This window comes from Pseudomonas wadenswilerensis (assembly GCF_900497695.1).
GTDB classification, from domain to species: Bacteria; Pseudomonadota; Gammaproteobacteria; order Pseudomonadales; family Pseudomonadaceae; genus Aquipseudomonas; species Aquipseudomonas wadenswilerensis.
In genome coordinates this window covers 168,672-216,591 of the sequence record NZ_UIDD01000009.1, presented here as the reverse complement: position 1 = coordinate 216,591, position 47,920 = coordinate 168,672, and the positions used below count along the sequence as shown (strand labels likewise).

Below are 47,920 nucleotides of genomic sequence, written 5' to 3'. Positions count from 1 at the left end.
GATGGGGTTAGCTAACGCGAAGCTCTTGATCGAAGCCCCGGTAAACGGCGGCCGTAACTATAACGGTCCTAAGGTAGCGAAATTCCTTGTCGGGTAAGTTCCGACCTGCACGAATGGCGTAACGATGGCGGCGCTGTCTCCACCCGAGACTCAGTGAAATTGAAATCGCTGTGAAGATGCAGTGTATCCGCGGCTAGACGGAAAGACCCCGTGAACCTTTACTATAGCTTTGCACTGGACTTTGAATTTGCTTGTGTAGGATAGGTGGGAGGCTTTGAAGCGTGGACGCCAGTTCGCGTGGAGCCATCCTTGAAATACCACCCTGGCAACTTTGAGGTTCTAACTCAGGTCCGTTATCCGGATCGAGGACAGTGTATGGTGGGTAGTTTGACTGGGGCGGTCTCCTCCTAAAGAGTAACGGAGGAGTACGAAGGTGCGCTCAGACCGGTCGGAAATCGGTCGTAGAGTATAAAGGCAAAAGCGCGCTTGACTGCGAGACAGACACGTCGAGCAGGTACGAAAGTAGGTCTTAGTGATCCGGTGGTTCTGTATGGAAGGGCCATCGCTCAACGGATAAAAGGTACTCCGGGGATAACAGGCTGATACCGCCCAAGAGTTCATATCGACGGCGGTGTTTGGCACCTCGATGTCGGCTCATCACATCCTGGGGCTGAAGCCGGTCCCAAGGGTATGGCTGTTCGCCATTTAAAGTGGTACGCGAGCTGGGTTTAGAACGTCGTGAGACAGTTCGGTCCCTATCTGCCGTGGACGTTTGAGATTTGAGAGGGGCTGCTCCTAGTACGAGAGGACCGGAGTGGACGAACCTCTGGTGTTCCGGTTGTCACGCCAGTGGCATTGCCGGGTAGCTATGTTCGGAAGAGATAACCGCTGAAAGCATCTAAGCGGGAAACTTGCCTCAAGATGAGATCTCACTGGAGCCTTGAGCTCCCTGAAGGGCCGTCGAAGACTACGACGTTGATAGGTTGGGTGTGTAAGCGCTGTGAGGCGTTGAGCTAACCAATACTAATTGCCCGTGAGGCTTGACCATATAACACCCAAGCAATTTGAGCGAAAGCCAGATTACGGTGTTGTGAAGACTGCAAAGCCGAGAATTTGTAACTCACAAACATCACATACCCGATTCGCTGGAGTGTCTAACAAGACCTTCTGGCAACAGAATTTCTTGACGACCATAGAGCATTGGAACCACCTGATCCCATCCCGAACTCAGCAGTGAAACGATGCATCGCCGATGGTAGTGTGGGGTTTCCCCATGTGAGAGTAGGTCATCGTCAAGATTAAATTCCGAAACCCCTATCTGCGTATGCAGGTAGGGGTTTTGTCTTTCTGGGGTCTGTGGGAGCGGCGTCGCACCGCCGCTCCCACAGGACTGAAAACCAGGCAAAAAAAACCACCCCGTAGGGTGGTCTCTTCACATCCATTTACCGACTCAGTCGCCGTAATACTCGCAACCACTGGTGCAGGTCTCATGAATGCGCACCTTGGAAAGCTCAGGCAACAGCGGCTTGACCTGGTCCCAGATCCACTTGGCGATCACTTCGCTGGTCGGGTTCTCCAGGCCAGGAATATCGTTCAGGTAGTTGTGGTCCAGTTGCTCGTACAGCGGCTTGAAGATCGCCTTGATCTCGGAGAAGTCGCGGATCCAGCCGGTATGTGGATCGAGCGGGCCAGTCAGGTGCAGGGCAACCTTGAACGAATGGCCGTGCAGGCGACCGCACTTGTGCCCTTCAGGCACGTGGGGCAGGCGGTGGGCCGATTCGAACGTAAACTCTTTAAAGATTTCCACGATGTCTTGACTCAGTAAACCAATGCTGGCGGCCAGTTTACCAGCATGGTCACTTCAGTGGTTGCAGATGCGCGTGCAGCTTGCCGGTTTCTATCAGCTCGAGCAGCTCATCGCCCAGACGCTGGCTTTCGGCCATTGCCTTGTGCCAATAACGCTGACGGCTGCCAGCATCGCCCATGAAGCGCTTGAAGTCGCTACGATCCGGCAACTTGCCGTAGGGAAGGCTGGCCAGATACTGCGGCGAGGGTGCCAGCAGCAGCACGTTGCGCAGCCGATCAACATCGCCACGGCGCCACGGCAGGGCCTTGTCGAACCACCCGGGGATGACCTTGTCGGTGAAGTGCGGGTAGAGCACCAGGTCATTGCCGGCGTAGGGCAGGTCCAGGTGATAGTCCAGCAAGCCGCCATCCCGATAGGTTCCCTGGCCCACGCCCGGAATATCGCGCACACCTTCCATGACCATGGGGATAGACCCGGAAGCCAGCAGGGCATGGCGCAAATTGGCGACGTCCAGGTGCAGGCAGCGCGACGGGAAGTCGGTCAATGGCTGCAGCGGCGGAGCACTGCGGGCATCATGAAGAATGATCCGCTCGAAGTGACGGGACAGGCGCGGGCGGCCGATCAGGTTGTCGGCGATCACAGACGACAGGCCCATGCCCAAGCGTCCGCGATGATCGTGAGCAAGCAATCCATGGCTCTTCACCACCATGATGTTCAGGCGATAGTCAGCACTTTCGAGGATCTGCGCGTCGCGTCCTTCGAGCAATTCATCGAGCATGCGCTCGCAGCTGCGGCTGACTTCGGCTTGAGTCACGCCCTTGGCAAAGTCCTGTTCGGTGTAAAGCTGTCCCAATCGCTGCAGGGCCTGGGCCGGGTTGGGCAGGCAGGCACTGGCGAAGCGCCAGGAACCGATCGAGGCGCCGATCAGTGAGCGTTCTCGCGGTGCGCTGGGGAGCCACTGGCCGAACAGCGCCAGGTCCAGCCCTTGAATGCCGAGGGCCTTGGGGCCGCCCGCAGCACCCGGCAGCACGCCCACATCCGCTGCCTGCAAGCCTCGCTCACCAATACGCTGCAGGGCACGGCTACCAGCCTTGAGGGTCAGGGCCGGGTACTTGATATGGATTGCGCTCATACGGGCCTCGCTGTGTTGAGCCGCAATTATAAAGAACAGCGTCCAGATGTGGGGCTGGGCTGCGCTATCATGTCGCCAGTTGTTTTCAGCTTCAATTAAGTTCGGTTGGGTACTCTAGGCCCCGTAGAAACATTTTTGATCTCAACGGAGAGACACCATGAAAACTTTGACTGCCCTGTTCGCCACTGCTGCCCTTGCCCTGAGCGCCAACGTTGCGCTGGCTAAAGACATTCCGACCAATGAAGTGGTCAAGCTGGTTCAGGCCAAGACCATCATGTCTCTGGACGACTTGAACGCCAAGGCGCTGGCCAAGCACCCAGGCGCTACCATCAAGGATTCCGAGCTGGAGGACGTCTACGGCCGCTATGTCTACAAGGTAGAACTGCGTGACGCCCAGAACGTCGAATGGGACGTTGATCTTGATGCCAAGACCGGTGAAGTCCTCAAGGACGCCCAGGACACCTGATGAGCCCTTGCATGCGAACAGCACAGACACTTCTCATTGCGCTGTTGGCCCTCTGCTCGCTGGCTTCGGCCCGTGACCTCGATCAGGATGAAGCCCTGCAACTGCGGGAGCGGGGCATCATCCTGCCGTTGGAGCAACTGCTTAAAGACGCCCTGGGACGCTATCCCGGGGCGAGGTTGCTGGAGGCGGAGCTGGAAGAGAAACACGACAGATACGAGTACGAGGTCGAATTGCTGACCCCTGAAGGCGTAGTGCGCGAGATCAAGCTCGATGCTACCAATGGAGCGCTGCTCAAAGACGAGGAAGATGACTGATGCGCCTGTTATTGGTCGAGGACAACGTGCCGTTGGCAGATGAACTGACCCAGAGCCTGCAACGCCAGGGCTATGCGGTCGACTGGCTGGCTGACGGCAGGGATGCGGTCTACCAGGGTAGCAGCGAACCTTACGACCTGATCATTCTGGACCTCGGCTTACCCGGCTTGCCGGGCCTTGAAGTGCTGGCCCAGTGGCGTGCATCGGGGCTGTCGACACCGGTGTTGATCCTCACCGCGCGTGGGTCCTGGGCCGAGCGCATCGAGGGCCTCAAAGCCGGCGCCGATGACTACCTGAGCAAGCCGTTTCACCCGGAAGAACTGCAGCTGCGCATCCAGTCGCTGCTGCGTCGTGCCCGTGGCCTGGCCAACCAGCCGACCCTGGAAGCCGCCGGCCTGCAACTGGACGAAGGCCGCCAGTGTGTGACCCGCGCCGGTGTCGACATCCAGCTCACCGCTGCCGAGTTTCGCCTGCTGCGTTACTTCATGCTCCACCCGCAACAGATCCTCTCGAAAAGCCACCTGGCCGAGCACCTCTACGACGGTGAAACCGAGCGCGATTCCAACGTCCTGGAAGTGCACGTCAATCACCTGCGCCGCAAGCTCGGCCGCAGCGTGATCGAAACCCGCCGCGGCCAGGGTTATCGCTATGCCGGGAGCAGCGAGTGAAGTCGATCCAGGCACGCTTGAGCCTTGGCCTGATTGCGGTACTGGTGCTGGTCGGGCTGGTCCTGGCCCAGCTCAGCCTGTGGCTGTTCGAAGCCGGGCTGCAACGCTACCTGGAGACCGGCCTGCGCAAGGAAAGCGAAAACCTGCTGGTGGCGCTGGTGCGCGGCCAGACCGGCCTTGAACTGGATGAGCGACGGATTTCCTCGGCCTACAAGCGGCCGTTTTCCGGCTATTACTTTCGCATTGATTTCGACGGCGGCAGCTGGCGATCGCGTTCGTTGTGGGACATGGACATGCCAGCGCCGCAAAGCCCCGGTCTGCACACCGGACTGGAACTGGGGCCTGAAGGCCAGCAACTGCTGGTACTGCGCGCCGATTACCGGCGCCTGGGTCAGGCCATTTCCATCAGCGTCGCCCAGGACTACACCCCGGTACGGGATGGCTTCAGGCGCATGCAGCAGATCGGCCTGGGCCTGGGCCTGGTCGCGCTGTTGCTGATCCTGGTGCTGCAACGCATCACCGTGACGCGCTCTTTGCGCCCACTGGAGCGTGCCCGCGAACAGATCGCCCAGCTGCAGCAAGGCCAGCGTTCGCAGCTCGATACTCAGGTACCGACAGAACTTGAGCCCCTGGTCGCGCAGATCAACCACTTGCTGGCCCACACCGAAGACAGCCTGCGCCGTTCACGTAATGCCCTGGGCAACCTCGGTCATGCCCTCAAGACGCCTCTGGCGGTGCTGCTCAGCCTGGCCTCCAGCGAACGCCTCAAGGACCTGCCGGAAGTTCGTGCCCAGTTGCGCGACCAGCTCGAGCAGATCCAGCAGCGCCTGAGCCGCGAGCTCAACCGCGCGCGGCTGGCCGGTGACGCATTGCCGGGCGCGCAGTTTGATTGCGATGCCGAATTGCCAGGGCTGCTATCGACCCTGGGCATGATTCATGGCGAAGGCCTGGAACTGAGCAAGCACGTGGCGCCGGGTTTGCTCCTGCCTTGGGACCGTGAGGACCTGCTGGAGCTGTTGGGCAACCTGCTGGACAACGCCTGCAAATGGGCGGACAGCGAAGTGCAGCTGAGCATCGAAGAACAGCCGCAACACTATTGCCTGTGGATCGACGACGACGGTCCCGGCATCCCGGAGACGGCCCGTGAACAAGTTCTCGAGCGCGGTACCCGGCTTGACGAGCAGGTCGATGGCCACGGCCTGGGCCTGGGTATCGTGCGCGACATCGTCGAGGCCTGGGGCGGGCAGATGCGTTTGCTGGAAAGCCCGCTGGGTGGTTTGCGGGTCAGCATCGAGCTACCGCGCAAGGTCAGATAGCATCGCGGGGCAAGCCCGCTCCCACAGACTTTGTGGGAGCGGCGGTGCGGCGATCCGACTTGCCCCGCGATGAGGTCTGCAAATTCTAACCGCGCCGCACCTGCCCATACGCCTGACTAATCCGGTCAATCACCATCGCCAGCGCCACAATCGCCAACCCGGCCTCCACCCCTTTGCCGACATTGAGTGTCTGAATCCCCGCCAGTACATCTTCCCCCAACCCGCGCGCGCCAATCATCGAAGCGACCACCACCATCGACAGCGCCATCATCACCGACTGGTTGAGCCCGGCCATGATGCTCGGCATCGCCAGCGGCAGTTGCACCCGCCGCAGTCGCTGCCAGCGACTGGCCCCCAGGCCGTGAGCCGCCTGGGTCAGGCTCGGGTCGATCTGGCTCAGGCCCAGTTCGGTCAGGCGGATCAAGGGCGGCAGGGCATAGATCAGGGTGGCGAAGATTGCCGGTACCTTGCCCAGGCCGAACAGCATCAGCACCGGGATCAGATAGACGAAACTGGGCAGGGTCTGCATGACGTCGAGCACCGGCATCAGCAGCTTGCGCGCCAAGGGCCGGCTGGTCAGGAGGATGCCGACCGGGATGCCGATCAGCACGCACAGGCCGGTGCTCACCAGCACCAGCGCGCAGGTTTGCAGGAGCTTGTCCCACAGGCCGACCACGCCGATCAGAAACAACAGGCCGCTGAGCACCAGGGCGCGGGTGATGCTGCGGCTGGCGTGCCAGGTCATCAGCGCGACGATCACCAGCAACAGCCACCAGGGCGTCAGGCGCAGCAGGTTTTCCAGGCCGACCAGCACTTGCAGCAAACCATCGGAAACATTGCGCAATTGATCGCCGTAAGCCAGTACCAGCCAATCGACGAAGCGGTTAACGGCGTCGGCAAAGGAGAAGTGCAGCGCTTCGGGGAAGCCTCCACTCACAGGCTCGCCTCGACCTTGCCCGCGATCTCGGCGGGTAGCCAGGCTTTCCAGATGTTCGGGTTATCGCGCATGAACCTGAGCGCTGCCTCCTTGGGCGCCTCGCGCTTTTCGCTCATCTGCGCCAGGGTCTTGTTGAGGGTGTCGATAGGCAGGTCGACCTTGGTGAAGAACTCGACCAGTTCCGGATAATCCTTTTTGAATGGCGCCGAAACACCGATGGACAATTTTGCCGGCAGTGAACGCGTGCCTTGCGGGTGCGGATGGCTGGCGTCGGTCAGGGTCTGCCAGGCCTCGGCATTGAACGGCGGTTCCTCAAGGCGTACCAGGTCGAAACGCCCCATCAGCGGGGTAGGGCTCCAGTAGTAGAACAGCACCGGTTTGCCACGGCGTATGGCCGAGGTGATTTCGGCATCGAGTGCGGCGCCCGAGCCACTGCGAAAGTTCACGTAGTCATTGTGCAGGCCGTAGGCCTTGAGCTTCTGGCTGTTGACGGTCTCGGAAGTCCAGCCGCTGGGGCTGTTGAGGAAGCGGCCCTTGTCGGGGGATTCGGGGTCCTTGAACACGGCCTTGTACTGTTTGAGGTCGGCCACCGAGCGCAGATTCGGCGCCAGATCCTTGATCACGTACGCCGGCACATACCAGCCTTCATCGGCATTCTTCACCGTATCGCCGATGCTGAACACCTGGCCGGCCTGCTCGGCCTTGATCCAGGCGGGGCTGCGACCGGCCCATTCTTCGCCGATGACCTGGATGTCGTTGCGGGCCAGGGCCACTTCCATGCTCACGGTGCTGCCGGGCAGGGTGTCGGTGGGGTAGCCGTAGCCTTTCTCGACGATCAGCCGCAGGATCTCGGTGGTGAGGCTGCCGCTTTCCCAGGTGATGTCACCGAAGTGGATGGGCGTGGAGTTGTCGGCGGCGTGGCTGGAGGGTATCAGAGCCAGCGCAAGGAGAGCGCTGGCCAGCAGGGTAGTGATCGGCTTCATTGTGCCTCGCTCGCAGGGTAGGGAGTCTGGCAAGTGTAGTAGAGGAGAGCCGGCAGGTTTTTGTGGGAGCTGGCTTGCCAGCGATGAGGCCTGCATGAGGCTCCACCAGCGAGCGCTTTGCGCTCGATCGCTGGCAAGCCAGCTCCCACGGGGTTACACCCGGAACTGATCCATCAGCCCCTGCTGCTGGTTGGCCAGGCTGTTGAGCGACTGGCTGACCCGCGCCGATTCGTTGGCCTGTTCCGACAGCGACTCGGTGACGTCACGAATGGTCGCCACGTTGCTGTTGATCTCTTCGGCCACCGCGCTCTGCTCTTCGGCGGCGCTGGCGATCTGCAGGTTCATGTCGCTGATCACCGTGACCGCATCGCCGATCTGCTGCAGGGCCGTGACCGCCTGGCTGACCTGCTCGACGCTGCCCTGGGCCTGGCGATGGCTGCTGTCCATGGCGCCGACCACTTCGCGGGTACCGGCCTGCAACTGTTCGATGACCTGGCGGGTTTCTTCCACCGATTCCTGGGTGCGGCGGGCCAGGTTGCGGACCTCGTCGGCCACCACGGCAAAACCACGACCGGCTTCACCGGCACGGGCGGCTTCGATGGCGGCGTTGAGGGCCAGCAGGTTGGTCTGCTCGGCGATCGAGCGGATCACTTCCAGCACCGAACCGATCTTCTCGCTGTTCTCGGCCAAACCTTCGACCTGGCCCATGGCGGTACTCATGTCGGCGGCCAGGGTGTCGATGCTGCTGGTGGTGCGGTCGATCACGGCCAGGCCCTGGCGGGTGGCCTGGTCGGCGTCGCGGGCTGCCTGGGCGGCTTGCGCCGCGCTGCGGGCGACGTCCTGGGCGGTGGCGCTCATTTCATGGGAGGCGGTGGCCACCTGGTCAACCTGGCGATACTGCTGCTCCATGCCGGCACTGGTCTGGGTGGCAATGGCCGAGGACTGATCGGCAGTGTCACGGGCGGCCTGGACCGAGCGTTTGACTTCGGCAATGGTCGGCTGCAGCTTGTCGAGGAAGCGGTTGAACCAGCCGGCCAGCTCACCCAGTTCATCGCGCTTGTCGTAGGTCAGGCGGCGGGTCAGGTCGCCTTCGCCGCTGGCGATGTCCTTGAGCATGGCCGCGACGCCGAGGATCGGCCGGGTCACGGTGCGCGCCATCAGCCAGATCAGCAGCAGGCCGACGATAGCCGCCAGCAGGCCCAGGCCCAGTTCCATCAGGGTGCCGCTGGTGTTGCGCTGGTCGAGCTCTTGCTTGAGGGCTTCGGCCGGGCCGGTCAGGGCGCTTTCCGGCACATCGAGCAGCACGCCCCAGGGTTTGCCGCCGGGGATCGGCGCGAACGAGGCCAGCACTTTCAGGCGCTGGTTGTGGTGGATGCTGTGCAGCGGAGTGCTATCGCCGAGCAAGCGGATCAGCTCGGCGCCTTTTTCCATATCGACCTGGTCAAAGCGCTGGGCCAGCTTGCTGGCGTCCGGGCTGTAACCGGCCAGCAGGCCCACGGGGCTGAGAATGCCGACCTGGGTCTGGCCCTGGTAAAGGTTGCGGCTGGCCTGTTGGCTCATGGCCTGCAGGCTGTTGAGGTTGATGTCGATGGACAGGGTGGCGATGACCTTGTCGGCCGCCATCAGCGGGAACACGATGCTGGTCATCAGCACCTGCTGGCCGTTGATTTCATAGAAGTAGGGCTCGATCACACAGACCTTGCGGGTCGTGCGCGGGCACACCGACCAGGTGTTGGCCGGCTCGCCGCTGGGGCCGATGCTGGTGTCGTTCATGTCGCGCTCAGGCAGCGCCATTGAGGTCAGCTGGCCCGGGGTCGGTTGCGACCAGTACAGGGCAAAGCGGCCTTTCTCGTTGCTGCCCAGTTCTTTCTGGTCGACGAACAGCGAGTCCTTGTTGTCCAGGGCGTTGGGCTCGAACACCAGCGACAGGCCGAGCAGGTCGGGGTTGGCCTGCAGCGCGGCGCGCACCTGGCGGGTCATGTCTTCGCGCAGGTCGAAGGCATCGAGGAAGCGCTTCTCGGCCTGCTCGCGAAGGAACAGTACCTGGCGGGAGAAGCCGGCACCGTACTGGTAGGCATCCATGAACTGGCGACGGATGTTCAAGGCCTGGACTTCACCCTGGGACTCGATGCGTCCCTGGGCCGCTTCAGTGAGCATCTGCATGCTGCTGGCCTTGACCAGCTGCGTGCTGTGCTCCATGCGGTACAGCGAGAGTCCCACCAGCAGGGTAACGATGCCGGCCAGGCACAGGCCGGCCAGCAGGGTGATCTTCCACTGAATGGAAAGTTGTCTGAACGACATGGCGAAGTCCTTTGATCCTGAAAGATTGAGGCTGCCGACTATATCGGCTGCGATGCCGTTTTCTTTATTCAAACGTTCAATTGAAATGCGTCGTTTTCGGTCACGGAAGCGACTGATTGTCGCAGGCGCGAAATCCCGTTTTTTTGACAAGCGCGGGGGTCTGCTTCAGAGTGTGCGCCCTCCATAAAAATACCTGTCGTTCGGCCACTGCTCCCGAGCAGTCTGTCGCCGGATCGGTCGCTTTTTGTCTGGTTTCTAGAGGTCACAGAATGAATGCAGTAATTGCCGCGGTCGGCATCATGCTGGTATTGAGCCTGTCCCGCGTGCATGTGGTGATTGCCCTGATCGTGGGTGCCCTGGCGGGTGGGCTGGTCGGCGGCCTGGGCATCGAAGGCACGCTCAAGGCCTTCAACGGCGGGCTGGGTGGCGGTGCCACGGTGGCGTTGTCCTATGCTTTGCTCGGCGCCTTCGCCGTGGCCATCGCCAAGTCGGGCATGGCCCATGCCCTGGCTGATCGTGCCTTGGCCATGATCGACCGGCAGGGGCACAGCAACGGCGGCAAGGTCAAATGGCTGCTGATCGGCCTGCTGTTGGTGGTGGCAATTTCGTCGCAGAACATCCTGCCGATCCATATCGCCTTCATTCCGTTGCTGGTGCCGCCGCTGCTGTATGTGCTGACCAAGCTGCAGATCGACCGGCGCCTGGTGGCCTGTGTGATGACCTTCGGCCTGATCACCCCGTACATCTTCCTGCCGGTGGGCTTTGGCAACATATTTCTCAACCAGATCCTGCTGGGCAGTGTCAGCCGCAGCGGCGTGGATGTCAGTGGCGTCAACGTCACTCATGCCATGGCCATCCCGGCGGCGGGCATGCTCTTCGGTTTGCTGGTGGCGGTGTTCATCAGTTATCGCAAGAAGCGCGTGTATGACCTGGAGAAAATCGAGCAGGTCGAGCAGGTGGCCGTGAGCTACAACCCGCTGACCCTGCTGGTAGCGGGCTTCGCCATTGCGGCGGCGTTCATCATCCAGTTGTGGCTGGACTCGATGATCATCGGCGCCATGGCCGGCTTTCTGATCTTCTCGGTGTCGGGCATCGTGCGCTGGAAAGACACCGACGACCTGTTCACCGAAGGCATGAAGATGATGGCCATGATCGGCTTCATCATGATCGCCGCCTCGGGCTTTGCCGAGGTGATGAAAGCCACTGGTGAGGTCAAGACCCTGGTCGAGGCCTCGGCGGCCTGGATCAATCACAGTAAAGGCATCGGTGCACTGCTGATGCTGCTGGTGGGGCTGCTGGTGACCATGGGCATCGGTTCGTCGTTCTCCACCGTGCCGATCCTGGCGGCGATCTTCGTGCCGCTGTGCGTGCAACTGGGTTTCGATCCCGTAGCGACCGTGTGCATCGTCGGTACTGCCGGTGCCCTGGGCGACGCCGGTTCACCCGCGTCGGATTCGACCCTGGGGCCGACCTCGGGCCTGAACGTCGACGGTCAGCACCACCATATCTGGGACACTGTGGTACCGACCTTCATCCACTACAATCTGCCGTTGCTGGCGTTCGGTTGGCTGGCGGCGATGATGCTCTAGGGCTGCGCAGGGGCTGAGCGCAAGGCTCAGCCTTTGGCGGGTGGCGGCGAGATGCGGTTAAGCACCATGTTGCCGCTCTTGTTCTGGGTCAGGTACACCGGCAACACCTTGGGCAGGGTACTGACCAGACGCTTGATCTCGCTGGTGTTGTAGATGCCGCTGATGCGAATGCTACCGGTGCTGGTGTCAGCCAGTTGCAGGGGTTTGTCCAGGTAGCGGTTGATCATCGGCAGGGCCTGGGCCAGGCTCTGGTTGTCAAGGATCAGCTTGCCATTGCGCCAGGCCAGGCTGTTGTCCTGGCTGTAGGTCTGATCCAGGTGCGGTTCGTAATCACCCGCCCGGTAGCTGGCCTGCATGCCCGGGCCAAGGCGGTAGCTGCTGTCGCTGGCCTTGCCGTCACTGCTGACCAATACCGAACCTTCCACCAGGGTCACCTTGACCTGATCGTCATACTTCCACACGTTGAACTGGGTGCCGGTGACCCGGGTCCAGCCATTGGCCGCGTGCACCACGAAGGGATGCTGACTGTCGTGGCTGACCTTGAAGAAGGCTTCGCCCTTGATCAGCGTGACCCGACGCTCGTCCTTGTAATTGGTGAAACGCAGTTCGGTGTTGAGGTTGAGTTCGACTTCGCTGCCGTCGCTGAGCACTACGCGGCTCAGATGCTCACTGCTTTCCAGGTACTGATAGCTGTTGGGCAGCCAGCCTTGCTCCCAACCAATCCAGGCGCCAGCCGGCAGGGTCACCAGGGCGATGGCTGCGGCCGTGGCGAACCGCTGCCAGGTGCCGCGGCGGCGCTGAGGCAGGGGCACGACGTTGTCGGGGAAGGTGCGGGGCAGATGGTCGGCGGTCTGCCAGATGTCCACCATCGCCTGGTATTCCTGCAGGTGCAACGGATGAGCCGTCAGCCATTGCTCGAACGCCAGCCGCTCGGCGGCGGTGCAGTCTTCAGCTTGCAAGCGCAGGCACCACTGCGCAGCGGCATCGGTGATGGCATCATGTTCGGCGGCGCTGAGACTGGTGTGGTTCATTGAAACTCCCGGTTTTGTCCATTCTACCTTGCAGGGTAGGTGGCCGAGAACCGAGATAATGGCGAATGACTATCAGTTGTAGGTTTTTTTACCGCCAAAACCCCGTAAAACCACGGATTTGACAATGATTGCTTACAAAATCACGGACGAAAGGTAGGCCTGCGCCACCGGGCAGCAGCGCAGGCCGTTCTTCAGAACTGCGCGGCGTCAAGCTCGAACAACGAGGCACTGCCGGCACGAATGCTGGCTTGCAGCGACAGCGTCCGGGGCAACAGGCGTTCGAAAAAGAACGCCGCGCTGGCGAGCTTGGCGCCGTAAAAGGCCGGGTCTTGCACCAGCGCGTCGCGGGCGACCGCGGCCATGCGCGACCACATGTAGGCGTAGGCGACGTAGCCGAACAATTGCAGGTACTCCACAGATGCCGCGCCAATGGCATTCGGGTCGCGGCTCGCTTGCTCGCACAGCCACTGGCTGAGGTCCTCCAGCTCGTCCAGGGCGTTGAGCAGCGGCTGGCGAAAAGGCGGTTCGGTTGCGCTGAACTGGCGAATCTGCGCGGCAAAGGCCGCCAGCGCCTGGCCACCATCGGCCACGACCTTGCGCCCGAGCAGGTCCAGGGCCTGGATACCGTTAGTGCCCTCGTAGATCTGTGCGATGCGCACATCGCGCACCAGTTGCTCCTGGCCCCATTCGCGAATGTAACCATGGCCGCCGAACACCTGCTGGCCGAGCACACAGCTTTCCAGGCCGTTGTCGGTAAAGAAGGCCTTGGCCACCGGGGTCAGTAGCGCCACCTGGCGTTGCGCCGCGTCGCGTTCATCGGCGTCTTCGGCGTACTTGGCGATGTCCAGTTGCTGGCCGACGTAGGTGGCGAAGGCGCGTCCGCCTTCGGTGAGGGCGCGCATGGTCAGCAACATGCGCCGCACATCCGGGTGGACGATGATCGGGTCGGCAATCCGCTCCTTGTCCTGGGCACCGGTGGCTGCCCGGCTTTGCAGGCGCTCACAGGCGTAGCGGGCGGCGTTCTGGTAAGAGGCCTCGGCACAGCCGATACCCTGGATGCCGATCGACAGGCGCTCGTAGTTCATCATCGTGAACATCGCCGCCAGGCCGCGGTTCGGTTCACCGATCAGGTAGCCGGTGGCGCCGTCGAAGTTCATCACGCAGGTGGCCGAGGCCTTGATGCCCATCTTGTGTTCGAGCGAGCCACAGCTGACCGCGTTGCTCTGGCCCAGGCTACCGTCGGCATTGACCAGGCGCTTGGGTACCAGGAACAACGAGATGCCCTTGGGCCCGGCCGGCGCATCCGGCAGCTTGGCCAGCACCAGGTGGATGATGTTGTCAGTCAGGTCCTGGTCGCCGCCAGTGATGAAGATCTTGGTGCCGCTGACCTTGTAGCTGCCATCGGCCTGGGGCTCGGCCTTGCTGCGGATGATGCCCAGGTCGGTACCGGCGTGGGGCTCGGTCAGGCACATGGTGCCGGCCCACTGGCCACTGTAGAGCGCCGGCAGGTAAGTGGCCTTGAGCGCGTCGCTGGCGTGGGCGTCGATCGCCAGGCAGCAGCCGGCGCTCAGGGCCGAGTACAGGCTGAAGCTGCAGTTGGCGGCATAGAGCATCTCTTCGAACTGCACCGCGAGCATCTTCGGCATGCCCAGGCCGCCAAATTCCGGGTTGCCGGCCAGGCCCACCCAGCCGCCGTCGCGGTAGGTCTGCCAGGCCTGGCGAAAACCGTCCGGGGTGCGCACTGCACCGGCCTCGAACGCTACGCCCTGTTCATCGCCGCTGCGGTTGAGCGGGGCGAGCAACTGGCCGGTGATTTTCGCCGCCTCTTCGAGGATGGCCGTGGCGGTGTCGGCATCGACCCGCTCGGCCAGGGCTGGCAGGCGCGCCCACAGGGCCGGGCCATGGAACACTTCATGAAGGACAAAGCGCATGTCGCGCAGGGGAGCATTGAATTCAGGCATGGCAGTTCTCGCAGTCAAAAGGGGTCAGAGCGCCTTGGCCCAGTCGCGCAGCAGGTACTTCTGGATCTTGCCGGTAGAGGTCTTCGGCAATTCGCTGAACACCACGGTTTTCGGCAGTTTGAAGCCGGCCAGGTGCTCGCGGCAAAAGGCGATGATCTCGGCTTCGCGGGTGCCCTCGCAGCCGGCCTTGAGGGTGATATAGGCGCAAGGGGTTTCCCCCCATTTGTCATCCGGGCGGGCGACCACGGCGGCTTCGAGTACCGCCGGGTGCTTGTACAGGGTGTCTTCGACCTCGATGGTGGAGATGTTCTCGCCGCCGGAAATGATGATGTCCTTGAGCCGGTCCTTGATTTCCACGTAGCCGTCGGCATGCCACACCGCCAGGTCGCCAGTGTGGAACCAGCCGCCACGGAAGGCTTCGGCGGTGGCTTCGGGGTTTTTCAGGTAGCCCTTCATCACTGTGTTGCCGCGCATGAAGATCTCGCCCAGGGTGTTGCCGTCGCGCTGTACCGGCTCCAGGGTCTGCGGGTCGGCGACCATCAGGCCTTCGAGGGTCGGGTAGCGCACGCCCTGGCGCGACTTGATTCGCGCCCGTTCGGCCAGCGGTTGTTCATCCCATTCAGCGTGCCAGGCACAGACCGTCACTGGGCCATAGACCTCGGTCAGGCCATAGACGTGAGTGACCTTGATGCCCATTTCTTCCACCGCGCCGATGACCTTGGCCGGCGGCGCCGCGCCGGCGACCATGGCATTGACCGGGTGATCGATCGCCGCCTTGGCCGATTCGGGCATGTTGATCAGCGCATTGAGCACGATCGGCGCACCGCACAAATGGCTGACCTGATGTTCGCGGATCAGGGTGAGGATCTTCTGCGGGTCGACCCGGCGCAGGAATACATGGGTGCCGGCCAGGGCAGTGACGGTCCAGGGGTAGCACCAGCCGTTGCAGTGGAACATCGGCAGGGTCCACAGGTACACCGGGTGGTTGCCCATGGCCCAGGTCATCTGGTTGCCGAGGGCGTTGAGGTAGGCGCCGCGGTGGTGATAGACCACGCCCTTGGGGTTGCCGGTGGTGCCGGAGGTGTAGTTCAGCGAGATCGCCTGCCATTCGTCTTCGGGCCAGTGCCAGGCGAATTCGGGGTCACCTTCGGCGAGAAAGGCTTCATAGTCCAGGTCGCTGACCGCCTGGCCTTCGCCGTACTCCGGGTCATCGACATCGATCACCAGCGGCGGGTATTCCATCAGCGCCAGGGCCGCTTCAATGACCTTGTGGAACTCGCGGTCGCTGATCAGTACCTTGGCTTCGCCGTGCTCGAGCATGAACGCGATGGCCTCGGCATCCAGGCGCACGTTGAGGGCGTTGAGCACGGCGCCGATCATCGGCACGCCGAAGTGCGCTTCGAGCATGGCCGGAATGTTCGGCAGCATCACCGCCACCGTATCGCCCTGACCGATACCGCGCCCGGCCAGGGCGCTGGCCAGGCGACGGGAACGTTCGTAGGTCTGTTGCCAGTTGCGCCGGATCGCGCCGTGGATCACCGCCGGGTACTGGCCGTAGACGGCGGCGGTACGCTCGATGAAACTCAAGGGGCTCAAGGCAACATGATTGACAGGGGCGGGCGCCAGGCCCTGGGAGAAAATCGACATGAGGTCGTCCTGTGCAGGAGGCAGTCGCCCGTGGCGAACTGAAACCTCCGATGGCTGATTGTTAGCTCTGATCAGGTTTCGTGAAGGGCAGGCCCTTCCGCTGTCGCAAGTTTTACGCGAATGGCTATGGTAACTGGAAGATAGACTATAGCAATATGGTATAAATACTATAAAAGCCCTGAGGCGCCGCTTTGGATACTTCTTTCACCTTGCTGCTGGCCAAGGATCCGCAACCGAGCCTGTTGCTGGATGCTTCAGCCAGCGTACTGGCCAGCAACCCGGCCTTGCAGGCGCTGCTCGGGCCCTGGCCGCAGCGTGACGTCGAGCACTGGCTGCCGAGCAACTACCGGGCACTGGTGCGCGCCTGCCTGGAGCAAGGGCGGGCGATCAATGAGGTCGAGGCGCCGGTGGCCGGGCAGATCCTGCTCTGGACCTTCATCCCCGATGACGCCGCCCAGCAGGTGCTGGCGCGTTGTCGTGATGCCACCCTGGAGCGCCAGGGTGAACGTGACGCCAGCCAGGCCCGGCGCCTGTACCGGCTGATCACCGAGAACACCACCGACCTGATTTCCCGGCACACGCCTGACGGCAGTTTTATCGATGCCTCGCCCGCCGCGTTCCGCCTGCTGGGCTACTGGCCGGAAGAACTGCGCGGGGTGCAAGTGCAGTCGCTGTTCCATCCCCAGGATCGCCAGCAATCGTTGTTGCAGGCGTCCCAGGCGCTGGAGCAGGACGGCTACCAGACCATGACCTGCCGGGTGCGACACCGTGACGGGCGTTACCTGTGGTTCGAGATCGCCAGCCGCGCCATCCGCGAAACCTATACCGGTGCCGTGGTGGAGATTGTCAGCGTCTCGCGGGACATCAGTGTCCGTATCGAAGCCCAGGAAAACCGCCGGCGCCTGGCCGAGGTGGTCGAAGCCAACACCGACCTGGTGCTGTTCAGCGACCGCGACGGCCGGCTCAGCTACCTCAACCGCTCGGCGCGGCGGACCCTGGGGTTGCAGGGGGTAGAGCCGCTGCCCGGGTTGCACGCCTTGCTCGACCCGCAGCTGCAGCAGCGCTTGCACAGCGAAGGCTGGCAGCGTGCCGAGCAGCACGGCGTGTGGCAGGCCGAGGCGCGGCTGATCCCGCACCAGGGCGGCGCGGCGTTTCCGGTATCGCTGGTGTTGCTGGCCCATCGCGCTACCGGTGGTGAGCGCTACTACTCGCTGGTGGCCCGCGACATGACCGAGCGTGAACTGCGCGAAAGCCAGCAACGCCGCCATCAGGACGAACTGGCCCACAGCGCCCGGCTGATTACCCTGGGCGAGCTGGCCTCGGGGATTGCTCATGAAATCAACCAGCCGCTGGCGGCGGTGGTCAACTATGCCAGTGCCAGCCAGCGTTACCTGCAAGCCGTGGAGCGCGATCCGCAGGCCGCGCAACGCGTCGCCCAAGGCTTGCAGCGCATCAATGAACAGGCGACCCATGCCGCTGAAGTGATCAAGCGCTTGCGCGCCTTTTTGCGCAAGGAACCGCGACGCCTGCAGGCCTTGGCGATTGCCGATGTCGTGGCTGAAGCGGTACGCCTGTGCGACTGGGAGGCCAGCCGCGATCAGGTGAGCATCGAGCAGCGTGTGGACGAGGGGTTGCCACCGGTGTATGCCGACCGGGTGCTGCTCGAACAGGTGCTGCTTAACCTGTTGCGCAATGCCATCGACGCCAACCGTGACCAGCACGACGGCCAGGCCTCGCGTATCCTGCTCAGCGCCGAGCTTGCGGCGGGCTGGCTAACGATCCGGGTCAGCGATCAGGGGCCGGGGGTGGCGGCCGAGCGCCTGGATGGCATCTTCACCCCGTTCAACACCAGCAAGCCGGACGGCCTGGGTTTGGGCCTGAGCATGAGCCGCAGTATCGTCGAAGGCTTTGGCGGCACCTTGCAGGCACAGCCTGGCGAGGCGGGCGGATTGATCTTGTGCTGTCGGCTGGCGCCGGTGGCAAACAGTGGGGAGTGATATGCAGGAACCGCGGGTGTATGTGGTCGATGATGATCAGGGCATGCTCGATTCGACCGTGTGGTTGCTCGAGTCGGTGGGCTTGCAGGCGCTGCCGTTCACCAGTGGCCAGGCGTTTCTTGACGCCTGCGACGGCCATGTGCCGGCCTGTGTGCTGCTGGATGTGCGCATGCCGGGGATGGGCGGCTTGAGCGTGCAGGACGCGTTGCGTGCGCGGGGGATCGATTTACCGGTGATCTTTGTCAGTGGCCACGCCGATGTGCCGATCGTGGTGCGGGCCTTCAAGGCCGGGGCTTGCGATTTCATCGAAAAACCCTACAACGATCAGTTACTGCTCGATAGCGTTCAGGACGCGCTCGGGCAAGTGCGCCATGCCGGGCCGCTGGAAGCGGTGCAGGCGCGTGTCGACAGTCTCACGCCCCGCGAACGTGATGTGTTCCTGCCGCTGGTGCAGGGCTATACCAATCGGGAAATTGCCGAGCAGCTGGAGGTCAGCATCAAGACGGTCGACCTGTATCGCTCGCGGGTGATGAAGCGCATGCAGGCCGATCACTTGCCGGCGCTGGTGGGGATGGCGATTGCCTGCGGGCTGGTGCAGCCGTTGAATTTGCGTTGACTGGATCGCGGGGCAAGTCGGCTCGCCCCGCGATGGGTATTAAGGTCTGCGCCCCAGCAACAAACCGACCACCAGGCCGAACCCCGCGGAAATCGCCACCGTCTGCCACGGATGGCCACCGATGTAGTCCTGGGTGGCATCCACCACTGGCTGCGCCTTGCTACGCACGCTGGTGACCGCATCACGGGCCTGCTTCAATTTCAGTCCGATCTGGGCGCGCAGGGTTTCGGCTTCTTCGCCAACCAGTGCGGCACTGTCGTTCAGTAGTTTTTCCGACTCTTCGATCAACGCCTGCAGTTCACTGAAAGCCTGATCCTTGATTTGCTCGGCATCGCTTTGCACGGTGGTTTTCCTGGCCATGGGCGCTTCCTCGTCAGTTGATGGCATTGAACAGTGGATGCCGCCGGGCGCGGAAAGTTGCAGCGGTTTGCCGGGCCCCGGCGGCTACAGTGTAAGATAGCGCCTATTTTCCAGCGGCAGGACACCCCTCATGAGTTTCAATCTGGCCAACAAGAGCTTCGCCGAACGGGCGCAGATCGAGGACGAGAAAGCACGACTGTTCGAGCTCTGGCAGACCAACCTGGGCAAGGCCAAGGCCGACGCCGCCCGGCTGATCGCCGAAAAACCACGGCGCAAGGGCAAGTGGGCCGAATGGGTCCGGGCCGAACTGGACGGCATGTCGCCGCCCGAATACGCCAACATGGTCCGCAGTGAAGTCAACAAACTGATGGCAGCGGCCAAGTAAGCCTCAGGCGAACACCGCCAGTACCGCTTCACGGACTTTCTCCAGCGCCGGGTCCGGTTGCCCGCCGGTGCGCCAGCCCAGTTCCACCGGATATTGCGGCAAGGCCAGCGGGCACGGCAGCACCACCAGGCCGGCGGTTTCGGCAATGGTCCGGGCGGCATGGCCGGGCAGGGTGGCCAGGCGCTCGCTGCCCTTGAGCAAGTAAGCCAGGGCAGCAAAATGGCTGGTCGACGCCGCCACCCGGCGACTCAAGCCCAGTTCGGCCAGTGCCTCGTCGACGATGCCGATAAACCCCCCTGACGACACCAGAATCTGCTCCCGCGCCACGAACTCATCCAGGCTTAATGCGCTTTGCCCGGGCGCCATGCTGTGCGGGTCGAGCAGGCACAGATAATCCCCTTCATCGAGCACCCGGCGGCTGAGCAGGCGGGCGGAAAACCCGCCTGAGGCCAGCGCCAGATCAAGGCTGCGATCAAGTAAAGCGCGGGCGACGATCTGGCTGTGAGTCTGGCGAAAGATCAGCCGCAGGCCCGGCGCCAGCCGTTGCACCTGCTCGATCAAGGCCCGGCCGTAGGCAATCTCGAAATCATCGGAGAGGCCCAGGGTCACTGCCCGGCCTTCGAACTGTTCGGCTTGCGGATCGAGCAGGGCCAGGCTTTGCCGGCATTTGTTCAACGCTTCGCTGATCAGCGGCTTGAGCTGGTTGGCCCGCAGGGTTGGCGCCAGGCCACGCCCGGTGCGCATGAACAGCGGGTCGCCATAGACCTCGCGCAAACGCCGCAAGGCAGCGCTGACTGCCGATTGGGTCAGGCCCAGGCGTACGGCAGCGCGGCTGGCGCTGACTTCGTCGTGCAGGGCTTCGAAGACCTTGAGCAGGTTGAGGTCGATGTCGGTGATATTTGCAGGATTCATATCATTCAGAAACGAAGTGGGCTTTATTCATGATTGGTCCGGCGCCGACAATCTGCAATACCCATCGCCCACCCGGAGCACCCGCTAATGACCAAGTCCGTCGTCGCCGCCTTGCAGATCGGTTCATCGCCTGAAGGCAAAGCCCATACCCTGGAGCAGATCCTTGCGTACGAGCAGGCCATCAGTAACGCGGGCGCCAGCCTGGTGGTGATGCCCGAAGCGCTGCTGGGCGGTTATCCCAAGGGCGAGACCTTCGGTACGCGCCTGGGCTACCGCCTGCCCGAAGGCCGCGAAGCCTTCGCCCGCTATTTCGCCAATGCCATCGACGTACCCGGCAGCGAGACCGAGGCCCTCGCTGGGTTGTCGGCGCGTACCGGCGCCAGCCTGGTGCTCGGGGTGATCGAGCGTAGCGGCCATACCCTGTATTGCAGCGTGCTGTTCTTCGAGCCCGAGCAGGGCCTGGTGGCGGTGCACCGCAAGCTGATGCCCACCGGTACCGAGCGGTTGATCTGGGGCCGTGGCGACGGCTCGACCTTGCCGGTGATCGAAGGCCGTGCCGGGCGTATCGGCGCTGCGGTGTGCTGGGAAAACTACATGCCGCTGCTGCGCACAGCGATGTACGCCAAGGGCGTGGAGCTCTGGTGTGCACCGACGGTGGACGAGCGTGAGCTGTGGCAGATGAGCATGCGCCATATCGCCGCCGAAGGCCGTTGCTTCGTGATCAGTGCCTGCCAGGTGCAGGACTCGCCCAACGCGCTGGGCATCGAGGTCGCCGACTGGCCGGGCGAGCGCCAGCTGATTGCCGGGGGCAGCGTGATCGTCGGGCCGCTGGGTGAAGTGCTGGCCGGGCCATTGGTCGGTGAGCGCGGTCTGCTGTGTGCCCAGATCGACACCGCAGAGCTGGTGCGCGCCCGCTATGACTTCGACGTGGTCGGCCATTATGCGCGGCCGGACATCTTCGAGCTGAGCGTGGATGAGCGCAGCAAGCCCGGCGTGCGCTTCATCAACCAGGGCTGAGTCTTACCAGGGCGCGCTGGCCGGTTGTGGCAGGTTGAGCCGGCCGCTGTCGCTGAAGCGCCGGGTGCCGAAGGCGCCGCCGGCCAGCTTGCCGCGCACCGTGTAGGGCAGGCCGTCGAGGCTGCGCACCTGGCTCAGGCCCACGGCCTGGCGCAGCACCGAGAACGCGGTGATGCTCACCGGCACCACCAGCACGCCTTCGCTGAAGCGGCCGATACTGCCGCTTTGATCACTCACGCCAGCTGCCAGCGGCTGGCCGTTGACCTCAAGGTTGAGGGCGATGCCGTTGTAGTCGATCGCGGTTTCATTGGGGTTCTGCACGCGGATCTTCACCGCCATGCGCAGCTCCAGGTCCTGGCCGGGCAGGGGATCGATACCGATCACGCTGATGTTCACCGGGTCGCGGGACTGGAACAGGGCGCAGGCGTTCAGGCCGCCGATCAACAGCAGGGCCAGGCAAAGGCGTAGGAATCGGGTCACAGGCACAGCTCCAGCGCAGGAGAACAACTCCGAGTGTGGCAAATGCACAGCGGCGTTGAAAGTGCTGTGCGTTATGAAAGATACTTGTTCTCATTAACGCCCGCTAATTCCTCCCACTGGCCCATCGAATCCTTCATGTTGACGTCTCCCGTGTCCGGACTGCTTTCAAGCTTCCAGGAACATTACGATGACCTGCTGCAGTTCCTGACCCGGCGCATGAGCGACCGGCAGCGGGCCGCCGACGTCGCCCAGGAAACCTACCTGAAGCTGGTGAAGATCGAGCAGCAGGAGCTGCCGGTGCTGCATGCGCGCAGCTTCATCTTTCGCGTGGCCGGCAACCTGGCGATCGATACCCTGCGCCGCGAGCAACGCATGAGTGCCAACCTCGACGACAGCGAAGCGGCGCGCCAGGTGCCGTGCCCGGCGCCAGCGCCGGAAGCGGCGTTGCTGGCCAGTGAACGCCTGGAGCTGCTCGATGAAGCCTTGCTGCAATTGTCGGCCAATGCCCGTCAGGCGTTGCTGCTCAACCGCGTCGAAGGCCTGACCCAGGCGCAGATTGCACAACGGCTGGGCGTTTCCGAGAGCATGGTGGCAAAATACATCGGCCAGGCCTTGCGCCATTGTCGCGACTGGCTCAAACACAACCATGACTGATGCCCTTGCCATGCCCGCGCCGCAGCCGATCAGCGATTTGTCCGATGATGCCCTCGACTGGCAGGTACTGCTGCATTCGGGCAACGCCAGCGCCAGCGACCAACAACGCTACCAGCGCTGGTGCGCGCTGAGCCCGGCTCACGCCGAGGCCGCGAGCGAAGCCGAGGCGTTGTGGGCGGACCTCGGGCAGACCCGCGCGGCGGCTGAAGTCGTAGCGACGGCGCCACGTCGGCGGCGCTGGGGCTCGAAAATTGCCGCTTCGCTGGTGCTGGCGCTGGTCGGATATGGCAGTGTGCAGCAGGCACCAGCCTTGCTTGCCGACTACCACACCGGGGTTGGCCAGCAGCAACGCATCACCCTGGCCGATGGCTCGCAGGTCACCCTCAACAGTGGCAGCGCCTTGTCGGTGGATTTCAGCCGTGGCGAGCGCCGCGTTGTCCTCAAGGCCGGCGAGGCCTTGTTCGAGCCGGCCGCCGACCCGCGGCCGTTCGTGGTCGATGCCGGGGCTGAGCCCGTGCAGGGCAGCGCCGCGGTATTCAGTGTGCGCCGTGACGGTGCACGCAATCGCGTGGTGGTTGCCCAGGGCCAGGCGCGGGTCGGCGGGCAGTTGCTGGAAACATCGCCCGATGCCCGGGCGCAAACCGCCTGGCAGCGCGGCAAGCTGATCTTCAACGGCAAGCCGCTGCGTGAAGTACTGGCCGAGCTTGAGCGCTATCAGCACGGGCGTATCGTGCTGTCTGACCAGCAACTGGCGGCGCTGCAGGTCAGCGGGGTGTTTGACCTGAACGACCCTGAGGGGCTGTTGCGCACCCTTGAGCAGCGCTATGCATTGAAGGTTACCTACCTGCCCTGGCTGGCGGTGGTGTACTGACGGGTCTCATCGCTGGCAAGCCAGCTCCCACAGGTATTGCATGCACCGTACCTGTGGGAGCTGGCTTGCCAGCGATAGGGTCGTAACTGCGCAAAAAATATTTTCAAATTCCCACTGCAAGTTCTTCCCCGCCCAATCGTCGTAGTGAGACTGATCAGCAATCCATTCTCATTTACAACCATTTGCCTGGAAGACAACAGTGAAGGGTCCGCTCAAGCCAATCGCCCGTTCCACCGGTTATTTCAAACACGCCCTGCTGGCCTCCACTGCCGTTGCCGCATTGCTCGGCACGCTACAAGTGCACGCTGCCGATGCGGTAAATGCCGCCAGCACCCAGCAGGAACGTGAAGTATCCCTGGACCTGCCAGCGCAGAGCCTCGACCAGGCCCTGACCGCCTTCGCCGACCAGGCGGGCCTGCACCTGCTGTTTACCAGCCAGGACGTGGCCGGCCGGCAAAGCCCGGCGCTCAATGGCCGCTACAGCATCGCCCAGGCCCTGCAAAGCCTGCTGGCCGGCAGCGGCATGAGCTGGAAGTTCAGCGAGCAGAACACGGTGATCCTGCGCAAGAGCGCGGCGGCGCAAAGTGTCAGCCTCAAGCCCATCGAAGTCAGCGTGGCCTCGCGTACCAGCACCTCGATCAGCGAAATCCCCGGCACCGTCTGGGTGGTCGACCAGCAGCAATTGCGCGAGCAGATCGACAGCGGCGTCAGCCTCAAGGAGGCCATCGGCAAACTGGTACCGGGCCTGGACCTGGCGCCGGAAGGGCGCACCAACTACGGCCAGAACATGCGCGGGCGCAACGTGCTGGTGATGATCGACGGCGTCAGCCAGAACAGCTCACGCGGGCTGTCGCGCCAGTTCGACAGCATTTCGCCGTTCAACGTCGAGCGCGTCGAAGTGCTCTCCGGCGCCAGCGCCATCTATGGCGGCGGCGCCACCGGCGGGATCATCAACATCGTCACCAGGAAGGGCGAGGCGGGGCCGGCGCGCTTTGAAACCCAGCTGGGCGCCAGCAGCGGCTTCAACAACAGCGACGACCTGTCGACCCGCATCGCCCAGTCGATCAGCGGCGGCAACGAGCGCGTCAACGCGCGCCTGGGCGTGTCCGCCGAGCAGAACGAAGCCTTCTACGACGGTGCCGGCGACCAGATCTTCATCGACAACACCCAGACCGACCTGCAGTACAACCGCACCATCGACGTGCTCGGCAGCCTGGGCCTGAAATTCAACGACGAGCAGAGCCTCGACCTGCTGGCCCAGTACTACGACTCGGGTAACCACGGCAGCACCGGTATCTACTTTCCCAACCTCAACTACAACGGCCCATCGGACCTGGAAGATGCCGAGCTGCGTGGTGGCTATTCCACCGACCTAGAGCCGCGCACCAAGCGCCTGCTGCTCAATGCCAACTACCACCACAGCGATGTGCTCGGCCAGGACTTCTACCTGCAAGCCTCGTACCGCAAGGAAGACGACAACTTCTATCCGTTCCCGTACTACAACACCGGCAAACCGGCGGGCTCCAAGGGCGTGTACTTTGCCGCCTCGCAGCAGAACTTCGAGGTCAGCAGCCTCAAGGCGCTGTTCGCCAAGCAGTGGGACAGTCTCAAGCTGACCTACGGCGTGGACCTGGACCGCGAGCGCTTCAATGCCGACCAGACCACCTTCGATGCCCTGACTTCATCCGAAAGCGGCGGCCTGGACCTGGATGAAGCCAGCAAGGCGGCGCGCTACCCCAGCTACCGGGTCGATGGCATTTCGGCCTACGCCCAGCTGGACTGGAAGGCGACCGATAACCTGACGGTTTCCGGCGGCGCCCGGCGCCAGCAGATGGACGTCGATGTCGGCGATTTCAAGAGCGTGCCCGGCGGCAACAACGACTACCAGGTCAACCTGTTCAACCTTGGCGCCATCTACGACTTCAAGAACGGCCACCAGGTCTGGAGCAACTACGGCGAAGGTTTCGACCTGCCGGACCCGGCCAAGTACTACGGCAAGCCGGGCCTGAGTGTCGAAGACAACCCGCTGGCCGGGATCAAGAGCCGCCAGGTGGAACTGGGCTGGCGCTATGCCGACCTGGACTGGGACGCCCAGGCGGCGGTGTACTACATCTGGTCGGACAAGATCATCACCACCGACATGGCCACCCTGACCATCAACGTCGAAGAACAGAAGAGCCGCGACTTCGGCTTTGAAGGCGCGCTGACCCGCCACTTCGAAAGCGGCTGGGAGGCCGGCAGCACCCTGCACCTGGTGCGCTCGGAAGAGGAAGACAAGGACGGCGACTGGATCAAGCGCGATGCCCGTTATGCGTCGCTGTCCAAGTCCACTGCCTTCGTCGGCTGGAAGGGCGATGGCCGTAGTGCACGCCTGCAGGCCAACCACGCCTTCACCCTCAAGGACGATGCCGATCACACGATCAGCGGCTACACCACCTTCGACTTGCTGGGCAGCCAGGACACCGGCTTCGGGACCTTCAGTGCCGGCATCCAGAACCTGCTCGACAAACAGTACAGCACCGTCTGGGGCCAGCGCGCGACGCTGTTCTATTCACCGACCTACGGGCCGGCCTACCTCTACGACTACCAGGGCCGTGGCCGCACCTACACCCTGACCTGGTCGCTGGCCTACTGAGTCAGGCGAAGGCTGCCAGCAGGTCGGCTGCGAAGGCCTGCTGGGCGTCGCTGGGCACCTGGGCGCGATGGCGCACCAGCACGAACGGCACGGTGAAATCCAGCGCCGGGTCCAGGCCCTGCAACAGGCCGCGCTCAACCCAAGGCTCGGCGTAGTGGCAGGGCAGGTAGCCGATGTGCTGGCCGGAGAGGATGAAGGTCAGGGCACCGTCCACCTGCTCTGAACGGGCTGCGCCACTGGTGCCGTCAAAGGGCTCCTGGCGGCTCTGGAAACGGTAGGGGTGTTCGACCTGGTCGGCCTGCTGCAACGCCTCCAGGCTAACGTCCGGCTGGCCGGCCAGCGGATGATGGCTGGCGCAGTACAGGCGCTGGTTTTCTTCGAACAACAGCGTGTAATCGAACGCCGCCTGTTTGCCGGAAAAATAGCCGATGGCCAGGTCCAGGCGTTGCTGCAACAGTTGACGCTCAAGGTCTGCCGGCATGGCGCTGACCAGTTCCAGGCGCACCGACTCGTCACGCTGGCGAAAGCGCTCGATGGCCCGCGCCAGGCGCAAGGTCACGGTGCTTTCCTGGGCTTCGGAAATGCCGATGCGCACCTCGCCGAGCAAACGCCCGGCGACGCCATTGGCCTGATGGCGAAACGCCTCGATCTGCACCAGCAGCTCGCGAGTGGCCTTGAGCAGCACTTCACCCTTGGCGGTCAGGCCAAAGCCGCCCTTGCCGCGGCTGCACAAGCGATAACCCAGACGGGTTTCCAGGCGCGCCATCTGCTGGCTGATGCTTGGCTGGCTCAGGCCCAGCACGCCCTGGGCGGCGCTGAAGCCACCGGCCTCGACTACAGTGACGAACAGCCGCAGCAGATGCAGGTCGAGGTCGTGCAGTTGTCCCAACATCAAACATTGCTCCCGATGAATGTCAGGTTAATTGACTTGCCATTTTAGTAATGTAACCCGGCAGGCATGCTGGCGGCATCCACTGACAAAGGTGCCCGACATGCGTACATCCCTGTGGTTGTTGTCCCTGGTCCTGGCCTTGCCGGTGCAGGCCGAGGAAAAAGTCCTCAATCTGTACAGTTGGGCCGACTATGTCGCCCCCGAAACCTTGCAGCGTTTCGAGCAGGAAACCGGTTACAAGGTGCGCTACGACACCTTCGACACCACCGAAGTCCTGGAAACCAAGTTGCTCACCGGTGGCAGTGGCTATGACGTCGTGGTGCCGTCCGCCAGCCTGCTGGCCCGCGCCCTGGCTGCCGGTGCCTTGCAACCGCTACAGGCCCAGGCCATGCCCGGCTACGGCAATCTCGACAAAGACCTGCTGGCCAAGCTGGCCGAGGTCGACCCCGGCAATCAGTACGCCGTGCCCTACACCTGGGGCACCCTGGGCCTGGGCATGAACCTTGAGGCGGTGCGCCAGCGGCTGGGCGATGCACCGCTGGACAGCCTCGACCTGTTGTTCAAGCCCGAGTACGCCAGCAAGCTCAAGGATTGCGGGATTGCCATGTCCGACTCGCCCCAGGAGGTGATTGGCGTAGCCTTGAATTACCTGGGCAAGGATCCCTACAGCCGCGACAAAAACGACCTGGCGGCCGCCCAGTCACTGCTCAAGCAACTGCAACCCTCCATCCGCTATGTCGCCAACGGCCGGCAGATCAACGACCTGGCCAACGGCAGTGTGTGCCTGGCCCTGACTTACAACGGTGACGCGGCCATGGCCGCCGACCAGGCGCAAAAGGCCGGCAAGCCGTACCAGGTGATCTATCGCATTCCCCGCGAAGGCACGCTGATCTGGCAGGACAACCTGGTCATGCCCAAGGACGCGCCGCACCCGGACGCCGCCCGCGCCTTCATTGCCTTCATGTTGCGCCCCGACTCGGTGGCGCCGTTGACCAACACGCTGTTCTTCGCCAATGCCAACCAGGCCGCCACGCCCCTGGTGGACGAGGCGGTACGCAGCGACCCGGACATCTACCCTTCGGCCGAAGTGCGCGCGCGGCTGTTTGCCGACCGCAGCATGAGCCTGGCCGACATGCGCCAGCGCACTCGCCTTTGGACCACCTTCCGTAGCCGCCAATAACAACAGACCAGGAGCCCGACCATGGACCTCGCCCCCGACAACGACCAGGCCATCACCCGCGACAGCCTCTACGGCACCATCGCCGAAAACACCTTTGCCGGCATCACCAGCTTCTCGCGCCGCCGCTACAGCCGCGACCTGCGCGGTGTCGATGTGGTGGTCAGCGGGGTGCCGTTCGACACCGCCACCAGCAACCGCCCCGGTGCGCGTTTCGGGCCGCGGGCGATTCGCGCGGCGTCGGTGCAGCAGGCCTGGGCCCGGCACTGGCCGTGGGAGTTCGACCCCTTCGAGCACCTGGCAGTGATCGACTACGGCGATTGCAACTTCGACTACGGCAGCCCGCATACCGTGCCCGAGCGCATCCAGGCCCATGCCGAGCAGATTCTCGAAGCCGGCTGCGCCATGCTCACCCTGGGCGGCGACCACTTCATCAGCTACCCGCTGCTCAAGGCCCACGCACGCAAACACGGACCGCTGGCGCTGATTCACTTCGACGCCCACAGCGACACCTGGCCGGACGAGGAGGGCCAGCGCGTCGATCACGGCACCATGTTCTGGCATGCCGCCCGTGAAGGCCTGGTGAACCCGGCGCGCTCGGTGCAGATCGGCCTGCGTACCACCAATGACGATACCCAGGGCTTTGCCGTGCTCGACGCCCGCCAGGTGCATCGCCGCGGTACCCAGGCGATCATCGAGGCGATTCGGCAACGGGTCGGCGACCAGCCGGTGTACCTGACCTTCGACATCGATTGCCTGGACCCTGCGTACGCCCCAGGCACCGGCACCCCGGTGTGTGGTGGGCTGACCACGGTGCAGGCGCTGGAAATCCTCGGCGGGCTGCGCGGTATCAACCTGGTGGGCATGGACCTGGTGGAAGTCGCGCCGGCCTACGACCATGCCGATATTACTGCCCTGGCCGGCGCGACCCTGGCCATGGAGATGCTCTGCCTGTATGCCGCCCGGCATAAGGTCGATAGCTGATCCGGTAACAAAATGAATCACCTCCGGGGGAATTCGAGGTTTCCCGGCGAACCTGTCGCGCCTTAGGCTATCCAACGCTTGGGCGCGCTGGTTTTCGGCGCCGCGTGGTGCCGGAGGTGAATACCGTGAACCGATCCCTGTCGGGCCTGGCAATGGCCCTGCTCTTGAGCTCGCCGCTGCAGGCTGCGCCCGTTGCCGCGCCGTTGCAGCTGGCGGCCAGCAACAACAACCCCTACAACAGCCCGATCATGCGCGCCAACCCCAACAGCCGACAGGGCAGCGTGCCGGCCACGCCGCCTGTGCGCGGCCCTTCGACCCAGCCCAATCCGCGCCCGCCGACCCTTGAAAACCGCGGTATCGGCAATGGCGAAAACATCCGCCGCGAACAGACCACCCCGCGCCTGGAACCCACCCGCCCGCCGCGCGCACCTGCGCCCGGGCCCTGAGTAACAGGCCCTCCCTGGAAGGAATCGCTGATGTCCCCACGCACCTGGCTACCCACCCTGATGACCGCGGCGTTGCTGCCGCTGCTGGCCCACGCCGCGCCCGAGCGCGATTTCAAGAGCGAGGAGGGCAGCGTCAAGGTCAGCACCCTCGCCGAGGGCTTGCGCAACCCCTGGGCCCTGGCATTCTTGCCGGACGGCCAGGGCATCCTGGTGACCGAGCGGGCTGGCAACCTGCGCATCGTCAGCCCCGAAGGCAAGGTCGGGGCACCACTGGGCGGCGTCCCTGAGGTGTGGGCCCAGGGCCAGGGCGGCCTGCTCGATGTGGTGCTGTCGCCGACTTTCAAGCAGGACCGCATGGTCTACTTGTCCTATGCCGAAGGCGGCGGGGAAGGCGGCACGGCCGGCACAGCGGTGGGCCGCGGGCGCTTGTCAGCAGACAGTGCCAAGCTTGAAGACTTCAACGTGATTTTCCGCCAGCAACCCAAGCTCTCCAGCGGCAACCATTTTGGCTCGCGCCTGGTGTTCGACCGCGACGGCTACCTGTTCATCGCCCTTGGCGAGAACAACCAGCGGCCGACTTCGCAGGACCTGGACAAGCTGCAGGGCAAGCTGGTGCGCATCCTCCCGGACGGCACGGTGCCCAAGGACAACCCTTTTGTCGGTCGCGATAACGTGCGCCCGGAAATCTGGTCGTTCGGCCACCGCAACCAGCAGGGCGCGGCGCTCAACCCCTGGACCGGCGAGTTGTGGACCAACGAGCACGGGCCCCGTGGCGGTGATGAGATCAACATCCCCAAGCCCGGCAAGAACTTTGGTTGGCCGATTGCCACCCATGGCATCAACTATTCGCTGATGCCGATTCCCGAAGCCAGGGGCGAGCATGTCGATGGCATGGTCGACCCGCACCATGTCTGGGAAAAATCCCCGGCCATCAGCGGCATGGCGTTTTACGACAACCCACGCTTCAAGCCGTGGGAGCACAGCCTGTTCATCGGCGCGCTGGCGGCGCAGGAGCTGATTCGCCTGGAACTCAACGGCGACAAAGTGGTGCATGAAGAGCGTTTACTCGGCGAGCTCAAGGCGCGGATTCGCGATGTGCGGGTAGGGCCGGACGGGTATCTGTACCTGCTGACCGATGAGCGTGATGGGGCGCTGCTCAAAGTCGGGCTGGATCTTTAGAGTTGCACCGAGCCCTGTGGGAGCGGGCTTGCCTGCGATCGAGCGCGCAGCGGTCGTAATCCAGGCGCCTTCTGATGTGCAGGCTGTACTGGCCCCATCGCTGGCAAGCCAGCTCCCACAGAATGCGGGCTTGCCCCATACTGCGCTGCAGCCGCAGAATGCCTGCTTTTGCGACGGACGCCGCGCATGTCCTGCTTCACCGAACAGTCCCCCCTGACCCTCTACCGGCAGGCCATTGCCAGCCAGGGGTTTGTCAGCGACCCGGCCCAGCTGCAGGCCGCCACGGCCCTGCAAACCTGCTTCGAGGCCCTGCAGCGCGGCGAAACCCCAACGGGTGTCTACCTCTGGGGCCCGGTCGGACGCGGCAAGACCTGGCTCATGGATCAGTTCCACGCCTGCCTGCAGGTACCGGCCCGGCGCCAGCACTTTCACCACTTCATGCGCTGGGTGCATCAACGTCTGTTCCAGCTCAACGGCACGGCCGAGCCCTTGCAGGCGCTGGCCTTGTCCCTGGCCGAAGAAATCCGCGTGCTGTGTTTTGACGAGCTGTTCGTCAACGACATCGGCGATGCGATCATTCTCGGTGGCCTGTTCCAGGTGCTGTTCGAGGCCGGGGTGGTGATCGTTGCCACTTCCAACCAGCCGCCCGAGCAGCTCTACAGCGACGGTTTCAACCGTGAGCGCTTCCTGCCGGCGATTGCCGCCATCGAGCAGCATATGCAGGTGGTCGCCGTAGCAGGGGAGCAGGACCATCGCCTGCATCCGGGCGCGGCGCAGCAACGCTACTGGGTACGCGACAACGGTCGGCCCAGTGCCCTTGAGCAGGTCTTCGCCCAGTTACGTGGTGATCAAGCGAGCGCTGGCCAGCCGCTGCAGATCGGCTCGCGCAGCTTGAACGTGGTGCAACGCTGCGACAGCGTGCTCTGGTGTCGCTACGCCGACCTCTGTGAGCAACCCTTTGCCGCCATGGATTTCATGGCCTTGTGCGACAGTTTCCAGGCCATCCTGCTGGGCGAGGTGCCGGCCCTCGGCGCCCGCCAGCGCCCGGCGAAGATCGCCCGCGGCACCGAGGATGGCGCCCAGCGGGTGGTGGCCGGGGACCGCGAACTGCCGCAGCTATCAGTACATGACGACAGCGTGCGGCGCTTCATCGCCCTGGTCGATGAATGCTACGACCGTCGAATCGCCTTGTACCTGGAAGCCGAGGTGGCGCTGGAAGCACTCTACACTCAAGGGTATCTGGAGTTCCCGTTCCGGCGTACGCTCAGCCGTTTGCGGGAGATGCAACTGCAACGCTTTTGCTGAGGAATCGATCATGGCCGAGCCTCTCTCGCACTACCTGCTGACCATGGCCTACCAGAATGGCTGGGCCAACCACAGGGTGTACAAGGCCTGCAGGCAACTGAGCCAGGACGAGTTCGTCGCCCCACGGGCGAGTTTCTTCCCGTCGATCAAGGCCACCCTCAACCACATCCTCACCGTCGACTGGTTCTACCTGCAGGCCCTCGAGTGCGAGCAGCGCGGCGAAGCGCCCGACCCGGACAGCCAGCGCTTCTTCGAGCCCGATGAGCCTTATGCCACCTGTCTGGAACTGCACGCCGAACAGGTCCAGGCCGACCACCGGCTGATCGCCTACTGCAGCCAGCTGCGTGACGACCAGTTGCACCGTTACGTGAATATCGTGCGCCCCGACTGGGTGCAGCGCGAGCAACGCCTGCGCCTGCTGTCGCACCTGTTCGAGCACCAGATCCACCACCGCGGCCAGGTGCACGCGATGCTCAGTGACACCTCGGTGCGCCCGCCGCAGCTGGATGAGTTCTTCTGTGAGGATGAAGCGCACCTGCGCGCCCAGGACTTTGCCGAGCTGGGCTGGACCGAGGCGCAGATCTGGGGGCGCTAGTGCTGCATCCAGCCGAGCGTCAGCAGCGCCAGCACCAGGTAACGGCCGGCTTTGGCGACAGTGACCAGCACTAAAAAGCGCCAGAACGGCTCGCGCATGATCCCGGCAATCAGCGTCAGCGGGTCGCCGATCACCGGCATCCAGCTCAGCAGCAGCGACCACTGGCCATAGCGCTGATAACGTTGCTGGGCTTTTTCCAGCTGCTCGGGCTTGAACGGGAACCAGCGTTTGCCGCGCAGGTGCTCGATGCCGCGGCCCAGCAGCCAGTTGACGATCGAACCGAGCACGTTCCCGGCGGTGGCAATCAGCAACAAGCTGACCACGGCTTCAGGTTCGCGCAGCAGCAGGCCGACCAGCACGGCTTCCGATTGCAGCGGCAGCAAGGTGGCTGCGCCGAAGGCGCTGAGAAACAGCGCCCAATAGCTGAGCATCACGGTCAGATCAGTAGTTGGCGACCACTTCGTCCTTGCCCTCAAGGGTCAGGCCGATGACCTGGTAGGCGTCCTTGTGGTCGCCCATTTCCATGCCCGGCGAGCCCATGGGCATGCCCGGTACGGCGAGGCCCTTGAGATCGGGGCGCTTGCCCAGCAGCTTGATTTGCTCAGCCGGTACATGGCCTTCGACGAACTTGCCGTCGATCACCCCGGTGTGGCATGAGGCCAGACGCGGTGCGACACCCAGGCGCTGCTTGACCGCGCTCATGTTCGGCTCGACATGGTCATTGACCGTGTAGCCGTTGTCTTGCAGGTGCTTGATCCATTCCTTGCAGCAGCCGCAGTTGGGGTCGCGGTACACGTCGATGGTCTGCCCGGCCTGAGCCAGGGTACTCAGGGCCAGCAGGCCGAAGGCGACGATTTTCTTGCTCAGCATGGTACTTCTCCACTTCTAGAAACGCAGGCGCACACCGGCGACCAGGCGGGTCTGGCCGATATCGCCGTGCTCATCACGGATCTGTTCGGCGTTGTTGCCATAGGCCCGGTTGAAGCTGATGCCCAGGTAAGGGGCAAAGCCGCGGGTGATTTCGTAGCGCAGGCGCAGGCCGATCTCGCTGTCGGCAAGGCCGCTGCCCTGGTCCCGTGTCGCGTCGTTACGGCCGTAGAAATTGGCCTCGAGCGACGGTTCGAGGATCCAGCGATTGGTCAGCAGGATAGCGTAACTGCTCTCCAGGCGCAGCGCGGTTTGCTGGCGCTCGCCGACATAGGCGGTGGCTTCCAGCTCCAGGCCATACAGCGGCGTGCCCTGGATACCGAAGGCGGCCCAGGTTTGCCCACTGGCCGGCTTGAAGTCCTGGCGCAGACCGCCGACCAGTTCCCACCAGGGGCTGATGGCGTGCCCCCAGAGGGCCTGCAGCTCGGCCTTGTGAGTCACACCTTGTTCGCGCTCACCCTCGGTGCGCAGCCACAGGCGATCGACATCGCCGCCGATCCAGGCATTGGCGTTCCAGTTCAGGGCGCTGCTGCTCTCGAAGTTCTGGTATTCCAGTTGCTCGACGATCACCGCCCAGTTCATCTGCCGGTCATGGACCTGATGACCGGGCAGGGGCGGGAAGGCCGCCTGGCGCTCGGCGTCGGTGATCGGACGCAGTGGCGTGCGTGGAGTGCCCGGCGCCATGCTGTGGTTCATGCCTTGATGGTTCATACCTTGATGGTTCATGGCACCGTGGCCCATGGCGGCATGATCCATGACTTCGGCGCGAGCCTCTTCACTGGCCAGCAAGGCCAGCAGGGCGAGGCTGCCGAGCAGTGGGCGATTGAGAAGCTCATTCATCGACGCGTACCTCGCGGAACATGCCCATCTCCATGTGATAGAGCAGATGGCAGTGATAGGCCCAGCGCCCCAGGGCGTCCGCGCTGACCCGGTAGCTGCGCCGGCTGCCCGGCGGGATGTCGAGGGTGTGCTTGCGCACCTGGAAGCGCCCGTGTTCGTCCTCCAGGTCGCTCCACAGTCCATGCAGGTGGATCGGGTGGGCCATCATCGTGTCGTTGACCAGGGTGATGCGCAGGCGCTCGCCGTAGGTCAGGCGCAACGGCTCGGCGTCGGAGAACTTGATGCCATTGAACGACCAGGCGAAGCGCTCCATGTGCCCGGTCAGGTGCAGTTCGATCTCCCGTGACGGCTCGCGGCCATCGGGGTCGGCGAAGGTGCTTTTGAGGTCGGCATAGGTCAGCACCCGGCGGCCGTTGTTGCGCAGGCCGATGCCCGGGTCGGCGAGGTTGGGCTTGGGGTTCATGGTCTGCATGTCGACCAGTGGGTTGCCGGTTTCGCTGGCCGGGTGCTGCTGCATGCCGGCCATCATCGAATGGTCCATTCCGGCCATCTGGCTGTGGTCCATGCCGCCCATGTCAGCCATGCCAGCGTGACCCATGTCGGCCATGCTCAGGATCGGCCGCGGGTCCGGTGCCGGCACCTCGGCGCTGAGGCCATTGCTGCGCGCCAGGGTGCCACGGGCGTAGCCGCTGCGGTCCATGCTCTGGGCATACAGGGTGTAGGCGGGCAGGTCACCGACCCGCACCAGTACGTCATAGGTTTCGGCCACGGCGATGCGCAACTCGTCGACCTCGACCGGGTGCACCGGTTGGCCATCGGCGGCAATGACCGTGAGCTTCAGGCCCGGAATGCGAAAATCGAAGTAGCTCATCGCCGAGCCGTTGATCAGGCGCAGGCGCACGGTGTCGCCGGGCTGGAACAGGCAGGTGAAGTTACCGTCCGGTGGCTGGCCGTTGAGCAGGTAGGTGTAGGTGGCGGCGCTGATGTCGGCAAGGTCGGTGGGGCTCATGCGCATGGCGGCCCAGGCCTTGCGCTCGGCGACGGTTTGCCGCCAGCCGTTGCTGGCGACATCGTCGATGAAGTCACCGACGGTGCGCTTGTGATAGTTGAAGGCGTCCGACTGCTTTTTCAGGGTCGCCATCAGCTCGGCGGGGGCCTGGTCGCTCCAGTCGCTGAGCAACAGCACGTAGTCGCGCTGATAGCGATGGGCTTCGGGCTCTTTGGGTTCGATGACGATCGCCCCGTAGACCCCGGCCTGCTCCTGCAAGCCGGAATGGCTGTGGTACCAGTAGGTGCCGCTCTGCGCCAGGGTAAACCGGTAGAGGTACTCGCCACCGGGTTCGATGCCGGCAAAGCTCAGGCCCGGCACCCCGTCCATGTTGGCCGGGAGGATGATCCCGTGCCAGTGCAGCGAGGTCGGCTCGCCCAGGCGGTTGCGCACGCGCAATGTCACGGTGTCGCCTTCACGCCAGCGCAGGGTCGGGCCGGGCAGGCTGTTGTTGATGGTCAGGGCCGTGCGCGAGCGGCCAGTGATGTTCACCGGCGTCTGACCGATAAACAGCTCGAAGTGCTGGCCGCTCAGTTCATTGCTGAACACCGCAGGTGCGGCAAACGCCGGCAGGCGCCAGAGGCCGAGACCGGCCAGGGCGCTGCCGGCGGCAAAGCCCTTGACGAAGGTGCGGCGGGTCGGGTGTCGAAGCATGGGTGCCATTCCAGGGGCTGGGATGGCACGACCTTAGCCAGCACTGACTGTCAGTAAACTGAGCAGTGGATTACAGATTTGTCAGCTGCCCAGGCATGCACGCGTTCACTTGTGGCCGCAGGTCGGTATACTCCGCGCCGCACGGAGCCCACCACTATGAAGGATCAGCGATTCATGCAGGCAATCAAGGCCTATTTCAAACGCCACGGCCACGACCCGTTCAGACTTGGCCAGGGGCGTATCAGCGGTTACATTTCGGCCGCCCTCGGGCTGCTCAGCCTGCTGGCGGTATTGTGCTTTCTGTTTCCGCAGTGGCTGACCTTTGCCGAGTTCCGCAAGGTCTACAGCGTGCACTTTGCCCGCACCGCGCTGCTGATCGGGCTGATCCTGGCCTTTGCCCTGGGCACCCTGAACATCCTCCTCAACAAGCGCAAGCGCCTGGGCTTTACCGGCATTAGCGCGGCAGGGCTGGCGATGTTTCTGGGGGGCACCAACATCCAGACCGAAACCATCGGCCAGACCCCGTACTCGCTGGGCCTGGACTGGTTCGTGCTGGCGCTGCTGGTGTCGGCGATCATCTTCATCCCGCTGGAAAAGCTCTACGCCAAGGACCCGCAGCAGAACATCCTGCGCCCGCACTGGCGCACCGACCTCAGCTACTTTTTCGTCAGCCATATGCTGGTGCAGTTCATCCTCATCTTCGTCACCGCCTCGTCCGGCTGGCTGGCCGGCTGGGTGGTCTCCGACACCTTGCAGGCCAAGGTGCAAAGCTTGCCGATCGTCGTGCAGTTTCTGCTCGCGGTGTTCGTTGCCGACCTCGGCCAGTACTGGCTGCACCGCCTGTATCACGTGGTGCCGTGGATGTGGCGTTTTCATGCGGTGCATCACTCGAGCACGCACATGGACTGGCTGGCCGGTTCGCGTATCCACTTCTGCGAGATTCTCCTGACCCGCACCGGGGTGCTGGCACCGCTGATCCTGCTGGGCTTCTCGCCCCAGGCAATGAACGCCTATGTGATCCTGGTGGGCGTGCAGGCGGTGCTGGCCCATGCCAACGTGCGTATCGACGGCGGCTGGCTCAACTACCTGCTGGTACTGCCGCGCTATCACCACTGGCATCACGCCCGGCACAAGGATTACATTTACAAGAACTACGCAATCCACACGCCGCTGGTGGACATGCTGTTCGGCACCTTCAAGCTGCCGCCCAAGGAATGGCCGGCGCGTTATGGCGTGTTCGGCAAGGACCTGCCTGAAGGTATCGTGCGCCAGCACCTGTATCCGCTGCGCAAAGCCGAACCCAAGGCGCCCGTACCGCCACCGGCTGCCTGAAGCGGCTTTGTGCCCGGCCCCTGACTGCGTTAGCCTTGAGGGGTCAACGCCATTGGGGGCAAGGAGTATCCATGGACAAGGTTATCGTGATCACCGGCGCCAGCCGCGGCATTGGCGCCGCCACCGCGCGCCTGGCCGCACGCGCCGGTTACCGCATCTGCATCAACTACCTGCGTGACGACGAGGCCGCCCAGCGGGTGCTGGCCGAGGTCCGTGAACTGGGCGCCGAGGCCATTGCGGTCAAGGCCGACGTCAGTGTCGAGGACGAGATCATCCAGCTGTTCCAGCGCGTCGATGCCGAACTGGGGCCGGTCACCGCGCTGGTCAATAACGCCGGTACCATCGGCCAGCAGAGCCGGGTCGAGGAAGTGTCGGAGTTTCGCCTGCTCAAGCTGATGAAGACCAACGTGGTCGGGCCGATGTTGTGCGCCAAGCACGCGCTGCAGCGCATGTCGACCCGCCATGGCGGGCAGGGTGGGAGCATCGTCAACGTCTCGTCGGTGGCCGCGCGGTTGGGCTCGCCCAACGAATACGTCGACTACGCTGCCTCCAAGGGCGCGCTGGACACCTTCACCCTCGGCCTGGCCAAGGAAGTGGCCGGCGAAGGTGTGCGGGTCAATGCCGTGCGCCCGGGCTACATCTTCACCGACTTCCACGCGCTCAGCGGCGACCCGGACCGGGTCAGCAAGCTCGAACCGGGCATTCCCATGGGCCGTGGCGGTCGGGCCGAAGAAGTGGCCGAGGCGATCCTCTGGCTGCTGTCAGACCAAGCTTCTTATTCGACCGGCAGCTTCCTCGACCTCGGCGGCGGGCGCTGATCAGCCCATCATCTCCTCGATGCGCTGGGCCAGGGTATCGAGGCTGAACGGCTTGGTCAGCACCCGGGTAGTGGGCTCGAAAACCCCAGTTCCGAGCACCGCCTGCTCGGCATAGCCGGTGATGAACAGTACCTTCAGCCCAGGCCGCAGTTGGCGGGCCGCGGCTACCAGTTGTTGGCCGTTCATGCCGCCGGGCATGCCGACATCGCTGATCAACAGGTCGACGGTCGCGCCGTTTTGCAGTGCATGCAGGGCGCTATGGCCGTCGCCGAATTCGATCTTGGCGTAACCCAGGTCGCTGAGTACCTCGCCGACCAGCATGCGGATGGTTGCTTCATCATCGACCAGCATCACCGTCATGTCGCGCAGGTCACGCTGCTTGCGTGCAACCGGCAGCGACTCTTTGGCCGGCAGGCTGGCGCTGTCCAGGCGTGGCAGGTACAGGTGCACACTGGTGCCCTGGCCAGGTTCCGAATACACCCGCACCTGGCCACCGGACTGGCGGACGAAACCATAGACCATCGACAGCCCCAGGCCCGTACCCTGGCCCACCGGCTTGGTGGTGAAGAACGGATCGAAGGCGCGCGCCAGCACCTGCGGTGGCATGCCGCTGCCGTTATCGCTGACGCTCAGGGCCAGGTAGTCACCGGGGGCCAGGTCCAGGTGCGCGGCGACCTGGTCGTCAGCCTGCAGATGACGGGTTTCGATGGTGATCCGGCCGCCGGCCGGCATGGCGTCACGGGCGTTGATACAGAGGTTGAGCAGGGCGTTTTCCAGTTGCGATGAGTCGATGCTGGCCCGGCACGTAGTGCTGGCGGTAAACAAATCGATCTCGATATGCGGGCCAACGCTGCGGCGGATCAATTCGGTCATGCCGCTGACCAGGCGGTTGACATCGATGGTGCGTGGTTCAAGGGTCTGGCGCCGGGAAAAGGCCAGCAGCCGGTGGACCAGGGAGGCTGCGCGGTTGCACACGTCCTGGGCGGTACGCAGGTAGGGGTCGATATGCTGGTGGCGGCCGCGCCCGAGCAGGTTGCGCGACAGCTCCAGGGAACCGCTGATGCCGGTCAGCAGGTTGTTGAAGTCATGGGCGATGCCGCCGGTGAGCTGGCCGACCGCTTCCATTTTCTGCGCCTGGCGCAGGGCCTCTTCGGTGTTGCGCAGGCGCTTTTGCTCGCGGATCCGCTCGCTGATGTCGTAGGCGAACAGGTAGGCACCGATCAGTTGCCCGTGGGCATCATGCAGCGGGCTGAAACGCAGTTCGTAATGGCGACGCTGGTCACCCTCGCCAAACTCGGTTACGTCGACGAAGGCCTCACCTTTGAGCGCCCGTGTCCAGAGCAGCAGGCCGCGGGCGCAGTCTTCGGGATGCTTGGCCATCAGTTTCGGCAAGCTGTCGCCGACACTCGGTGTCAGGCCGAAAATCTGCCGGAACTCGTCGCGGGCAGCGCGGTTGATTGCCAGCCAGCGCATGTCCAGATCCACTACCTGGATCTGCGCCAGGGTGGCTTCGACCACATCGGTGAGGATCTTGCGTTCTGCCACTGCCTGGGCAACCCGTTGTTCCAGCTCCTGGTTGAGACGCCTGAGGGCGGATTCGGCGCGCTTGCGTGCAGTCACATCCTGGAACAGCACCGCCACCTGCTTGCGGCTGGCCGGCTCCAGGCGAAAGGCGCAGATGTCCAGGTGGCGGCCGGTGACCACCAGCTCCTGGTCAAAGCGGATCGGGTTGCCGCTGTGCAACACCGGACCGTAGCGGGCAATCCAGCCTTCCGCCTCATCGGGGACCAGCTGCCGCAGGGTTTGGCCTACCACGTTGTCGATACCGGCATGCATGGCGTAGGCGGCGTTGGCTTCGATGTGGACGTAGTCGCTGAGCGGGCCGTGGGGGCCGTCGAAGAATTCGATGATGCAAAAGCCTTCGTCCATGGCCTCGAACAGAAAGCGGTAGCGCTGCTGGGTATCGGCCTCGGCTTGCTCGACAGGTGCAGGGGCTGCGCCATTGCGTTTGGCGAGCCGGGCTTTGAGCAGGTTATTTTGCTGCTTCGACTGCTCAAGTTGCTGACGCAGGGACTGCAGTTCGCTCGACGGCATGCGCGTATTCCGACCTGGGGACTGTGGCAAATGTAGCGTCCCGCGCAGCACTCAACAACTGCGCGGCTGCAGGTCGGGCGGATCAATGGCCGTGGTAGCGAGCGCTGGCCCATTCCCACCAGAGGGCGTTCAGTTCACAGTACGGTGCAATCCGCCCGGTGGTTTCGGCATACAGGTCGTCCCGGTCGAGTTTCGAGGGGATGAAACCCAGGCTGCGCAGGTCTCGGTCGATCAGCGCTGCGCTGCTGTCCAGCGCCTTGATCGGCTGGCGTTGGTAGGGGCGCGGGTCCTCACCGTAATACACCTTGGCCGGGCCGAAGGGTACGCCCTCAAGGCGGATATGACCGAGGTTGTTCAAATGGCCTTCAGCAATGCTGCCGTCGGCGAAAATCACCTTGTAGGCCGCGCCGGGAACCCCGCCCAGCTTGCCGTCGTCCAGGCTCAGCTCCAGCCAGTTGCTGGTGGCCGCCGGGTTGATCTGCTCCCGGCTGAGTTTGCCGGCATCGGTGGCCGCCGGATGGGTACTGACCGTACCGTGCTCGCGCAGGCTGTCGACGCGCCGCGACTGCGGTTTGCTGGTTTGCGCCGGGGTGCGCAGGCTGCTGCCCGAAGCCTCGGCAGAGCTATTGCGTTGCACCGCAAGCCACGGCATCAGGCGTTCGTCGATGCGTTCGATCAGATCGTCCAGGTGTTCGCCGGCCTGCTCCAGGTCGCTCAGCACCAGCGCCTGGCGTTGCTCATCGAGTGCCAGGAAAGCCGCACTGGCACGTACCGCCATGATGATCTGCGCAAGCTCTGCACGCAGCACCTCGGCGTTCAGGCTTTCTTCAAGCAGGGCATCCGGGCTGGTCTTCAGTTTGCAATTGAGCAGCACATGGCGCAGCAAATCGTAAAGCTGCTCGGCGTGTTTTTGCGGGTCGCGATTGACCAGGCGCAGCACGCGCTTGAGCCCGTGGCCGGGGCCGGGTACCCAGCCGAGCAGGGTCAGGGCCAGGTCAAAATAGGCGTCGTCCTGCTCCTGAGCGTCGCCAGCAAGGTCCAGGGCCAGGATCGCCTCGACCGTGTCATAGGTGTTAAGGGCCTGGGCCAGGTGCGGGATGTTGCCGGCGTCGATGGCATCGGACAGGGTCACGCCGGCACCCTTGATGTCATAGGCGAAGTCTTCGTCGCGGTCTTCGTCGTCCTCTTCGTCGATAACTTCTTCGTCCTCGTGCTGGTCTTCAGCGTCGCCCAGGCACTCCCAGCGTATGGCTCGGTAAACCGGCAGTTTGCGGGCGTGTTCGAGCAAGTCATGGGGGAAGATCACGTGCAGCAGTGCGCGGGTATCGATGCCGTAAAGCAGGGCCACGGCTGCCGCCTCGAACGACCAGTAGCCGACGTAGCCGCTTATATCGTCGCCATGGGTGTCGTACCAGCTGGCGTGCAGGAAGTGCTCGTACCATTGCTCGCAGTAGCCCTGCAGGCGGCTGGCCGCTTGCTCGGGGCTGGTGGCATAGATGCTTTGCACCAACGGCGTGGCGTAGTCCTGGTACCACTCATCGACATCGTAACGGTCGGGCAGTACCCGGCTCAGCAGGTCTTCATAGAGGGTGTCTTGTTCGGCGTAGCCGCCGTTGTCCATCAGCGCGACGAAGCGTTCGAGCAGGTCGTGGCGGCCGAGCAGGATGCACAGGCTGATGACCTGCATGCATTCGTGATGCTCTTCGACATCGTCCAGATTCAGCGGGGCGACGTCCGGTTCTTCGGAGTACACCGCCATCTTGCGTTGCAGTTGCTCGTACTCGGCGACCAGCGCCTCGAGCAAGGCGGGCAGGGCATCGAAGTCGACGCCGGCGGTATAGCTGATCAGCAGTTTGTCCAGCGCCAGGCCCTTGAGGCTTTTACCGCTGAATACCGCTTCCTGTTCGTCGGAGTCGGCCTGCAGGCGGTTGTTGCGCAGGAATGCACGGCTTTCTTGGTCGTGTTCGAGGAAACGCTCGTAGCGTTGCGGCGAAAGAAAATGCTGTCGCTTGTGCATGCCCACCCTCCCTGGGAAATTCGAGCGCGCAGGGTGCAGCAAGCGCGCTCGAAGTTCAACCGGCGCTCAAAACGAGCGGACGATCTTGCCCAGGGTTTCCATGGCCTTTTCCGATTGCTCGGTCCAGGGGCTGCCATAGTTCAGGCGGATGCAGTTGCGAAAGCGCCGGGTCGGCGAAAAGATCGGTCCGGGGGCGATGCTGATGCCCTGGGCCAGGGCCATCTGGAACAGCTTGAGCGAGTCCATTTGCTCGGGCAACTCCAGCCACAGGAAGTAACCGCCAGCTGGATGGCTGACCCGGGTCTGTGGCGGGAAATACCGGGCAATGGCTGCGAGCATCGCCGCCTGTTGTTCCTCCAGGGCGTAGCGCAGCCTGCGCAGGTGGCGGTCGTAGCCGCCGTGCTGCAGGTAGTCGGCGATCGCCGCCTGGGCCGGCATCGAGGCGCACAGCGAGGTCATCAGCTTCAGCCGTTCGATCTTTTGCGCATAGCGCCCGGCCGCGACCCAACCGATGCGGTAGCCGGGGGCCAGGCTCTTGGCGAAGGAGCCGCAGTGCATCACCAGGCCGTCGGTGTCGAAGGCCTTGGCCGGTTTCGGCGCCTGCTGGGCGTAGTACAGCTCGGCGTAGACGTCGTCTTCGATCAACGGCACCTGATGCTCGCGCAAGAGCTCCACAAGCTGCTGTTTCTTTTCCTCCGGCATGCTTGCGCCTACCGGGTTCTGGAAGTTGGTCATGCACCACACGGCCTTGACCGGGTGTTTGGCCAGGGTCTGGGCCAGTACCCCGAGGTCGATGCCTTCGCGCGGGTGCACGGGGATCTCCACCGCCTTGAGCTTGAGCCGCTCAAGGATCTGCAGGCAGGCATAAAACGCCGGCGCTTCGATGGCCACCAGGTCACCGGGCTCGGTCACCGCCTGCAGGCACAGGTTCAGGGCCTCCAGCGCGCCGTTGGTGATCAGCAGCTCTTCCATGGGCAGCATCAGGCCGCCGACCATGTAGCGCAGGGCAATCTGCCGACGCAGTTGCGGGTTGCCCGGCGACAGGTCGGTGACCACCATGCGCGGGTCCATCTCGCGGCTGGCGCTGGCCATGGAGCGGGCCAGGCGTGGCAGCGGGAACAGGTTGGGGCTGGGGAACGCCGAGCCGAAGGCCACGGTTTGCGGGTCCTTGATCGAGTCGAGAATCGAGAACACCAGTTCGCTGACATCCACCTCGGTGGACTCGCTGGCCTGCTCGATGATCTGCGGCTCGCTGAACTGGCGCGGCGCGTGGGCGTTGACGAAGTACCCCGAGCGTGGCCGGGCACGGATCAGCCCACGGCGCTCCAGCAGGTAGTAGGCCTGGAATACCGTGGACGGGCTGACGCCGTGGGTCTGGCTGGCATATCGCACCGACGGCACGCGCTGGCCTGGGCCGAGGACCCCGGAGCGAATCAGTTCGGCAATGTCGTCGGCGAATTTCTCGTAGCGTTTCATCATGGCTCGAAAGGTTTCGGATGCTCGGGCAGTGTATGGGATCAGCGGTTCAAAGGCGCGACAAAACGGCTGTGGGCGACGCTGCGGATGCCCGGTTCGTCGGTGTCGATCAGTTCGAAGCTGATGTCCTGGGAGCTGCTTTGTGGGCGCTCGGCCAACATCGCCACCGACACCGGCAAGTCGCTCATTTCCCCGGCTGCCAGGCTGAACTCGGTCTTGCCGTGCAGTTCGAAGCCTTCGGCGTCGAGCAGGCGCAGGCGGTAGTGCTGGGCTTGCTGGGTCTTGTTGATGACCTTGAGGGTGTAGATGTTCTCGATCTGCCCGGCATTGTTCTCACGGAACAGGCCGCGGTCCTTGATCACGTCCATCGACACCATCGGCCGCTGCTGCAGGGCGATGACCAGGGCGCCGATCATCACCACCAGGGCGGTGACGTAACCGAGCAGGCGCGGACGCAGCCAGTTGGTGGTACCACCTTGCAGGGTGTGTTCGGACTTGTAGCCGACCAGGCCGCGGGCGTAGCCCATCTTGTCCATGATCGAGTCACAGGCATCGATACAGGCAGCGCAACCGATGCACTCCATCTGCAGGCCGTCACGGATGTCGATACCGGTCGGGCAGACCTGCACGCACATGTGGCAATCGATGCAGTCGCCCAGGCCCTTGGCCTTGTGGTCGATTTCTTTCTTGCGCGGGCCGCGGGACTCGCCTCGGGCCGGGTCGTAGGCGACGGTCAGGGTGTCCTTGTCGAACATCACGCTCTGGAACCGCGCATACGGGCACATGTGCATGCACACCGCTTCACGCAGCCAGCCGGCGTTGATGTAGGTGGCGCCGGTGAAGAACAAGATCCAGAACAGGCTGACTCCGCCCAGTTGCAGGGTGAACAGTTCTTCGGCCAGCGGGCGGATCGGCGTGAAGTAGCCGACGAATGTCAGCCCGGTCAGCAGGCTGATGCCCAGCCACAGGGTGTGCTTGGCCGAGCGCCGGGCCAGTTTGTTCAGGCTCCATGGCGCGGCATCAAGCTTGATGCGCTGGTTGCGTTCACCTTCGGTGATTTTTTCGCACCACATGAAGATCCAGGTCCAGGAGCTCTGTGGGCAGGTATAGCCACACCACACCCGGCCGGCGAACACCGTGATGGCAAACAGGCCGAAAGCGCAGATGATCAACAAGGCCGAGAGCAGGATGAAATCCTGCGGCCAGAAGGTGGCGCCGAAGATGTGGAACTTGCTGTCGGCCAGGTCCCAAAGCACGGCCTGACGACCGCCCCAGTTCAACCAGACGGTGCCGAAGAACAGCAAAAACAGAAAACCCGCGCCAGCCAGGCGCAGGTTACGAAACAAGCCGGTGAAGCTACGGGTGTGGATCTGTCTGTCGCTGCTGGCAGGCTTCTTCTTGAAGGTGGAAGGCTCAGCAATTTCAACGATCTGGACGGGGATTCTATCGCTCATGGTTCGTCGCTCATCAGGCCTCGATCAGGCCAGAGCACTATGGCGCCCCATCTGTTTGCATAACAGGCTCAGGTATCTGGATAAAAACCGTATCAGATTTTGTGTCGAAACCCTGTAGGCCTTAGATTACCGAGCCTGGCTCGGATGCCTTGAGATGCCTGCGACCATCCACCGCACCCGCTACAGTGAGGGCATCGGCCTCCTGTTCGGTGATTGGCACGCGCTCGCCTTTGAGCACTGCGACAGACATGCGCAGTTCGGCGTCAGTGATGACTTCGACATCCTTGGCTTCACCCTGGACATGCATGTCGTCACTGATCAGGGTGCAGCGCTGATTGGTTTCATCTATTTCAATAGGCATGGCCGCTTCCTCATGGCTGGTGTCCTATTGCTTGAGACCGCAGCGCTGCCCCGGATACTGGCAACAACCGATCAGCGGTCAACGGCGCACTTGCCGTCACCGCCGTTGTCCACCGATTAATCCCTTCTGCATGGACAACGCCCATGGACGCCTGGTGGCATCAAGTCTGGATCACCCTGGTGGCGGAGTTCGCCGACATCACCGATGCCAAGCAGCTTACCCAGGTGACGGTGCGCCTGATCATGGCGGCGTTGCTTGGTGCCGTCCTCGGTTTTGAGCGTGAGCTCAAGGGCAAGGCCGCCGGGGTGCGCACCCATATGCTGGTAGCCCTGGGCGCGGCGCTGTTCGTGCTGGTGCCGCGCATGGCCGGGGCCGACGACGCGGCGCTGAGCCGGGTGGTACAGGGGATCGTCGCCGGGATCGGCTTTCTCGGTGCCGGCACCATTCTCAAGGGCCACGACCAGGATGCCGGGCATGTCAAAGGCCTGACCACGGCGGCGGGCTTGTGGATGACGGCGGCGATCGGCGTGGCGGCGGGCATGGGGCGTGAAGCAACGGCCGTGATCAGCACCTTGCTGGCCTTACTGGTATTGGGGGTGATGCCGCTGGTGGTAAACCGCTTCGAGAGGGACGACGAGGATGAAAACGGGGAGGGCGGGAAGCACTGAGGGGAGCCTAGGCTCCCCTCAAAGATTGTTGCGTGCTCTTTTTTTGTTATTGGAGGGCGGCCTGTTGTTGTTTTTGGCGACCGTTGCCTCTGTATCACTGGCGATCCCCATCCGGGATCAAGAGCAAACGTATTTTTTTGAGCGCTGATCTACCTTCATCATTGCTGATCCAACCGTGACCTGCGCTACCTTGGGGTAGTTTTATTGTTCTGTGTCCGGTTGCGGGGCAAGCCCCTGGAAAGCACATCCTCTCCAAAAAAATCTGTTAGCTGCGCCTCTGTCGTGTTGTTCTTGTTATGTCAGAGTCGTTTCGTCTTATTTTTATTGGGTGTGTCGCACTTTTTATTGTTCTTGTACCTGAGATATAGCAGGTGCCGTGCCAACTTTTTAAATCACAATAAAATCAATGACTTATAGGTTTCTCTGAAAATCTGGACCGAGAAATTCTGTCGATTTGTTTCCGTGTTACCCGGAATTTCCCTGAAAAGTGCGGGTGCGGTAACACCCAGGCCCTGACCTGGCTGTTACCGCCCGTGTTCAACGTGCGTTACGGGCGCGTGCCACCCGCGAACCGCTGGCGCGGCCGAGCACTTCACTGATACGCAAGCCCGCGGCGATCAGGCGCTCCAGGTCTATGCCGGTGTCGATGCCCAGGCCCTGGAGCATGTACAGCACGTCTTCGCTGGCAACGTTACCGCTGGCGCCCTTGGCGTAAGGACAGCCGCCAAGGCCCGCAACAGAGCTGTCGAATACACTGATGCCTTCGAGCAGGCTGGCATAGACGTTGGCCAGGGCCTGGCCGTAGGTGTCATGGAAGTGACCGGCCAGTTGGTCCCGTGGCACCTGGGCGCCGACCACTTCGAACAGGCGCCGGGTCGCCCCGGGGGTGCCGGTGCCGATGGTGTCGCCCAGCGACACTTCATAGCAGCCCATGTCGTGCAGCTCGCGGGCCACCGGGGCGACCTGTTCGGCACTGATCATGCCTTCATAGGGGCAGCCCAATACACACGATACATAACCTCGTACCCGCACCCCGTGCTGGCGCGCCGCTTCCATGATCGGTACGAAGCGCTGCAGGCTGTCGCTGATCGAGCAGTTGATGTTGCGCTGGGAGAACGCCTCGGACGCGGCGGCAAACACCGCGACCTCCTTGACCCCGGCCGCCAGCGCATCTTCGAAACCACGCAGGTTCGGCGCCAGCGCTGCGTAGGTCACCCCGCTGTGTTGCTGGATATTGGCAAACACCTCGGCGGAGCCGGCCATCTGCGGTACCCACTTGGGCGAAACGAAGCTGCCCACTTCTATATAGGACAGGCCTGCCGCACTCAGGTCATCGACCAGACGCACCTTGTCGGCCACGCTGATGGGCTGGGCTTCGTTCTGCAGGCCGTCGCGCGGGCCGACTTCGACCAGGCGGACTTTTTCAGGCAATGACATGGCAGGGTTCCTCAGGGCTCAATGGCTGTTTTTCTGGTTGTTCAGGGTGGCGGCCAGGGCTTGTTCGCAGCGCTCTTCGGCGGTGTCCAGCTCCAGTTGCATCTGCTGGATGTCCAGCAGTTGCTGCTCAAGCTGGG

Annotated in this window: 43 protein-coding genes, 2 rRNA genes and 1 pseudogene (1 of these 46 running past the window's edge); 23 read left to right on the top strand and 23 right to left on the bottom strand. The window is 63.4% G+C overall.

The features are described 5' to 3' along the window. Both CCOS864_RS18850 and rrf read left to right on the top strand, forming a co-directional pair. Positions 1-1,048 (top strand): 23S ribosomal RNA (locus tag CCOS864_RS18850); the annotation flags it as partial. A 134-nt stretch (positions 1,049-1,182) separates the two neighbouring features. Beyond that, positions 1,183-1,298, top strand: a 5S ribosomal RNA gene (gene rrf / locus CCOS864_RS18845). Positions 1,299-1,450: 152 nt separating this feature from the next. Here the strand turns inward: rrf and queD are convergent. Then, positions 1,451-1,807 (bottom strand): 6-carboxytetrahydropterin synthase QueD, encoded by a 357-nt coding sequence (queD, locus tag CCOS864_RS18840; protein ID WP_010226613.1) that lies wholly within the window; start codon positions 1,805-1,807, stop codon positions 1,451-1,453. A 49-nt stretch (positions 1,808-1,856) separates the two neighbouring features. After that, a complete protein-coding gene (locus CCOS864_RS18835) occupies positions 1,857-2,939 on the bottom strand; it encodes a patatin-like phospholipase domain-containing protein (RefSeq protein ID WP_115087844.1) in 1,083 nt (360 codons plus the stop codon). A gap of 157 nt (positions 2,940-3,096) precedes the next feature. Here CCOS864_RS18835 and CCOS864_RS18830 point away from each other — a divergent pair, with 157 nt between their 5' ends. Genes CCOS864_RS18830 through CCOS864_RS18815 form a run of 4 tightly spaced genes read left to right on the top strand, consistent with a single transcriptional unit; the run spans position 3,097 to position 5,703 of the window. Beyond that, on the top strand, positions 3,097-3,405 hold the full coding sequence (locus CCOS864_RS18830; protein WP_045201338.1) for a PepSY domain-containing protein: 309 nt from the start codon (positions 3,097-3,099) through the stop codon (positions 3,403-3,405). Beyond that, positions 3,405-3,719 carry a PepSY domain-containing protein gene (locus CCOS864_RS18825; RefSeq protein ID WP_115087843.1) on the top strand — a complete coding sequence of 105 codons (315 nt, stop codon included), beginning with the start codon at positions 3,405-3,407 and terminating at the stop codon, positions 3,717-3,719. The genes CCOS864_RS18830 and CCOS864_RS18825 overlap by 1 nt, the downstream gene beginning before the upstream one ends. Continuing rightward, positions 3,719-4,387 carry a response regulator transcription factor gene (locus CCOS864_RS18820; RefSeq protein ID WP_115087842.1) on the top strand — a complete coding sequence of 223 codons (669 nt, stop codon included), beginning with the start codon at positions 3,719-3,721 and terminating at the stop codon, positions 4,385-4,387. The genes CCOS864_RS18825 and CCOS864_RS18820 overlap by 1 nt, the downstream gene beginning before the upstream one ends. Next, positions 4,384-5,703, top strand: a complete 1,320-nt coding sequence (locus CCOS864_RS18815; RefSeq protein WP_115087841.1) for a sensor histidine kinase — start codon at positions 4,384-4,386, stop codon at positions 5,701-5,703. The genes CCOS864_RS18820 and CCOS864_RS18815 overlap by 4 nt, the downstream gene beginning before the upstream one ends. Positions 5,704-5,788: 85 nt before the next feature. Here CCOS864_RS18815 and CCOS864_RS18810 read toward each other — a convergent pair whose 3' ends face one another. The 3 genes from CCOS864_RS18810 to CCOS864_RS18800 form a co-directional block, all read right to left on the bottom strand. Beyond that, positions 5,789-6,640, bottom strand: coding sequence for an ABC transporter permease (locus CCOS864_RS18810; protein ID WP_115087840.1), 852 nt, complete (start codon positions 6,638-6,640; stop codon positions 5,789-5,791). After that, on the bottom strand, positions 6,637-7,623 hold the full coding sequence (locus CCOS864_RS18805; RefSeq protein ID WP_115087839.1) for an ABC transporter substrate-binding protein: 987 nt from the start codon (positions 7,621-7,623) through the stop codon (positions 6,637-6,639). Before CCOS864_RS18805 ends, CCOS864_RS18810 begins: the two co-directional genes overlap by 4 nt. Before the next feature lie 153 nt (positions 7,624-7,776). Next, the gene (locus tag CCOS864_RS18800; RefSeq protein ID WP_115087838.1) at positions 7,777-9,924 is read right to left on the bottom strand and encodes a methyl-accepting chemotaxis protein; all 2,148 of its coding nucleotides are present in this window, start codon (positions 9,922-9,924) and stop codon (positions 7,777-7,779) included. Positions 9,925-10,193: 269 nt separating this feature from the next. On the opposite strand from CCOS864_RS18800, the gene CCOS864_RS18795 reads away from it, so the two are divergent. Next, the gene (locus CCOS864_RS18795) at positions 10,194-11,513 is read left to right on the top strand and encodes a Na+/H+ antiporter family protein (RefSeq protein ID WP_115087837.1); all 1,320 of its coding nucleotides are present in this window, start codon (positions 10,194-10,196) and stop codon (positions 11,511-11,513) included. Positions 11,514-11,539: 26 nt separating this feature from the next. Here the strand turns inward: CCOS864_RS18795 and CCOS864_RS18790 are convergent, their stop codons facing one another. The 3 genes from CCOS864_RS18790 to CCOS864_RS18780 all read right to left on the bottom strand — a co-directional run bounded on the left by CCOS864_RS18790 (position 11,540) and on the right by CCOS864_RS18780 (position 16,152). Then, entirely contained in the window at positions 11,540-12,544 is a 1,005-nt protein-coding gene (locus tag CCOS864_RS18790; RefSeq protein WP_115087836.1) for a FecR family protein, read from the bottom strand. A gap of 191 nt (positions 12,545-12,735) precedes the next feature. After that, positions 12,736-14,505, bottom strand: coding sequence for an acyl-CoA dehydrogenase C-terminal domain-containing protein (locus CCOS864_RS18785; RefSeq protein WP_115087835.1), 1,770 nt, complete (start codon positions 14,503-14,505; stop codon positions 12,736-12,738). Between the two features lie 24 nt (positions 14,506-14,529). Further along, on the bottom strand, positions 14,530-16,152 hold the full coding sequence (locus tag CCOS864_RS18780; protein WP_115087834.1) for an acyl-CoA synthetase: 1,623 nt from the start codon (positions 16,150-16,152) through the stop codon (positions 14,530-14,532). Positions 16,153-16,343: 191 nt separating this feature from the next. Between CCOS864_RS18780 and CCOS864_RS18775 the strand changes: the two genes are divergently transcribed. Both CCOS864_RS18775 and CCOS864_RS18770 read left to right on the top strand, forming a co-directional pair. Further along, positions 16,344-18,149, top strand: a complete 1,806-nt coding sequence (locus tag CCOS864_RS18775) for a PAS domain-containing sensor histidine kinase (protein ID WP_115087833.1) — start codon at positions 16,344-16,346, stop codon at positions 18,147-18,149. Between the two features lies 1 nt (position 18,150). After that, positions 18,151-18,765 carry a response regulator transcription factor gene (locus tag CCOS864_RS18770; RefSeq protein ID WP_115087832.1) on the top strand — a complete coding sequence of 205 codons (615 nt, stop codon included), beginning with the start codon at positions 18,151-18,153 and terminating at the stop codon, positions 18,763-18,765. 39 nt (positions 18,766-18,804) lie between these two features. Here the strand turns inward: CCOS864_RS18770 and CCOS864_RS18765 are convergent, their stop codons facing one another. Next, positions 18,805-19,125, bottom strand: coding sequence for an ElaB/YgaM/YqjD family protein (locus tag CCOS864_RS18765; RefSeq protein ID WP_115087831.1), 321 nt, complete (start codon positions 19,123-19,125; stop codon positions 18,805-18,807). Positions 19,126-19,255: 130 nt separating this feature from the next. On the opposite strand from CCOS864_RS18765, the gene CCOS864_RS18760 reads away from it, so the two are divergent. After that, positions 19,256-19,510 (top strand): hypothetical protein, encoded by a 255-nt coding sequence (locus tag CCOS864_RS18760; RefSeq protein ID WP_010226580.1) that lies wholly within the window; start codon positions 19,256-19,258, stop codon positions 19,508-19,510. Positions 19,511-19,513: 3 nt separating this feature from the next. Here CCOS864_RS18760 and CCOS864_RS18755 read toward each other — a convergent pair whose 3' ends face one another. Then, positions 19,514-20,422 carry a LysR family transcriptional regulator gene (locus CCOS864_RS18755; RefSeq protein WP_115087830.1) on the bottom strand — a complete coding sequence of 303 codons (909 nt, stop codon included), beginning with the start codon at positions 20,420-20,422 and terminating at the stop codon, positions 19,514-19,516. Between the two features lie 87 nt (positions 20,423-20,509). Between CCOS864_RS18755 and CCOS864_RS18750 the strand changes: the two genes are divergently transcribed. Next, positions 20,510-21,439, top strand: coding sequence for a carbon-nitrogen hydrolase family protein (locus CCOS864_RS18750; RefSeq protein ID WP_115087829.1), 930 nt, complete (start codon positions 20,510-20,512; stop codon positions 21,437-21,439). A gap of 3 nt (positions 21,440-21,442) precedes the next feature. On the opposite strand, the gene CCOS864_RS18745 is transcribed toward CCOS864_RS18750, so the two are convergent. After that, on the bottom strand, positions 21,443-21,919 hold the full coding sequence (locus CCOS864_RS18745) for an LEA/WHy family protein (protein WP_115087828.1): 477 nt from the start codon (positions 21,917-21,919) through the stop codon (positions 21,443-21,445). Positions 21,920-22,054: 135 nt separating this feature from the next. Here CCOS864_RS18745 and CCOS864_RS18740 point away from each other — a divergent pair. The 3 genes and pseudogenes from CCOS864_RS18740 to CCOS864_RS18730 all read left to right on the top strand — a co-directional run. Beyond that, positions 22,055-22,561 (top strand): annotated as a pseudogene (locus tag CCOS864_RS18740) (RNA polymerase sigma factor); the annotation flags it as partial. A 4-nt stretch (positions 22,562-22,565) separates the two neighbouring features. Beyond that, entirely contained in the window at positions 22,566-23,444 is an 879-nt protein-coding gene (locus tag CCOS864_RS18735; protein ID WP_233674777.1) for a FecR family protein, read from the top strand. A 199-nt stretch (positions 23,445-23,643) separates the two neighbouring features. Next, entirely contained in the window at positions 23,644-26,079 is a 2,436-nt protein-coding gene (locus tag CCOS864_RS18730; RefSeq protein ID WP_115087826.1) for a TonB-dependent receptor, read from the top strand. A gap of 1 nt (position 26,080) precedes the next feature. On the opposite strand, the gene CCOS864_RS18725 is transcribed toward CCOS864_RS18730, so the two are convergent. Continuing rightward, positions 26,081-26,971 carry a LysR family transcriptional regulator gene (locus CCOS864_RS18725; protein WP_115087825.1) on the bottom strand — a complete coding sequence of 297 codons (891 nt, stop codon included), beginning with the start codon at positions 26,969-26,971 and terminating at the stop codon, positions 26,081-26,083. A 100-nt stretch (positions 26,972-27,071) separates the two neighbouring features. On the opposite strand from CCOS864_RS18725, the gene CCOS864_RS18720 reads away from it, so the two are divergent. From CCOS864_RS18720 to CCOS864_RS18695, 6 genes are all read left to right on the top strand, one after another. Then, complete coding sequence (locus CCOS864_RS18720) at positions 27,072-28,151, top strand: extracellular solute-binding protein (RefSeq protein WP_115087824.1); 1,080 nt, start codon at positions 27,072-27,074, stop codon at positions 28,149-28,151. Positions 28,152-28,172: 21 nt separating this feature from the next. Further along, a complete protein-coding gene (gene speB, locus CCOS864_RS18715; RefSeq protein WP_115087823.1) occupies positions 28,173-29,132 on the top strand; it encodes an agmatinase in 960 nt (319 codons plus the stop codon). Between the two features lie 125 nt (positions 29,133-29,257). Beyond that, a complete protein-coding gene (locus CCOS864_RS18710; protein WP_115087822.1) occupies positions 29,258-29,578 on the top strand; it encodes a hypothetical protein in 321 nt (106 codons plus the stop codon). 30 nt (positions 29,579-29,608) lie between these two features. Beyond that, entirely contained in the window at positions 29,609-30,757 is a 1,149-nt protein-coding gene (locus CCOS864_RS18705; RefSeq protein WP_115087821.1) for a PQQ-dependent sugar dehydrogenase, read from the top strand. Between the two features lie 186 nt (positions 30,758-30,943). Then, a complete protein-coding gene (gene zapE, locus CCOS864_RS18700) occupies positions 30,944-32,062 on the top strand; it encodes a cell division protein ZapE (protein ID WP_115087820.1) in 1,119 nt (372 codons plus the stop codon). A 10-nt stretch (positions 32,063-32,072) separates the two neighbouring features. Next, complete coding sequence (locus CCOS864_RS18695; protein ID WP_115087819.1) at positions 32,073-32,657, top strand: DinB family protein; 585 nt, start codon at positions 32,073-32,075, stop codon at positions 32,655-32,657. On the opposite strand, the gene CCOS864_RS18690 is transcribed toward CCOS864_RS18695, so the two are convergent. The 4 genes from CCOS864_RS18690 to CCOS864_RS18675 are packed head-to-tail and all read right to left on the bottom strand — an operon-like array spanning position 32,654 to position 36,126. Further along, positions 32,654-33,088: a YqaA family protein gene (locus CCOS864_RS18690; protein ID WP_115087818.1), complete on the bottom strand. Its 435-nt coding sequence runs from the start codon at positions 33,086-33,088 to the stop codon at positions 32,654-32,656. The genes CCOS864_RS18695 and CCOS864_RS18690 overlap by 4 nt on opposite strands. 10 nt (positions 33,089-33,098) lie before the next feature. Further along, positions 33,099-33,527, bottom strand: coding sequence for a DUF411 domain-containing protein (locus tag CCOS864_RS18685; RefSeq protein ID WP_115087817.1), 429 nt, complete (start codon positions 33,525-33,527; stop codon positions 33,099-33,101). 15 nt (positions 33,528-33,542) lie between these two features. After that, positions 33,543-34,424: a copper resistance protein B gene (locus tag CCOS864_RS18680; protein ID WP_115087816.1), complete on the bottom strand. Its 882-nt coding sequence runs from the start codon at positions 34,422-34,424 to the stop codon at positions 33,543-33,545. Next, on the bottom strand, positions 34,417-36,126 hold the full coding sequence (locus CCOS864_RS18675) for a copper resistance system multicopper oxidase (protein ID WP_115087815.1): 1,710 nt from the start codon (positions 36,124-36,126) through the stop codon (positions 34,417-34,419). The genes CCOS864_RS18680 and CCOS864_RS18675 overlap by 8 nt, the downstream gene beginning before the upstream one ends. Before the next feature lie 156 nt (positions 36,127-36,282). Here CCOS864_RS18675 and CCOS864_RS18670 point away from each other — a divergent pair, with 156 nt between their 5' ends. Together CCOS864_RS18670 and CCOS864_RS18665 are read left to right on the top strand one after the other, a co-directional pair. After that, complete coding sequence (locus CCOS864_RS18670) at positions 36,283-37,458, top strand: sterol desaturase family protein (RefSeq protein ID WP_233674773.1); 1,176 nt, start codon at positions 36,283-36,285, stop codon at positions 37,456-37,458. 71 nt (positions 37,459-37,529) lie between these two features. Beyond that, positions 37,530-38,276, top strand: coding sequence for an SDR family oxidoreductase (locus tag CCOS864_RS18665; RefSeq protein WP_115087814.1), 747 nt, complete (start codon positions 37,530-37,532; stop codon positions 38,274-38,276). Here CCOS864_RS18665 and CCOS864_RS18660 read toward each other — a convergent pair whose 3' ends face one another. From CCOS864_RS18660 to CCOS864_RS18640, 5 genes are all read right to left on the bottom strand, one after another. Beyond that, positions 38,277-40,370, bottom strand: coding sequence for a hybrid sensor histidine kinase/response regulator (locus CCOS864_RS18660; protein ID WP_115087813.1), 2,094 nt, complete (start codon positions 40,368-40,370; stop codon positions 38,277-38,279). It abuts the gene before it with no gap. Positions 40,371-40,452: 82 nt separating this feature from the next. Further along, a complete protein-coding gene (locus CCOS864_RS18655) occupies positions 40,453-42,387 on the bottom strand; it encodes a PoNe immunity protein domain-containing protein (RefSeq protein WP_115087812.1) in 1,935 nt (644 codons plus the stop codon). A 66-nt stretch (positions 42,388-42,453) separates the two neighbouring features. Further along, positions 42,454-43,863: a GntR family transcriptional regulator MpaR gene (mapR, locus tag CCOS864_RS18650; RefSeq protein ID WP_010226541.1), complete on the bottom strand. Its 1,410-nt coding sequence runs from the start codon at positions 43,861-43,863 to the stop codon at positions 42,454-42,456. A gap of 41 nt (positions 43,864-43,904) precedes the next feature. Further along, positions 43,905-45,317 (bottom strand): cytochrome c oxidase accessory protein CcoG, encoded by a 1,413-nt coding sequence (gene ccoG / locus CCOS864_RS18645; protein ID WP_115087811.1) that lies wholly within the window; start codon positions 45,315-45,317, stop codon positions 43,905-43,907. Positions 45,318-45,438: 121 nt separating this feature from the next. Continuing rightward, the gene (locus CCOS864_RS18640; RefSeq protein ID WP_115087810.1) at positions 45,439-45,678 is read right to left on the bottom strand and encodes a DUF3203 family protein; all 240 of its coding nucleotides are present in this window, start codon (positions 45,676-45,678) and stop codon (positions 45,439-45,441) included. Between the two features lie 143 nt (positions 45,679-45,821). Here CCOS864_RS18640 and CCOS864_RS18635 point away from each other — a divergent pair, with 143 nt between their 5' ends. Further along, positions 45,822-46,346, top strand: a complete 525-nt coding sequence (locus CCOS864_RS18635) for an MgtC/SapB family protein (RefSeq protein ID WP_115087809.1) — start codon at positions 45,822-45,824, stop codon at positions 46,344-46,346. A gap of 537 nt (positions 46,347-46,883) precedes the next feature. Here the strand turns inward: CCOS864_RS18635 and CCOS864_RS18630 are convergent. Together CCOS864_RS18630 and CCOS864_RS18625 are read right to left on the bottom strand one after the other, a co-directional pair. Continuing rightward, positions 46,884-47,783, bottom strand: a complete 900-nt coding sequence (locus CCOS864_RS18630; protein WP_115087808.1) for a hydroxymethylglutaryl-CoA lyase — start codon at positions 47,781-47,783, stop codon at positions 46,884-46,886. 18 nt (positions 47,784-47,801) lie between these two features. Further along, positions 47,802-47,920 carry the end of a MerR family transcriptional regulator gene (locus CCOS864_RS18625; RefSeq protein ID WP_028944211.1) on the bottom strand. 283 nt of this gene lie beyond the right edge of the window, so only the last 119 of its 402 coding nucleotides appear in the window; the start codon falls outside the window, past its right edge — the gene reads right to left on this strand; the stop codon is at positions 47,802-47,804.

Bases quoted from the DNA above. Each gene is read 5' to 3' on its own strand.
- CCOS864_RS18680 (WP_115087816.1), bottom strand. From the start codon at position 34,424: ATGAATGAGCTTCTCAATCGCCCACTGCTCGGCAGCCTCGCCCTGCTG.
- CCOS864_RS18805 (WP_115087839.1), bottom strand. From the start codon at position 7,623: ATGAAGCCGATCACTACCCTGCTGGCCAGCGCTCTCCTTGCGCTGGCT.
- CCOS864_RS18665 (WP_115087814.1), top strand. From the start codon at position 37,530: ATGGACAAGGTTATCGTGATCACCGGCGCCAGCCGCGGCATTGGCGCC.
- CCOS864_RS18785 (WP_115087835.1), bottom strand. From the start codon at position 14,505: ATGCCTGAATTCAATGCTCCCCTGCGCGACATGCGCTTTGTCCTTCAT.
- CCOS864_RS18720 (WP_115087824.1), top strand. From the start codon at position 27,072: ATGCGTACATCCCTGTGGTTGTTGTCCCTGGTCCTGGCCTTGCCGGTG.
- ccoG (WP_115087811.1), bottom strand. From the start codon at position 45,317: ATGAGCGATAGAATCCCCGTCCAGATCGTTGAAATTGCTGAGCCTTCC.
- CCOS864_RS18825 (WP_115087843.1), top strand. From the start codon at position 3,405: ATGAGCCCTTGCATGCGAACAGCACAGACACTTCTCATTGCGCTGTTG.
- CCOS864_RS18780 (WP_115087834.1), bottom strand. From the start codon at position 16,152: ATGTCGATTTTCTCCCAGGGCCTGGCGCCCGCCCCTGTCAATCATGTT.
- CCOS864_RS18795 (WP_115087837.1), top strand. From the start codon at position 10,194: ATGAATGCAGTAATTGCCGCGGTCGGCATCATGCTGGTATTGAGCCTG.
- CCOS864_RS18660 (WP_115087813.1), bottom strand. From the start codon at position 40,370: ATGCCGTCGAGCGAACTGCAGTCCCTGCGTCAGCAACTTGAGCAGTCG.
- CCOS864_RS18675 (WP_115087815.1), bottom strand. From the start codon at position 36,126: ATGCTTCGACACCCGACCCGCCGCACCTTCGTCAAGGGCTTTGCCGCC.
- CCOS864_RS18690 (WP_115087818.1), bottom strand. From the start codon at position 33,088: ATGCTCAGCTATTGGGCGCTGTTTCTCAGCGCCTTCGGCGCAGCCACC.
- mapR (WP_010226541.1), bottom strand. From the start codon at position 43,863: ATGAAACGCTACGAGAAATTCGCCGACGACATTGCCGAACTGATTCGC.
- CCOS864_RS18630 (WP_115087808.1), bottom strand. From the start codon at position 47,783: ATGTCATTGCCTGAAAAAGTCCGCCTGGTCGAAGTCGGCCCGCGCGAC.
- CCOS864_RS18755 (WP_115087830.1), bottom strand. From the start codon at position 20,422: ATGAATCCTGCAAATATCACCGACATCGACCTCAACCTGCTCAAGGTC.
- zapE (WP_115087820.1), top strand. From the start codon at position 30,944: ATGTCCTGCTTCACCGAACAGTCCCCCCTGACCCTCTACCGGCAGGCC.
- CCOS864_RS18705 (WP_115087821.1), top strand. From the start codon at position 29,609: ATGTCCCCACGCACCTGGCTACCCACCCTGATGACCGCGGCGTTGCTG.
- CCOS864_RS18725 (WP_115087825.1), bottom strand. From the start codon at position 26,971: ATGTTGGGACAACTGCACGACCTCGACCTGCATCTGCTGCGGCTGTTC.
- CCOS864_RS18670 (WP_233674773.1), top strand. From the start codon at position 36,283: ATGAAGGATCAGCGATTCATGCAGGCAATCAAGGCCTATTTCAAACGC.
- CCOS864_RS18790 (WP_115087836.1), bottom strand. From the start codon at position 12,544: ATGAACCACACCAGTCTCAGCGCCGCCGAACATGATGCCATCACCGAT.
- CCOS864_RS18770 (WP_115087832.1), top strand. From the start codon at position 18,151: ATGCAGGAACCGCGGGTGTATGTGGTCGATGATGATCAGGGCATGCTC.
- CCOS864_RS18655 (WP_115087812.1), bottom strand. From the start codon at position 42,387: ATGCACAAGCGACAGCATTTTCTTTCGCCGCAACGCTACGAGCGTTTC.
- CCOS864_RS18835 (WP_115087844.1), bottom strand. From the start codon at position 2,939: ATGAGCGCAATCCATATCAAGTACCCGGCCCTGACCCTCAAGGCTGGT.
- CCOS864_RS18685 (WP_115087817.1), bottom strand. From the start codon at position 33,527: ATGCTGAGCAAGAAAATCGTCGCCTTCGGCCTGCTGGCCCTGAGTACC.
- speB (WP_115087823.1), top strand. From the start codon at position 28,173: ATGGACCTCGCCCCCGACAACGACCAGGCCATCACCCGCGACAGCCTC.
- CCOS864_RS18765 (WP_115087831.1), bottom strand. From the start codon at position 19,125: ATGGCCAGGAAAACCACCGTGCAAAGCGATGCCGAGCAAATCAAGGAT.
- CCOS864_RS18830 (WP_045201338.1), top strand. From the start codon at position 3,097: ATGAAAACTTTGACTGCCCTGTTCGCCACTGCTGCCCTTGCCCTGAGC.
- CCOS864_RS18820 (WP_115087842.1), top strand. From the start codon at position 3,719: ATGCGCCTGTTATTGGTCGAGGACAACGTGCCGTTGGCAGATGAACTG.
- CCOS864_RS18760 (WP_010226580.1), top strand. From the start codon at position 19,256: ATGAGTTTCAATCTGGCCAACAAGAGCTTCGCCGAACGGGCGCAGATC.
- CCOS864_RS18750 (WP_115087829.1), top strand. From the start codon at position 20,510: ATGACCAAGTCCGTCGTCGCCGCCTTGCAGATCGGTTCATCGCCTGAA.
- CCOS864_RS18695 (WP_115087819.1), top strand. From the start codon at position 32,073: ATGGCCGAGCCTCTCTCGCACTACCTGCTGACCATGGCCTACCAGAAT.
- CCOS864_RS18800 (WP_115087838.1), bottom strand. From the start codon at position 9,924: ATGTCGTTCAGACAACTTTCCATTCAGTGGAAGATCACCCTGCTGGCC.
- CCOS864_RS18640 (WP_115087810.1), bottom strand. From the start codon at position 45,678: ATGCCTATTGAAATAGATGAAACCAATCAGCGCTGCACCCTGATCAGT.
- CCOS864_RS18635 (WP_115087809.1), top strand. From the start codon at position 45,822: ATGGACGCCTGGTGGCATCAAGTCTGGATCACCCTGGTGGCGGAGTTC.
- CCOS864_RS18735 (WP_233674777.1), top strand. From the start codon at position 22,566: ATGACTGATGCCCTTGCCATGCCCGCGCCGCAGCCGATCAGCGATTTG.